The organism is Desulfobacterales bacterium (assembly GCA_029211065.1).
Classification (GTDB): domain Bacteria; phylum Desulfobacterota; class Desulfobacteria; order Desulfobacterales; family JARGFK01; genus JARGFK01.
Window position 1 is genome coordinate 1 of the sequence record JARGFK010000031.1, and the last position, 43,421, is coordinate 43,421.

General features: G+C 50.6%; 46 protein-coding genes. 23 read left to right on the forward strand and 23 right to left on the reverse strand.

Annotation, left to right across the window (positions count from 1 at the left end; genetic code table 11):
- Window positions 1–102: 102 nt before the first annotated feature.
- The 5 genes from P1P89_08815 to P1P89_08835 all read left to right on the forward strand — a co-directional run bounded on the left by P1P89_08815 (window position 103) and on the right by P1P89_08835 (window position 1,836).
- Complete coding sequence (locus P1P89_08815) at window positions 103–315, forward strand: hypothetical protein (GenBank protein ID MDF1591599.1); 213 nt, start codon at window positions 103–105, stop codon at window positions 313–315.
- Window positions 312–926 carry a hypothetical protein gene (locus P1P89_08820; GenBank protein ID MDF1591600.1) on the forward strand — a complete coding sequence of 205 codons (615 nt, stop codon included), beginning with the start codon at window positions 312–314 and terminating at the stop codon, window positions 924–926. Before P1P89_08815 ends, P1P89_08820 begins: the two co-directional genes overlap by 4 nt.
- Before the next feature lie 12 nt (window positions 927–938).
- On the forward strand, window positions 939–1,112 hold the full coding sequence (locus P1P89_08825) for a PilZ domain-containing protein (GenBank protein ID MDF1591601.1): 174 nt from the start codon (window positions 939–941) through the stop codon (window positions 1,110–1,112).
- Window positions 1,113–1,177: 65 nt separating this feature from the next.
- The gene (locus tag P1P89_08830) at window positions 1,178–1,528 is read left to right on the forward strand and encodes a hypothetical protein (GenBank protein MDF1591602.1); all 351 of its coding nucleotides are present in this window, start codon (window positions 1,178–1,180) and stop codon (window positions 1,526–1,528) included.
- Between the two features lie 128 nt (window positions 1,529–1,656).
- Window positions 1,657–1,836 (forward strand): hypothetical protein, encoded by a 180-nt coding sequence (locus P1P89_08835; GenBank protein MDF1591603.1) that lies wholly within the window; start codon window positions 1,657–1,659, stop codon window positions 1,834–1,836.
- A 57-nt stretch (window positions 1,837–1,893) separates the two neighbouring features.
- On the opposite strand, the gene P1P89_08840 is transcribed toward P1P89_08835, so the two are convergent.
- The 3 genes from P1P89_08840 to P1P89_08850 form a co-directional block, all read right to left on the reverse strand.
- The gene (locus P1P89_08840; GenBank protein MDF1591604.1) at window positions 1,894–2,901 is read right to left on the reverse strand and encodes a ketoacyl-ACP synthase III; all 1,008 of its coding nucleotides are present in this window, start codon (window positions 2,899–2,901) and stop codon (window positions 1,894–1,896) included.
- 411 nt (window positions 2,902–3,312) lie between these two features.
- Window positions 3,313–3,465: a hypothetical protein gene (locus P1P89_08845; protein MDF1591605.1), complete on the reverse strand. Its 153-nt coding sequence runs from the start codon at window positions 3,463–3,465 to the stop codon at window positions 3,313–3,315.
- Between the two features lie 150 nt (window positions 3,466–3,615).
- Window positions 3,616–3,816, reverse strand: a complete 201-nt coding sequence (locus P1P89_08850; GenBank protein ID MDF1591606.1) for a cold-shock protein — start codon at window positions 3,814–3,816, stop codon at window positions 3,616–3,618.
- 350 nt (window positions 3,817–4,166) lie between these two features.
- On the opposite strand from P1P89_08850, the gene P1P89_08855 reads away from it, so the two are divergent.
- From P1P89_08855 to P1P89_08865, 3 genes are all read left to right on the forward strand, one after another.
- Window positions 4,167–6,257, forward strand: a complete 2,091-nt coding sequence (locus tag P1P89_08855; protein ID MDF1591607.1) for a thioredoxin domain-containing protein — start codon at window positions 4,167–4,169, stop codon at window positions 6,255–6,257.
- A gap of 36 nt (window positions 6,258–6,293) precedes the next feature.
- Complete coding sequence (locus tag P1P89_08860) at window positions 6,294–6,611, forward strand: hypothetical protein (GenBank protein MDF1591608.1); 318 nt, start codon at window positions 6,294–6,296, stop codon at window positions 6,609–6,611.
- Window positions 6,612–6,710: 99 nt separating this feature from the next.
- A complete protein-coding gene (locus tag P1P89_08865; protein ID MDF1591609.1) occupies window positions 6,711–7,553 on the forward strand; it encodes an EamA family transporter in 843 nt (280 codons plus the stop codon).
- Window positions 7,554–7,603: 50 nt separating this feature from the next.
- Here the strand turns inward: P1P89_08865 and P1P89_08870 are convergent, their stop codons facing one another.
- From P1P89_08870 to P1P89_08900, 7 genes are all read right to left on the reverse strand, one after another.
- Complete coding sequence (locus P1P89_08870; protein ID MDF1591610.1) at window positions 7,604–8,284, reverse strand: CBS and ACT domain-containing protein; 681 nt, start codon at window positions 8,282–8,284, stop codon at window positions 7,604–7,606.
- Between the two features lie 300 nt (window positions 8,285–8,584).
- Window positions 8,585–10,024, reverse strand: a complete 1,440-nt coding sequence (locus P1P89_08875) for a sigma-54 dependent transcriptional regulator (GenBank protein ID MDF1591611.1) — start codon at window positions 10,022–10,024, stop codon at window positions 8,585–8,587.
- Window positions 10,025–10,055: 31 nt separating this feature from the next.
- Window positions 10,056–11,519 carry an ATP-binding protein gene (locus P1P89_08880; protein ID MDF1591612.1) on the reverse strand — a complete coding sequence of 488 codons (1,464 nt, stop codon included), beginning with the start codon at window positions 11,517–11,519 and terminating at the stop codon, window positions 10,056–10,058.
- A 3-nt stretch (window positions 11,520–11,522) separates the two neighbouring features.
- Window positions 11,523–13,001, reverse strand: a complete 1,479-nt coding sequence (locus tag P1P89_08885; GenBank protein ID MDF1591613.1) for an SLC13 family permease — start codon at window positions 12,999–13,001, stop codon at window positions 11,523–11,525.
- 58 nt (window positions 13,002–13,059) lie between these two features.
- Window positions 13,060–13,614, reverse strand: coding sequence for a CBS domain-containing protein (locus tag P1P89_08890; protein MDF1591614.1), 555 nt, complete (start codon window positions 13,612–13,614; stop codon window positions 13,060–13,062).
- Between the two features lie 72 nt (window positions 13,615–13,686).
- On the reverse strand, window positions 13,687–14,574 hold the full coding sequence (locus P1P89_08895; GenBank protein ID MDF1591615.1) for a hypothetical protein: 888 nt from the start codon (window positions 14,572–14,574) through the stop codon (window positions 13,687–13,689).
- Window positions 14,575–14,636: 62 nt separating this feature from the next.
- The gene (locus P1P89_08900; GenBank protein ID MDF1591616.1) at window positions 14,637–15,425 is read right to left on the reverse strand and encodes a hypothetical protein; all 789 of its coding nucleotides are present in this window, start codon (window positions 15,423–15,425) and stop codon (window positions 14,637–14,639) included.
- Between the two features lie 288 nt (window positions 15,426–15,713).
- Between P1P89_08900 and P1P89_08905 the strand changes: the two genes are divergently transcribed.
- Complete coding sequence (locus P1P89_08905) at window positions 15,714–16,994, forward strand: citrate synthase (GenBank protein MDF1591617.1); 1,281 nt, start codon at window positions 15,714–15,716, stop codon at window positions 16,992–16,994.
- A gap of 23 nt (window positions 16,995–17,017) precedes the next feature.
- On the opposite strand, the gene P1P89_08910 is transcribed toward P1P89_08905, so the two are convergent.
- Window positions 17,018–18,271 carry a uracil-xanthine permease family protein gene (locus tag P1P89_08910; GenBank protein MDF1591618.1) on the reverse strand — a complete coding sequence of 418 codons (1,254 nt, stop codon included), beginning with the start codon at window positions 18,269–18,271 and terminating at the stop codon, window positions 17,018–17,020.
- Between the two features lie 10 nt (window positions 18,272–18,281).
- Window positions 18,282–18,908 carry a uracil phosphoribosyltransferase gene (upp, locus tag P1P89_08915; protein ID MDF1591619.1) on the reverse strand — a complete coding sequence of 209 codons (627 nt, stop codon included), beginning with the start codon at window positions 18,906–18,908 and terminating at the stop codon, window positions 18,282–18,284.
- 107 nt (window positions 18,909–19,015) lie between these two features.
- Here upp and P1P89_08920 point away from each other — a divergent pair, with 107 nt between their 5' ends.
- Entirely contained in the window at window positions 19,016–19,279 is a 264-nt protein-coding gene (locus tag P1P89_08920) for a hypothetical protein (GenBank protein MDF1591620.1), read from the forward strand.
- A 44-nt stretch (window positions 19,280–19,323) separates the two neighbouring features.
- On the opposite strand, the gene P1P89_08925 is transcribed toward P1P89_08920, so the two are convergent.
- The gene (locus P1P89_08925; protein ID MDF1591621.1) at window positions 19,324–19,626 is read right to left on the reverse strand and encodes a hypothetical protein; all 303 of its coding nucleotides are present in this window, start codon (window positions 19,624–19,626) and stop codon (window positions 19,324–19,326) included.
- 404 nt (window positions 19,627–20,030) lie between these two features.
- Here P1P89_08925 and priA point away from each other — a divergent pair, with 404 nt between their 5' ends.
- The 4 genes from priA (at window position 20,031) to P1P89_08945 (ending at window position 23,941) form a co-directional block, all read left to right on the forward strand.
- Window positions 20,031–22,472, forward strand: coding sequence for a primosomal protein N' (gene priA / locus P1P89_08930; protein ID MDF1591622.1), 2,442 nt, complete (start codon window positions 20,031–20,033; stop codon window positions 22,470–22,472).
- A 120-nt stretch (window positions 22,473–22,592) separates the two neighbouring features.
- On the forward strand, window positions 22,593–22,814 hold the full coding sequence (locus tag P1P89_08935; protein MDF1591623.1) for a hypothetical protein: 222 nt from the start codon (window positions 22,593–22,595) through the stop codon (window positions 22,812–22,814).
- Window positions 22,815–22,880: 66 nt separating this feature from the next.
- A complete protein-coding gene (locus P1P89_08940; GenBank protein ID MDF1591624.1) occupies window positions 22,881–23,324 on the forward strand; it encodes a hypothetical protein in 444 nt (147 codons plus the stop codon).
- The gene (locus tag P1P89_08945) at window positions 23,321–23,941 is read left to right on the forward strand and encodes an HAD-IA family hydrolase (GenBank protein MDF1591625.1); all 621 of its coding nucleotides are present in this window, start codon (window positions 23,321–23,323) and stop codon (window positions 23,939–23,941) included. The genes P1P89_08940 and P1P89_08945 overlap by 4 nt, the downstream gene beginning before the upstream one ends.
- A gap of 15 nt (window positions 23,942–23,956) precedes the next feature.
- Here P1P89_08945 and P1P89_08950 read toward each other — a convergent pair whose 3' ends face one another.
- Window positions 23,957–25,660, reverse strand: a complete 1,704-nt coding sequence (locus P1P89_08950; GenBank protein MDF1591626.1) for a transglutaminase family protein — start codon at window positions 25,658–25,660, stop codon at window positions 23,957–23,959.
- A gap of 444 nt (window positions 25,661–26,104) precedes the next feature.
- Between P1P89_08950 and P1P89_08955 the strand changes: the two genes are divergently transcribed.
- Window positions 26,105–26,557: a cyclic nucleotide-binding domain-containing protein gene (locus P1P89_08955; protein ID MDF1591627.1), complete on the forward strand. Its 453-nt coding sequence runs from the start codon at window positions 26,105–26,107 to the stop codon at window positions 26,555–26,557.
- A gap of 159 nt (window positions 26,558–26,716) precedes the next feature.
- Here P1P89_08955 and P1P89_08960 read toward each other — a convergent pair whose 3' ends face one another.
- Entirely contained in the window at window positions 26,717–27,337 is a 621-nt protein-coding gene (locus tag P1P89_08960; GenBank protein MDF1591628.1) for a lytic transglycosylase domain-containing protein, read from the reverse strand.
- A gap of 658 nt (window positions 27,338–27,995) precedes the next feature.
- A complete protein-coding gene (locus P1P89_08965; protein ID MDF1591629.1) occupies window positions 27,996–28,433 on the reverse strand; it encodes a CoA-binding protein in 438 nt (145 codons plus the stop codon).
- Window positions 28,434–28,770: 337 nt separating this feature from the next.
- Here P1P89_08965 and polA point away from each other — a divergent pair, with 337 nt between their 5' ends.
- From polA to P1P89_08990, 5 genes are all read left to right on the forward strand, one after another.
- A complete protein-coding gene (gene polA, locus P1P89_08970) occupies window positions 28,771–31,449 on the forward strand; it encodes a DNA polymerase I (GenBank protein ID MDF1591630.1) in 2,679 nt (892 codons plus the stop codon).
- A gap of 51 nt (window positions 31,450–31,500) precedes the next feature.
- Window positions 31,501–32,061, forward strand: coding sequence for a DNA-3-methyladenine glycosylase I (locus P1P89_08975; GenBank protein ID MDF1591631.1), 561 nt, complete (start codon window positions 31,501–31,503; stop codon window positions 32,059–32,061).
- Between the two features lie 110 nt (window positions 32,062–32,171).
- Window positions 32,172–32,603, forward strand: a complete 432-nt coding sequence (locus tag P1P89_08980) for a PaaI family thioesterase (GenBank protein ID MDF1591632.1) — start codon at window positions 32,172–32,174, stop codon at window positions 32,601–32,603.
- A gap of 66 nt (window positions 32,604–32,669) precedes the next feature.
- Complete coding sequence (locus tag P1P89_08985; GenBank protein ID MDF1591633.1) at window positions 32,670–33,968, forward strand: glycosyltransferase family 4 protein; 1,299 nt, start codon at window positions 32,670–32,672, stop codon at window positions 33,966–33,968.
- Window positions 33,969–33,980: 12 nt separating this feature from the next.
- Window positions 33,981–34,793 carry a ZIP family metal transporter gene (locus tag P1P89_08990; GenBank protein ID MDF1591634.1) on the forward strand — a complete coding sequence of 271 codons (813 nt, stop codon included), beginning with the start codon at window positions 33,981–33,983 and terminating at the stop codon, window positions 34,791–34,793.
- A 23-nt stretch (window positions 34,794–34,816) separates the two neighbouring features.
- Here P1P89_08990 and P1P89_08995 read toward each other — a convergent pair whose 3' ends face one another.
- The gene (locus P1P89_08995) at window positions 34,817–35,503 is read right to left on the reverse strand and encodes a TIGR04283 family arsenosugar biosynthesis glycosyltransferase (protein ID MDF1591635.1); all 687 of its coding nucleotides are present in this window, start codon (window positions 35,501–35,503) and stop codon (window positions 34,817–34,819) included.
- On the opposite strand from P1P89_08995, the gene P1P89_09000 reads away from it, so the two are divergent.
- Window positions 35,502–36,446, forward strand: coding sequence for an iron transporter (locus tag P1P89_09000; GenBank protein ID MDF1591636.1), 945 nt, complete (start codon window positions 35,502–35,504; stop codon window positions 36,444–36,446). The genes P1P89_08995 and P1P89_09000 overlap by 2 nt on opposite strands.
- A gap of 60 nt (window positions 36,447–36,506) precedes the next feature.
- Window positions 36,507–36,890 carry a hypothetical protein gene (locus tag P1P89_09005; GenBank protein ID MDF1591637.1) on the forward strand — a complete coding sequence of 128 codons (384 nt, stop codon included), beginning with the start codon at window positions 36,507–36,509 and terminating at the stop codon, window positions 36,888–36,890.
- 69 nt (window positions 36,891–36,959) lie between these two features.
- Here P1P89_09005 and P1P89_09010 read toward each other — a convergent pair whose 3' ends face one another.
- The 6 genes from P1P89_09010 to P1P89_09035 form a co-directional block, all read right to left on the reverse strand.
- Complete coding sequence (locus tag P1P89_09010) at window positions 36,960–37,151, reverse strand: alpha-hydroxy-acid oxidizing protein (protein MDF1591638.1); 192 nt, start codon at window positions 37,149–37,151, stop codon at window positions 36,960–36,962.
- Window positions 37,096–37,953, reverse strand: coding sequence for an alpha-hydroxy acid oxidase (locus P1P89_09015; protein MDF1591639.1), 858 nt, complete (start codon window positions 37,951–37,953; stop codon window positions 37,096–37,098). The genes P1P89_09010 and P1P89_09015 overlap by 56 nt, the downstream gene beginning before the upstream one ends.
- 21 nt (window positions 37,954–37,974) lie before the next feature.
- Entirely contained in the window at window positions 37,975–38,475 is a 501-nt protein-coding gene (locus tag P1P89_09020; GenBank protein MDF1591640.1) for a hypothetical protein, read from the reverse strand.
- Between the two features lie 301 nt (window positions 38,476–38,776).
- A complete protein-coding gene (locus P1P89_09025) occupies window positions 38,777–39,940 on the reverse strand; it encodes a mandelate racemase/muconate lactonizing enzyme family protein (protein ID MDF1591641.1) in 1,164 nt (387 codons plus the stop codon).
- Window positions 39,941–40,001: 61 nt separating this feature from the next.
- Window positions 40,002–40,907 (reverse strand): NAD(P)-binding domain-containing protein, encoded by a 906-nt coding sequence (locus tag P1P89_09030; protein MDF1591642.1) that lies wholly within the window; start codon window positions 40,905–40,907, stop codon window positions 40,002–40,004.
- Between the two features lie 29 nt (window positions 40,908–40,936).
- On the reverse strand, window positions 40,937–41,653 hold the full coding sequence (locus P1P89_09035) for a FadR/GntR family transcriptional regulator (GenBank protein MDF1591643.1): 717 nt from the start codon (window positions 41,651–41,653) through the stop codon (window positions 40,937–40,939).
- Between the two features lie 267 nt (window positions 41,654–41,920).
- Between P1P89_09035 and P1P89_09040 the strand changes: the two genes are divergently transcribed.
- A complete protein-coding gene (locus P1P89_09040) occupies window positions 41,921–43,156 on the forward strand; it encodes a radical SAM protein (protein MDF1591644.1) in 1,236 nt (411 codons plus the stop codon).
- Window positions 43,157–43,421 lie beyond the last annotated feature (265 nt).

Here is a 43,421-nt window from a genome sequence, read left to right on the forward strand (position 1 = left end):
CTTTAGGTGGTCAATAATCAATCCGCTTTGAGCGGTTCACATATTCAAGCCTCCGGCTTTGCCGGAGGTATGTGACTGTTAACCCTCCATGATAAGGGTCATATGGCGTCGCCAGAAGATATCCGAAATGAGATCGCCACAAGCTTTACCGCGGCAGTTCCGGAAACACTTCCGCCCACCGCAACCGTACCCCTGAGCCATTGTACAGACTATCGACTGCAAACCCGGAATGAGCCGCTGCCGAATGAATTCCGGCCGGACCCGGTGATGTTCCGGTTAAAAAAAATGCATGAAAGGGAACCGGCAACTCCATGAACACAATTTCAAAAGCACACCTTTTTATCGCCATATTTTCACTGTGTTTGATTTTCTATTTGTTTTTGCCGGTTGCTTACGACTTTTTCACACCGTCCGACCGGTCGAAGCTGTGGCTTGAAAATTCCGAAAGCATCGGTACGGAGTTTATCCTGTTATTGCTTTTTTCAACCCTGACGGCGTTTGGGCTCACCAGCCTGATTGATTACTTCTATGCCAGAATGCGGAAGTGGCGGTTCCACCGGCCGAGACTCGGTGAAATAATGAAATCCCTCGACTATATTTCCGAGGAAGACCTTCGCAAAGCCCTGGCGCAGCAAAAGATCAGACTCAGTGACATCCTGGTGCAGGCAGGCCGCATAACCCCTGAGCAGAAGGATTTTGCCTTGGTGCTGCAGAAAAAGAAAAATAAAATGATCGGTGAGATCCTGATTGAACTGGGGTTCATTACTAAAAAGGAGCTTTTCTGGGCGCTGAAAGAAAGGCACAAAAAGATCGGCAGTATCTTAAAGGAAATGAACCTGGTGAGCGATTATGACATCGATTGCGCGTTGATGCTGGAAAAGAAAGGCCGCATGGATAAAAGCGGCAAGATAATTGAAATGCTATAAAGGGGTTCGGATATGAGCACCACAGAGCAAAGACGCTATTTGCGGCAAGAAACGGATATCCCTATAACGATTTGCAAAGACGAAGAAAAGATCCCCGCAACGATGATCGATATCAGCGAAGGCGGCATTGCAATAGTTTCAGAAAGAGGTTTATTTCCCGGCGCTGAGGTTGATATCATAGGGTAATAATTTCGTTGTGCCTTTGGCTGGCATTAATCGGATTGTCTGGATGCTGCCTCCAAAGTGTGAATTTGAAACCCAAATTGGATGCTATAGATCTAAAAGCAGCCAAGGTGGGGTCATTTAGCGCCGAAACAGAGTTCAAGTTTAAGGACTGTTGCCCAAGCAAAGAACAAGAAAAAATTGCACTCTCTATACAGTCAAAAATAGTTGGCTTGTACGAAAAACTTCTAAATGATGAAATATCCATAGAAACATACAACCAGAAAGTTCAGGCTGCTGCCGATGCAATAGGCAAAGTGGTGCTATCATGTGCTTTATCAAGCAAAGAATTGCCCCTCACCAAGACAGTCCCTGTAATACCACCCATGAGTTTGGAGAAGGCATGGGAGAATTTAAAGCAGGTTGATCGAAATTTGTAACGAATGAAGCCGATCGCCTACTATCCGGATTATAAGGTGTGTCTGCCTGAGTGAACGAAAAGCGGTACGCCCGCGTCTGTTGAAATGTGTGTTATTTATAATTGAAACCAAATTGAAGGGAGATGGATATGAAGCTTTCATGTAAACAAATCTGCCGGTTGCAGGAAATGATGATGAACTTAAAATGCCCCAAATGCTTCAGCGTCAAGGTTAAACTGTGTGATGAAGAAAAGGACAAAAATGCAGAGTGCGAATCCTGCAAATGTGAATTCGAATTCAAACCTGAACTCCTTGCGGGCCATGAGTGATGGACACCCTGCGGTTTTCTGCGGAAGGTGGGAAATCTGAAACGAGGCAAAAAGCGGCTATGGCAACTTATAGATAACACCACCCCAGGTCAATCCCGCCCCTAAACCGATGAACAGGATAACGTCCTTTGGTTTCAGCATGTTTTTTTCCATGAGTTCGTCAAGTGCAATCGGAATAGTCGCCGCAGTTGTATTTCCATATCGTTGAATATTGTTATACATTTTTTCTGCCGGGATATTCATCCGTTCCCTGAAGGCTTCGTTTATTCTCAGGTTTGCCTGATGGGGAATAATCATATCCAGGTCTTCAATTTTCATGTTTGCTTTTGCCAACAGCTCCTCTGTTACTATTGGCAGGCGGGTCACAGCCAGTTTGAATACGGCCTTACCATCCATGTAAGGAAAATGTTCCTTGTTTCGTATTACAATCTGACTGATGGCAGGCCCGGATTTTCGAGCAGGTAATCCCGCACGCAGGGCTCCTGCATATTTTCCGTCGGCATGGAGAATCGATGTGATGACGCCAACTTCCTCTTCCGTTTCAATTGCTTCAATGCAGACAGCACCGGCGCCATCGGCAAAAATAACCGCCGTATCACGGTTTTCGGTTGTCAGCTCCAGGTATCGGCTTTGGTATTCAGCCCCTACCAAAAGGATTTTCTGCGCTTTTTCACTCCTGATATAGGCATCGCAGATCTCCAGCCCATGCAGAAACCCGGTGCACTGCTGGCGGATATCGAGGGCAGGGACGTTTTCCGCACCCAGCCGGTTCTGCAGAAAGGCCCCCGAACCCGGCACGTTCACGTCGGGTGTCATGGTTGCAAACACAATTAAATCCAAATCCTCCGGTTTCCAGTGCGCCTTTTCCAGTGCAATAATGGAAGCCTCATAAGCAAGATCCGATGTCCCGACATCCTCACCTTCCCTGACCCAGTACCTGGCTTCGATGCCTGTGCGCTGCACAATCCATTCATTTGATGTGTCCATCAGCCCGGCCAGCTCTTCGTTTGTGACATGTCTATCAGGCACATACCTGCCGGTACTTTTTATAAGTGATCGTTTCATGGAATAATAATGATCCGTTGTCTTTTCTGTCTGTTTATGAACCGGTAATTGACGAAATAAAGCTTCTGCATATCGTAAAATGCGCTGGAACCATAAGAGATCGGGTTTAAGAGGTCAAGAAAAAATGTTTTGAGGAAAAAGTTCGGTTTATGGCCTTGTTTCTCTTTACGGGCTGAAAAGCATGATTACCACAGCCCGCCTGATTGCGCTTGGCGCAGACCGTCGAAAGGAAAGCCGCGGTGCGCACTATCGTTCTGATTATCCCCATACAGATGACGAATCCTACAGGGGAAATTTTTACCTTCAGAACCTCAATGACAGATTGGATGCGAAATTTCGACCTGTGGGGGTTCCTTGATCCCGTGAAAACGGGTTGTCCTTAAAAGCGTAAGAACGGATCGGCCCTTATGCCTACCGGTCCTCCAATGAAGGGGACGGATCCTTTTCAGTTTCATTGGTTGCCGCCGCCTTGTTTTCCAGCTTGCGTTGCATTTTTTCCTCTTTCTTTTTTTTCTTGGCCAATTCTTTCTGACGTTTCTTGAACTGGTAATTGGGTTTTGCCATAGTGTTTCCTTTCTGGTTGCCGGATCGATAAGACTCGTGAGAACAGGAAAAGACTCTCTGTCGGCAACATTATGGTTTGATGCGGGCAATCATTAAAAAAGGCATCCCCCCGTTTAAAAGGAGATGCCTTTAATTGCCTTAAAAAGCAGGTTAGACAACGTTTACATTGGCAGCGGCCGGACCTTTCGGCCCTTGCTCGATGTCAAAGGTCACGCGCGCACCATCACTGAGAGATTTAAAACCGGCTGCATTGATTGCGCTATGATGCACAAATACATCCGGTCCGTTTTCCTGCTCGATGAATCCAAAGCCTTTGTGGTCATTAAACCACTTAACAGTTCCATTTGTCATAATATCATCCTCCTTTCGAAAAATTTCAACGTTACAAACTGGAGGATAATAGCGTTTAACAAACGGATAATTCCCACAGAAAGAAACACTCCCGCAAATTTATGGCGGGACTTAATTGATGCTATAGCTTAATCACCTTTATACGTAATAGCAAGCCAAACCTTTATTATTTTAAATATCAACACTTCAGCGCCGCACTCAACTTTTCATCAGACCGTTGCGATGCCGGGCGGATAATCAGAAACAAATTGATTGCGACGTTGCGCTTTCCGACATTTATGCCTATTATTTTAGCATGATCTCCAACTTAGGCGATTGCTTCTCAAAACATTTGGAAAGAGAGTGATATTATGTCCCATAACCAGCTCATTCATGAAAAAAGTCCGTATCTGCTGCAGCACGCCCATAATCCTGTCGCCTGGCAGTCCTGGTCCGAAGAAACTTTTAACCGGGCCAAAGCCGAGAACAAGCCGATTTTTCTTTCCATCGGGTATGCCACCTGCCACTGGTGTCACGTCATGGAAAAGGAATCTTTTGAGGATGAAGAGGCCGCACGTTATCTCAACGATACCTTTGTCTGTATTAAAGTTGACCGTGAAGAACGCCCCGACATCGATGCGGTCTATATGGCCGCCTGTCAGATGATGACCGGCAGCGGCGGCTGGCCCCTGAGCATTTTCATGACGCCCGAAAAAAAACCGTTTTTCGCAGCCACCTATCTTCCCAAAAATAACCGTTTCGGCCGGCCGGGTCTGATCGATATCTGCCGGCAGGTACGGGAGTTGTGGTTGAACCAGAAAGAAAAAATAGACACCTCGGCCGACGGGATTGCATCCCAAATGTCCCGGGCATTTGCCTTTGCCGGAGCGGATGAACCCGATGAATCCCTGCTGGACGGCGCCTTTCAACAAATCAAACGGGGATTTGATCCCCAGCACGGCGGGTTTGAATCCGCGCCGAAGTTCCCCACGCCGCACCGGCTGCTTTTTCTGCTGCGCAGCTTTCATCGCAACGGAGACCCACATGCATTGGACATGGTTACGCGGACCCTGGCGGCCATGCGCATGGGGGGTATCTGGGACCATGTCGGCTTCGGTTTTCATCGGTATGCAACCGATGCGAAATGGCTCCTGCCGCACTTTGAAAAGATGCTGTATGATCAGGCCCTGATCGCAACAGCTTACCTGGAAGCCTACCAGGTCACCAAAGACCCGTTTCTGGCCGCAACCGCCGAAGATATTTTCACCTATGTATTGCGGGACATGACCTCGACCGAGGGCGCCTTTTATTCGGCTGAGGATGCCGACAGCGAAGGAGAGGAAGGCAAATTCTACATCTGGACGGCGGAAGAATTTAACCGCGTGCTGGCGGATGAGGATGCGAAACGCTGGGGTACGATTTTGCGACTGAGTCCCGAAGGCAATTTCCAAGACGAGAGCACGCACAAAAAAACCGGCGCCAACATCCTGCACCTTACCGCCTCCCTTGACAAATGGGCGGATAAGCTGGGGTTGCCCCAAGGCCAATTGGACGAAGAATGGAAGCGGATCCGGGATAAATTGTTCCAGGTACGCCGAGAGCGGGTCCATCCGTTAAAGGACGATAAAGTCCTGACCGACTGGAACGGCCTGATGATCGCAGCCTTGTCCCGGGGCGCCCGGTTTTTGAACAGACCGGACTACGAGCGAGCGGCCCGCAAGGCTGCTCAATTCGTATTGCTGCGCATGCGGGACAGCGAGGGCCGGCTGTTTCACCGCTTCAGAGACGGCGACCTGGCCATCGAGGCCCAGGCCGGGGATTATGCCTATTTGATTTACGGCCTGCTCAATCTGTACGGGGCCACCTTTGATATTGCTTTTGCCGAGGAAGCCCAGGCCTTGCAGCTGAATATGATCAGGGACTTTTGGGATGAGACGGACGGGGGCTTTCTCTCCACCCGCCGGGGAAGTGATGAGCTGCCCGTGCGTCCCAAGGAGTTGTATGACGGGGCGATCCCTTCGGTGAACTCGGTCGCGCTTTACAATCTGATACTTTTGGGCAGATTGACGGGTGACTCAAAATGGGAAAAGAAAGCCGGCGAACTGGTCCGGGCGTTTGCCGGAACGGTGAAATCCCAACCGACGGCTTTTGCCTTTTTTCTGTGCGCCCTCGACTTCGCGCTCCACCCCGGCCGGGAGGTCGTCATTTCCGGCAGTTCGGAAGCAGCCGACACAAAAGAACTATTGGCTGCATTGAATCTTAATTTCGCCCCATCCGAGGTGACCGTCGTTAAGTCGGATCAAAACGCCGAACGCCTGGCTAAATTTGCCGGTTACACCGACGGGTTGCAGGTGATTGCAGACAAAGCGGTTGCGCATGTCTGTCGCAACGGCTCCTGTATTGATTCCACCAGCGATACGCAAACCCTGCTGGATCGGATTCTGGGGCATGCGAAAACCTGACCGGCTGTTCAGTGTGCGGCATCGGTTTTAAGAACTATGAAACTCAAAAATCCGATTAAATCAGGTATTGTATTATGTTGCTGCATCACCGTCCTTACTTTCATGGCAGGCTGCGCCCAACCGCCGAAACAGGAAGTCGAGGCCGCCAATGCCGCTTTGCAGGCAGCCATAACCGCCGAAGCGGAGCAATACGCCGCTGATGAATTGAAAGGGGCGCAGGACTTATCCGCCAAATTGAACGGCGAGATGGAAAAGAAAGAATACAAAGCGGCAAAACAAACCGCGGTTCAATTAAAAGAAGCGGCTGATAAAGCCAAAGCTGCCGCCAAAAAGACTACTAAAAAGAAAAAATAACGGCCTGACTTTTGCCACCCCCGAGAAGGACGTTTCTTCTCGGGGGACTCTAATTCTCTAAAACACACGGGCGACTATTCCTTCCTTTGGTTTTGTCGTATGGATATCCACATTGCGATGCTCGTATTGCTGGCTGCATTTCTGCATGCCGGCTGGAATGCGATAGTCAAAACGGCATCGGACCGGCTGCTGGTGATTTCTTCGGTGGCGCTGGGGCAATGTCTGGCAGGGGTGCTGGCCTTACCGTTTGTGCCGGTGCCGGACCCGGCCAGCTGGGCCGCCATCGGCGTGTCGGCGTTATTTCATTACGCTTATTATGTGTTTCTGATCAATGCCTACCGGTTTGGCGATCTGAGCCAGGTGTATCCCCTGGCCCGGGGGGTTGCGCCGGTGCTGGTGGCAGTGGGCGCAGCCATATTCGGAGGGGAAATGCTGGCACTGCCGGCAGTTGCCGGGGTGGTGATGGCGTCGACGGGTATCGCCAGCATCGCATTTTTCCAGAAATCGTCATTAAAGGGCAATTGGGCGGCCCTTTTTTTTGCGGGGGGCACCGGGGTTATCATCGCAGGCTATACCGTGGCAGATGGGATCGGGGTCCGTTTGTCGGGCAATCCCTTCGGGTACATTGCCTGGTTGTTTTTATTTGAATTTCCGGTGCTTGTGTTTGTTTTTTACCGGCGCAGGGGCCGACTGTTATCGTTGCTCAAGCGCGAATGGTTGCCTTACGTCGGAACCGGGATCAGTTCGGTTCTGGCTTACAGCCTTGTGATCTTTGCGGTGGCTTTTGCCCCCATGGCGGCGGTTTCCGCCCTGCGGGAATCGAGTGTGATCATCGCCGCCATGATCGGCACCCTTATCTTAGGAGAGCGGCCCTGGCGCCTGCGCGTGGCAGCAGCAGTGATGGTCGCCGGCGGTGTGACCCTGATTGCCGGCATATGGTGAGCGCGGGTTTTCTGCCGGCCGTTTTTCGTACTTCCCTTTATATTTAGCGCCTATGAATAGATCTCTCTCCGGTTTTCGCGGTGATCCACCATGTAAAGCAGCCGGGCTTTTTCCAGCAGTTTTTCCTTGAGGTCCTGAACGCTCCCGCGGTCGATGCCGTACATGCGGATATACCCCCAGCGAAAGCCTTCCGGCGCTTTTTCATACGAAGTCAGGATGCTTGCCATGCGTCCGCCAAAATCACGAATGATATCCGCCACCTCTTTAATGGACCCGGGTCGGTCTTCCAGCAGGAAACCAAACTGGATCCCTTTTTTGCCGATTCCGGTCAGTGATATGATGACCCGGAAGAGGTCCGTCTGGGTGATGATGCCCACCAGAGCGCCTTGCTGACCCAGAACCGGGGCACCCGATATCTTATGCTTCAGCAGTACCTCGGCAGTTTCTTCCACGGTGAAGTCAAACGGAACCGTGACGGGGTCCGGGGTCATGATGTTTTCCACCTTCAGGGTGGAGATGAGGTAGAGAAGTTCGTGAACTTCCAGAGTGGTGGCGTCCGAGGCCGACGTTCGTTTCAGGTCTCGATCCGTTACGATTCCCTTGAGCTTGCCGTTCTTCAAGACCGGCAGCACCCGGATAGCATGCGTTTTCAACAACGTCATGGCGGTCTGCATGGAATCATTCACGTCAACGGTAATGACCGGTTGGCTCATCCAATCTTTTACCAGCATAATACACCTCCATGGTTTGTTTTTCATAACGCGATATTTGGATAACGTTCCTTTTTACCCAATTTCAGCAATAAATAGAGCAAATATTATGCCAAAAAGGCAAATAAGATGCTTCTATAGATGTTTATGATGTGTGTTGAACCCAGTCAGCAGGGAAGGGGAATATGACAGCTTTTTTTAAATCTATTTGTACCATACCGCTTTCCATAATAAAGTTCCGTAACAATGAATTGCGGTATAAGCGGTTGTAGAAAAAACGTTGGGATAACGGAACGTTTTTTTGACAACCGCTATTAAGAATCAGGATCGGTCCTCTTTGACGGATGTTTCAATTTTAAGCCGGTACTTTTCGATCTTCGAGTGCAGGGTGGGCCGGGAAAGTCCCAGCAGTTTAGCGGCGCTGGAACGGTTTCCGGCGGTCATATGAAGCGCTTCACTGATAAGGATGCTGGCGAAACGGTCGATACAGTCGTCAAACAGCGTAGCGCCGGATCGGGTGGTCAGCCGCTCCCGGATCCATTCCTGCAGGAACCGGTCCCTGTCGGCGTCGTCCGTGCTTCTGGCGGTGCTTTTTTCGCGGATGGTCTGGGATATTTCTTCGGCGCCCAAGGGGGCCCCGCGGTTAAAAATCAGTGCTTTGTGAATGACGTTGGCCATTTCGCGAACATTGCCGGGCCAGGCGTAATTGCTTAAAATCTCTTTGGCGGCGTCCGTGATTCCCGGGTTGTCGATGCCGACTTCCGCTGCGTAACGGGAAAGAAAATAATCGGCCAGCAGGGGGATATCGCTTTTCCGTTCCTTGAGGGGCGGCAGCCAGATGGTAATGACCTTGAGGCGGTAATACAGGTCTTCGCGAAAACGGTTTTCTGTGAGCGCAGCTTCCAGGTCCCGGTTCGTGGCGGCGATGATGCGGACATCCACCGGGATGGTTTCGCGCCCCCCCAGGCGTTCGATGCTTTTTTCCTGGAGCAGGCGTAATATCTTGGACTGCAGGCCAAAGGGCATATCGCCGATTTCGTCCAGAAATACCGTTCCGCCGTGGGCCTGTTCGATTTTTCCGATCCGGCGATGGGTCGCGCCGGTAAAGGTCCCTTTTTCATAGCCGAACAGTTCGCTCTCCAGCAGGGTTTCGGGAATCGCGACACAGTTGATGACCAGGAACGGTTTTTTTACACGAAGGCTGTGCTGATAGATGGCGCGGGCCACCAGTTCCTTGCCGGTTCCGGATTCGCCCCGGATGAGAACGGTGGCGTCCGTGGCGGAAACCCGGCCGATGGCCTTATACACGTCCTGCATTGGGCCGCTGCGTCCGATGAGGGCCTCCCGGGAGCTGTTGTCGGGGGTTATGTCCATTTCGACGGGAGAGCGCATAAACCGCCCGGCTTCGATCGCTTTTGCGATGACCCGGAGCATGTCAGGGATTTCAAAGGGTTTGAGGATATAATCAAAGGCGCCCATCTTGGTGGCTTCGATGGCAGTCTCGGTGGTCCCGTAAGCCGTCATAATGATGACCGGCAACTTGGGTTCAAGGGTGTGGATGGCCTGAAAGGTTTCAAGGCCGTTCATGCCGGGAAGGCGAATGTCTATGATAACGACGTCCGGGATGGATTGCCGGATCAGTTTCAGGCCGGCCTCGCCGGATGCCGCGCTTTCGACTCCATAGCCTTCTTCGGTTAAAAGCTTGTGAAAGCTTTTGCGAAGCTGGTCGTCGTCGTCAATAATATAAATCGTGTTCGGCATTTAACGCTCCATTTTTTTGCAACTGCAGGTCTTACGCCCGAAGGGGGAGGGCGATCGTAAAGGTGGTTCCTTTTCCCGAGTCCGACATGAATTCGAGGCGACCCTGATGTTCTTCAACAATGCGCACGGCAATGCTGAGTCCGAGGCCGGTCCCCTCTTCCTTTGTGGTAAAAAAGGGCTGCAGGACCTTTTCCCTGATGGCATTGGAAATGCCCGGGCCGTTGTCGCTGACATGAATCACGGCTGCCTGACCCAGGGCGGCATCCAGCCTTTCTTCCTCGCGGATAACAATGGAGCCCCCTTTTTCCACGGCTTCGCAGGCATTGACGATGAGGTTGGCGATGACTTCCTTGAGCTGTTCGGGATCCGCCTGGATGTCCGGCAAGGGGAACTCCCGCACCACCCGGAGGGTCACATCGTATGATTTTAATCGATGTTCCAGCATCTGGATGGCGGAATCGACGACGCTGGACGGGCTGATGGGCTGCATCTTGAGTTTGGGCGGGCGCGAGAATTCGAGGAAATTCTGTACAATGGTGTCGATATGGCGGATTTCCTCGGATACCACCGCCAGGTCTTCTTTCTGGGTGTCGGTTAACTGCAGCGAGCGGGCCAGAGAGAACAATCGCATTTTTACCGAGGTGAAGGGATTACGGATGCTGTGGGCCATGCCGGCAGCCAGCTTCCCCACCAGCGCCAGCTTTTCCGCCTGGAGGAGATGCTCGCGGCTTTTTTCCAGTTCATTGTAAGTTTTGTCGATATCTTCAATCAGCCCATGAATGGTATGGCTCAATGCTTTAATTTCATTGGTGGTTTTTTTGGAAGCGCCTTCGCGGTTGGCAGCGGTGGATAGCCGGCGAATCGGCCCTAAGACATGTATGACCATCACAAAGAAAAGCAATGCCGTTAGGACGGTTACCGATAATATGGCGGCAAACGCGGTGATTCGGAGCTTGCGCGCCTGGCTGCTGCTCATGAGCTGGGCCTTATGGATCTGGTCCAGATGGATCTTTTTATAGGCATCACACAGTGCAAAAACCTCAAAAAACTGATTGCGGTCATCGCGATGGAGATGCGCGCCGGCGCTGCGCTCCCGGGCTTTATACAATTCAATGACCCGGTCCTTGGCAGTGATGTAATCCGTATACTTGCGTTCGATCTGTTCAATGGCGATTTTTTGCTCTTCATTTTCAACCAGCAGGCGGGTACGGGCGAGCCGTTCCGTGAAAATCTGGCGATATTCCCCCAGGCGGCGCAGCCAGGCGGGGTCGCCGTCCATAAAATAATAGGAGACAAATCCTTTTTGATTGACCAGGGCTGCTTCCAGCGACTGGGCGGACTGAAAAGCGACGAGATTTTTATCGATAATGGCGGCGAGCACCCGCTCCATCCGATAAGAATACCACATGGAAACGGCCCCGCCCAGAAATGTAATCAACACCAGGGCGGCCAGAAGGGTATAGATTCGGCTGCGCAGGCTCATTCGGTTCCACATATCTTATCCTGCAAGGGTTACAGGCATCCCCATCAGCGGCCAGATAACCAGCGCTGCAAACGCCACGACCAGCATCAGGATAATGCTGGCCGGTATGCCGTACATGAAGAATTCACCGCTGGTAAACTGTTTGGAGTCATAGGCGATGGCATTGGGGGCTGCGCCCACCAGCAGCAGGAACGGCATGCCGGCGGTTGTCAGCGAGGCATAAAAGATAACCTCGGGCGCCACCCCCAGATAGGGGGCGATCACCAGCGCCACCGGCAGCGAGATGGCGATGGCCGCTACATTCATGATAAAATTGGTCATGACCATGACAAAGAAGGCGATACCCATCACAAAAATAAACCAGTTGGCTTTTTTGAAAATGACCAGCCAGTTTATCGCCAGCCATTGGGCGGCCCCAGTTTCCCAGAGGCAAAAGCCGATGCTCATGGCCCCGCCGAAGAGCAGGATGATATTCCAGGGGATCTCCTCCAGGTCGTCGATACCCAGAATGCCGGTAACAAAAAACAGAATCGAGGAGAGCAGGATAATGGCGGTTTTATCAAGGGGTTCCAGAAAGGCGACAAAAGACCGTAATGACAACGTTAAAATACAGGCAAAAACGATCAGGGCGGCGGTAATTTCCTTACGGGTGACGGATCCCAGTTCGGCATGGAGCTGTTGGGCTCTTGCTCTCAAACCGGGGATGGTTTTCTTTTCGGGTTTGCACATTACCAGAAAGAAACCCCATAAGATAATGACCATCAGCCACCCCACCGGCAGCATATAGTAGCTCAACTCAAAAAAGGAAATATTTCTGCCGACGATGTCGTTAAAAAAACCGATGGCAACGGCGCCCCGGGCCGCCCCCAGCAGGGTGACGATACTGCCGGCGCCGGCCACATAGGCCATACCGATAAAGAGTCCCTTGCCGAAGCGGGTCGGTTTGCTGCCTTCACCGTAAAGACTGTAAACCGACAACAGCAGGGGATAGATCGTGGCGGCAACCGCGGTGTGGGCCATTACCAGGGTCAGGCCGGCGGTGACGGCAAAGCACCCCAGATAGATCATGCTGGTTTTTTCCCCGACGATGACCAGCATCTTGTAGGCCAGGCGCCGGGTCAGGCCGGTTTTGGTAAACACCAGGCCGATCATGATGGAGGCGAAGATAAACATGACCGACGGGTCCATGAAATTCTGGAAAACGGTTTTGGCCGGGCGGATCACAAAAAGGGCCTGGAGAACGCCGATGGTGATGCTGGTGATGCCGATGGGCAGGACTTCAAAAACCCACCACGTGCCGGCCAGCAGAAAAACCGCCAGGGCCCCCTTGCCTTCGCGGGTCAAGACAAAGTTTTTACCGGCGGGGTCAATCGCATCGGCCCAGGGCGGCGCGTAGTAAACGATGATAAATAACAGGATGCCGACAGCAAGAAATAAAAATTTTCTGCGATTCTCTTTCACTTGCGCTTCGGTGGGATTCAAGTCGCGGGTCATATATAGCGTCTCCTAAGTAAATAACAGTAGTCAGCTTTTAACGGTTTTCCGGAGGATATTAAATTTCACAGGTTTTGATAGTAGTGCAAATCTCATGAAAAACGTCCGTCACTCTCAAGATGCCGACGATTTCCTTTTCTCTGGTAACCAGCAGCGACTGGTGGTGTCCGACGATCAGTTGGTGGATGCCCTGGTCCAGGGTGGCGCTTTCTTCAATATATTCGCCTTCCGTCGGGGTATACATGAAGTCCTTGACCTTTGTCGAGCCTGCCTTTTTACAGATATCATCCAGGGGCTTGTTCCACAGGTTGAATTGATCCATCATTTTTTTCAGAAACTGACGGCTGTATCCCAGCCGGGATATGGATTTCGTGTCCTCAATCTGTTCATATTTCGGCTCCAACGCCTTTAAGATATCCAGCTGGCTGACTTTTCCCACAATCTGTTTGTTATTGTCGTATACCAGTATGGCCCGATGGCGATACTGGGACTGGTTGAACTCCTGCTGGGCCTTCTCCAAGGCTATAATTGCTTCAAACATGGTTGCATTTTCGGGTACCGTGGCATATTGCGCCAGGGGTACCATCACCTCTTTAACAGTACGAGATTTCATAAGATCCTCCTGAGCCTTCCCGAATAATTAACCCTAAAAAAAGACGGTTGCATTGCGTTATTTTGTCTGGCACTACCAGCCGCGCTGTTTGATAATATTCTGAATTTCAGCCTGCTGAATGCGTTCATCATGTTCCTGCTTGACCTTTGCCGCGCTGTTGATTTTTTTCACGAGATCTTCCGTTTCCGTCGGTTTCATCAGATAGTCATAGGCCCCCAGTTTCATGCCCTTGATGGCGGTTTCCACGACTTTGCCGTAGAATTTGGAATTGGTCTGGAAAATGCCGTCCCGGTTCACCAGAAAGGCGTCGCTTTCAGGGTCCAGCCCCATAGATGCGATGAGCATGTCGAATTTGTCGGTATCGATGGTTGCCCGCAGAATCCAGCTGGGGCCCTCTTCCGGCATGTGCTGGATGGCAATGGCGATGTGCGGGAGTTCACGGTACCCCATAAACACTTCGCTGATATAAGTGCCGCGGACCCGCGTTTCCTCAAACCAGGCCTGTTTGGAATAATCTTTACCCAAAAACCGGGCATAGGGGCCGGCATAGCTCACCTGGATGCCGTTGCTGTCAAAAAGACCCAGATCGATAAAACCGCCGAATTCAGTTTTCAGCGTTCGAAAGATACGACCGATCGTTCTGGCTTCGGACAACTCTGCAAACGAATAGGTCGAGGCGATAAAGCGGACCGTAGAGAGACGTTCTTCCAGAAACAGTTCAAAGGAATGCTTGGTTTTGCTGACCAGGACCAGGACCGGATTGATAATTTCATTCTTGAGGCCGGCTTGATATTGATAGTGATTGATGGCCGCCATGAATGTAAGGGGAACAATGGTGACCACCATCATCAAGATGACGATATTGCGGCGCAGGACGATATAGCGGTCCGGCGAGGCGCTGGTATCGTCATATTTTAAAAAACTTTTGGCAAACCGCTCCCACCACTTTTCAAGAAACATTTTTTCCTCTTTTCCCCATGAGAAAAACCGCAACCCCTTTTATCGAAAGCCGTTATAATATGTCAAAAATATTTTCCGATAGCAATATCTTTAAGATATTGGAAGACCGCCGGCCCCTCACCGGCCGCCTTTACTTTTCCATCCGTCGCCTGGAGCAAAATATCGGCGCGTTGCCTGTCCAGCGAACTGATGGTTTCTTCCATGTATTTCAAATGGTTGTCAGCAGGACGGTAGATCACGGCCGGGCCAAATAAAATCTCCCCGTTTTCTGTTGTTGTCCGTTTGCCGGCAATCTCAAGGGTGCCGACAGATAAATGCCGGGGAGGGAGGCTGAAATCCAGCAGCTTGTAAAAAAGCGACAGGCACAGGCGGACCCCATCCGGATCGTTGATTTCCAGCGCGATGCGGCCGTCTTCCGCAATCGCTTCCAAATCGGACCTGTTCAGTGTCAGATCCAGCGCGTCAACGCATTCCTGGTGAACGGCCGCAACAGAATCCGTTTTTTTACAAACGACCACGTCGCTGTCGCTGAGTATTTTAACGGCATTGCGGATATTGATCATTTCCTTGATCGTGGGACTTTTACGCAAGACCACATCCGCAATCCCGGTGGCGTAAATGGCCAGTTCGTTGTCCAGAACCAGAATCCGCATGGCGCCGGCGGGGTTTTGTTTGATATAGAGGTCTAAATCCCGTTGCCGCTCATATTGATAGGAAGCGATATCCAGGAGCTGCCGCATGGATGTTTTGTCCACCCGGGTACCATTATCCTGTTTTTTCAAAGACAGCCGTACGTTTTCCGCCAGTTGATCGATTTTTATTTTTTTGATTATATTTTCTTTAAATGACACGGGCGCCCCTTTGCATCGTTTTCGCAAAATCTTATCACAGCCTCAATGACATGTAAATAAAACCCTGGACCCGGAAAGAGACCAACGATCGGCACCTGTTTGACTTTCCCATACGATTCATATATTAGGGTCTTCCAATGGTTTCTGTTTTATAATAACGGCCCTCCCGTATTTTCGTTAAACCCGGACAGCATCCATGCGGACAAGTGTCGGATTGGTTCCTGAACACTCTATTTACAGCTACGGAGATACGCCTGAATAAGGAAATGACTATTTAAAGGAAGCGATATGACGGAAAAAGTAAAATTGGTGATCGGTGACAAAACCTATGAATTAAAGCTGACTGAAGGTTCGGAGGGTGAAAAGGCAATTGATATTACAAACCTGCGACAGATGACCGGTATGATAACGCTGGATCCCGGGTTTGCCAACACCGGCAGTTGTGCCAGCGCCATCACTTACGTGGACGGGGAAAGGGGAATTCTGCGATATCGCGGCATTCCCGTCGAACAACTGGCTGAGTATTCCAGTTTCAGAGAAACGGTTTACCTTTTAATAAACGGGAAGTTGCCGACCCGGTCCCAGCTTAACCGCATGTCCATGCTGCTCAACGATCACTCGCTGGTGCATGAGGACATGCGTAATTTTTTTGAAAGTTTTCCCAGGGGTTCACACCCCATGGGGATACTGTCCTCCATGGTGACCGCCATGCGCAGTTTTTATCCGGAACTGCAGATTAACGAAGAAGAAATCAACAGCACCGTTACGCGTCTACTTTCCAAGGTGCGGACACTGGCGGCCATGTCGTATAAAATATCCCGGGGACACAAGGTCGTCTACCCGCGTCCGGATCTTTCATACTGCGCCAATTTTCTGAATATGATGTTTGACAGTCCGGTCCGGCCGTATCGAATCGACGAAGACATCGTAAAGGCGTTGAATACCTACTGGATTCTGCATGCCGACCATGAACAGAACTGTTCGACCTCCGCCGTCCGCGTTGTCGGCAGCGGCCGGGTGAACCTGTATGCCGCTATTTCAGCAGGGATAGCAGCCCTGTGGGGGACGCTTCACGGCGGCGCCACCCAAGCCGTGATTGAAATGCTGGAGGAACTCCATCGCAACGGCGGGTCGGTGGATCGGATTATTGCAAGGGCCAAAGATAATAATGATTCGTTTCGGCTGATGGGGTTTGGACATCGGGTTTACAAGACCTATGACCCCCGGGCAAAAATCATGAAGGAAATGTGCGATAAAATTCTGGAAAAATTGAAAACCCACGACCCCCTGCTGGACCTGGCAAAGGATCTGGAGGCTGCCGCCCTGAACGATGATTATATTGTGGAGAAAAACCTTTACCCCAACGTCGATTTCTACAGCGGCATTGTTCTAAGGGCGATCGGCATACCCACCAACATGTTCCCGGTCATGTTTGCCATCGGCAGACTGCCCGGCTGGATTGCCCAGTGGAAAGAGAGCGTGGATGACCCCATGTGGAAACTCAACCGACCCCGCCAGGTATATATCGGGCCGAAGGAGTTGCATTACACGCCGATGGATGAACGCTAATATCGCGCCCGACCGGCGGGCTTTTAGGACTTCGGTTGTGATTTTCCAGGCAACACCAGATTCAGCAGAACCCCCAGTATCCCGGCAAGACCGATCCCCTTAATGGAAAACTCACCGGCTGAAAAAGCCATTCCACCGATTCCAAAGACCAGTATCAGTGCCACAATCGACAGGTTGCGGGGTTCCAAAAGATCCTCACCGGCTTTTACCAGACTGTTTAAGCCGACGACCATGATGGCCCCGAAAAGCAGAAGCATGATGCCGCCCATCACAGGCGTCGGGATGGTTTGCAGAACCGCACCGATTTTGCCGATAAAAGCCAATAGAATTGCGAAAATGGCTGCCCAGGTCATGATGGCCGGGTTGAAGACCTTGATGAGGGCAACCGCGCCGGTGACTTCCGAATATGTCGTGTTGGGGGGGCCGCCCAAGAATGAGGCAAAGGAGGTTGCGAGGCCGTCACCCAGCATGGTGCGATGGATGCCGGGGTTCTTTAAGTAGTTTCGATCCGTAATGGAGCCGATTGCGAGAATGTCGCCGAAATGCTCAATGGCCGGGGCAATGGCCACGGGAACGATGAAAAAAATAGCCTGCCAGCTCCATTCCGGAAAAACGAAATGGGGGAGCGCCAGCCAGGGCGCCTTGAAAACAGGAGAAAAATCAACCAGTCCGAGGGGGAGGGAAACAAGATATCCGACGGAGATTCCGCACAGGATGGGTATCAACCGGAAAAATCCGCGGCCCAGAAGCGAAACCAGTATGGTTGTGGCCAGCGTTATCATGGAGACCACCAGGGCCGTCATTTCAGGAACCAGAACGGCGGCGCCGTCGCCGGTCCTGCCCATTGCCATATGAACGGCAACCGGAGACAGGATGAGTCCGATAACCATAATTACCGGTCCGGTAACAACCGGCGGCAGGATTTTCAGGAGAATATCGCTTCCGCGCCAGCGGATCAAAAGGCTCAGGACAATATAGACCCCGCCTGCGGCCGATAGTCCGCAGAGGGTTGCAGGAATCCCCCATGTCTGGACGCCGTAGATAATCGGGGCAATAAATGCAAAGGAAGAGGCCAGGAAAATCGGCACCATTTTTTTGGTGACAGCCTGAAAAATGAGCGTCCCGACGCCGGCCGTAAAAAGGGCTACATTGGGATCCAGACCGGTTAAAAGCGGCACCAGGACCAGGGCGCCAAATGCCACGAACAACATCTGGGCACCCACCAGGCTGTCTTTCAGTCTGAAGTGATATATCGGGGGAGCTGTATTCTGCGCCATAAAAACCTCCTCACTTTGTTCCGAAAATTTTATCGCCGGCATCGCCCAGTCCCGGCAGAATATAACCGATGTCATTCAGCCTTTCGTCGATTGCGGCCGTATAAATTTCAACGTCGGGATGGGCTGCTTCCAGTCGACGGATCCCCTCCGGAGCGGCTACGATAAAAAGCCCCTTGATCTGTTTGCAGCCGGCTGCCTTTAAAAGATTGATGACCGCCAGCAGGGTGCCGCCGGAAGCCAGCATGGGGTCCAGTATCAGGGATATCCGCTCTTCTATATTGCTGGTCATTTTTTCATAATATTTCACGGGCTCCAGGGTTTCTTCGTTTCGGTACATCCCCACCACGCTGACCTTGGCGGAAGGAATGAGGTTGAGAACCCCGTGCATCATTCCCAGACCCGCCCGTAAAATCGGAACCACGGTAATCTTTTTCCCCTTGATTTTTTCAACCGTTACCGGGCCGGCCCATCCCTGAATGGTTTCCTGCTCGGTCTGCAGGTCTTTGGTGGCTTCATAGGTCAGCAGACTGGCCAGTTCGGAAGCCATATCCCTGAAATCCTTGGTGGTCACGTGATGTTCCCGCATAAGCCCCAGCTTATGCTTGATCAATGGATGGTCGACAACATGAACGGTCACGGCAGCCTCCTTGGGACCTTTGAAAACGTCGCTTTTTGCACTATCGCTTAAGCCGGTCCAAACAAAAAACTTAAATTTTTAAGGTATCAATTTGCATGAATTGTTCAATGAGAAAGAAAATTTATTCCGGGTTAACCGCGACTACCGACCGTGTAAATCAAAAAAGCGGCGCTGCAGCGGCAATCGTCAGGCGGCCGTTCTATTCAGACGACGGAAAATTACGGGTCGTTTATAAGAGCGATATCAACGCGTCGAAATGTGTTGAGCCGGCTGTTGGGTTGCAGACGGCGATTGGGCTTTACATAAAAATATGGCTGGTCAAACACCGCAATACCGGTGAATCCCCAGCGGGAAGGCCGGTCCTGCCCTAAATGGGAGAGGACGCCTTTTCCAACAGCAGAGAGGGGTGCTAAAATTAAATGTCGCCGATAGGCCTTTTAAAAGTAAATTTAGCCGGCGCGACAACTAGGTTCTCGTATGTCGTCCCGGTGTTGCCGCCCAGAAGTGAAAAAGGCAACGCGATAATAAATACGGCGCTGCCGAAGACGGTGGCTAAAAGTCCCACCGGCCGGACCAGCAGGACATCAGCCATCATTTTTTCCGCGCTATACTCCGTTTGGGCGGATTTGTCTTGCGCCAGGGATTCCGTAGCAAAGGGAATTAGAATCAGCGCTGCAATGGTAAGAAAGACAATGGACTGTTTAGAGTGTTTAAGCATATAATCCTCCTTTAGAATGCGATCCCTCACATATCACACCGATCCATCTCAAGCCCGGGCGAGCCAGTGGCGCCCGCCGCCTTGGGTTTAAATTCCGGTAACGCCTTAATATTATATTTCTATATAAATTTCAATAGTTAATTGGTTGGCGTTTAAAAAAATAGTCTTTTGGAGTGAAGTTGAAGGAAACAGGTTTTGACGCATCTACATTGGTTTTTTCATCCGGCCGGACTTGAATCGTTTTGAGATTGGCGCTATAAATGATTATTTAGGCAGTCGCTGTTCGATTCCTGCCCGGGGCAACCCTGAATGTTTCGGAAGATCGAGCTTCTTATGAAAACCTTACGGGTCAACATCCGGCGCTTGACCAAAGAAAGTATCCTGAGCCGGATTGTCTTTTGTATATGGTTCATTCCAACAGCTACATAGACGTGGCCGTCGCGTTGCCGGTGTTCGGTACGTTTACCTATCAGGTTCCGGATAAACTGATGGATGATGTTTCAGTCGGAAAACGGGTTCTGGTGCCGTTTGGCCGCCGCCGGGTAACCGGGTATGTCCTGGGGCCGGGCAAAAGCTGCGGCCGCACAGAAATGAAATTTATCCAGGAGGTGCTGGACCGCCGCCCGCTTTTTCCGGCAGTTCTCATTCCGTTTTTCGAATGGATATCTTCGTACTACCTGCATCCCATCGGAGAGGTCATTAAAGGCGCACTGCCCGGCGGTTTGAATCTCTATGAATATTCGGTTTTCAAACTGACGGAGAAAGGTGAACGTGCATTGCAAGGAGAAGTCTCCGGCGACCGCGAGGGTGAAGTTCTATCCCAACTGAAAACAGGTTCCGCCCGGCTGAAGGATCTGAACCGGATGCTTCAGAAAAATATTTCCGAAGCACTCATGGCAGAGATGGAAAAGAAAGGCTGGATTGATCAAAAAACCGAGCTCAGAGGGGCCCGGACAAGGCCCCGCATGGAGCGCTTTGTTTCATTGCAACACCCGGATGTCCCTCTTCGAAATATTTCGGATGGGAGGCAGAAAATCATTGCGGCCCTTTCATCGGTCGAGGAGGTTGCGTTAAAAAATCTTAAAGCCATCGTTCCAAACGCCGCAGCTTTGATCCGGTCCCTGCAAAAAGGAGGATATGTCCGGACCCGATACAAAAGGGTGTTTCGAGATCCTTTTGGTGAATCCATATTGCCTGATACGGCGCCGACTTTGACAGGGGAGCAGCTGGAAGTCGTCACCACGATTTCAGCCTCTCTGGGACGGGAATTTTCAACCTATCTTCTGGCCGGTGTCACCGGCAGCGGGAAAACAGAGGTATACCTGCAGCTGGCCGAAGCAGCGCTGACAAAAGGCTATGCGGCCCTGGTGCTGGTGCCGGAGATCGTACTGATTTCTCAAATGGAAAGGTCTTTTCGTTCGCGTTTTGGCGAACGGATCGCGGTGCTGCACAGCGGCCTTTCTCCAGGTGAACGCTATGATCAATGGAACCGCATTCTGAATGGTGAAACGCCCATCGTGATCGGCGCCAGATCCGCTATTTTCGCGCCTTTAGACAAGATCGGGCTGATTGTCGTGGACGAGGAGCATGACACTTCCTATAAACAGGAGAGCGGTCTGCGATACAATGCCCGGGATCTTGCCGTGGTAAGGGCGAAAGAGCATGGGTGCATTGCCCTGCTGGGCTCTGCCACTCCGTCGATACAGTCCGCTTATAATGCGGATACCAAAAAGTTTATCGAATTGACCCTTAAAGATCGCGTTGAAAAGCAACCCCTTCCGGAAATCCGGATTGTCGACCTTGGAGAGAACCGGGATGAGCGTGGGGTTCGGCGCTTTATTACACCTGAACTCCACGATGCCATGAAAGTGACGCTTGGGCGACATGAACAGGTTCTTCTTTTTTTAAACCGGCGCGGCTTTGCCGGGCTGCCGGTTTGTTCGGTCTGCGGCGAAGCCGTACGCTGCAAAAACTGTGACATTTCCATGACGCTGCACCAGCAGGCCAATGCCTATAAATGCCATTATTGCGGGTTTTCCAGAGCGTTTTCATTAACATGTGATCGCTGCGGTTCGTCTAAAATAAAACTCTTGGGCCTGGGGACGGAAAAGGTGGAGGCAGCGGTTAGGGCGCTTTTTCCGGAGGCACGGGTTGCCAGAATGGACCGGGATACCACTGCCCGGCGCGGATCCATTGTAACGCTTTTGAAAGGACTTAGGAACCGGACAATTGATGTGCTGGTGGGAACCCAGATGATCGCCAAAGGGCATGATTTTCCGAATATTACCCTGGTCGGTGTTATTTGCGCAGACCTTTCCCTCAGTTTTCCGGATTTTCGGGCCGGTGAACGGACTTTTCAACTTCTGGCCCAGGTGGCCGGAAGGGCCGGTCGGGGAAAAGTTCCCGGCCGGGTGGTGTTGCAAACCTATAACCCGAAACACTTCAGCATATTGGCTGCGCGGGACCAGGACAGCAAGCGGTTTTATGCCCAGGAAATTACTTTTCGCAAGGCCCTGAACTATCCACCGTTCTCCAGAATCATTCAGGTCAGAATTGCGGGTAAACACAAAGACCATGCCGGTCAGGTTGCAAGGGAACTGGGAGAGGCCTGCAGCGCGCTGCAACAAGGCAGTAAATCCTTTTGCCGCAACATTGAAGTGCTGGGGCCGATTCGGGCGCCCCTTGCACGGATTGCCCAGGAACACCGCTGGCAGATCCTGATAAAAGGCAAGCGGGCCGGAACGCTTCACCAGTTCGTTCGCCAACTGATAAAGGATCGGGGCGCGCTGTTTAATCAACGCAAAGCCAAGGTCCTGATCGATGTGGATCCATTTTTTATGATGTAGCGGCAACTTTCAGGGTAAAAGCCGCTACCTTGCTTTTAAAGTGAATGCGTATTAAAATATATAGATTGCGGGAGATTTTATGAATTATACGAACCTGAATGTCAGGTAAAGGAGCTTTCAATGAAGTTTAAAACGTTTCTCATGGCGGTCATTTGTGTTTTCTTGATGGTGACGGTTTCCCGGGCAGAACCAACACCCGCCCCGCAACTCCCGGCTGCGTTTTTGCCGATTACCACCTTCAACTTTCCGGAAGTCGTCGAGGGTACCGAGATTGTGCATGACTTTATTATTTTAAACAAGGGCACGGGGCCGTTGAATATCCAGAAGGTTGAAACCAGCTGAGGGTGCACGGCCGTTTCTTTCACACGGCTGATTCCTCCCGGGGGGGAGGGAAAAATTACGCTTAAAGTGGATTCCAACGGATTTGGCGGCTCCCGGCTGAATAAAAGCGCCGTTGTCTATACGGATGATCCGGCCAAACCCCGGCAGACCCTGATCATATCAGGACCGGTGGGAGAGTTTGCCACCATGATCCCCAAAAGGGTTGTCCTGCGCGGAATTGCCGGGCAGCCCGTAAAGGGCATGGTAACCATCATGCCCAAAGAAAAATATCCGTTTAAAATCACAGCGGCCATGGCCAGGTATGGGAGTAAAATCCATTTCAAATATGAGGAGATTCAACATTCTGATCCCAAGGGCTATTTGTTGACGGTTGAAAATTTGCAGACCCACAGGGGGCGTTATGCCGATACGGTCATTCTTAAAACGGACAGCCCGATCCGGCCGGAAATCACCATTCAGGTTTTGGGGGATATCGCTGACGCAGCGCAGACGGGGATACCGCTTAAATGAAAGCTACCAAGGTTGTCGCCTTTGACTGTGACGGGGTCATGTTCGATTCGGTGAAAGCAAATACAGCATATTATGACCATATTTTAGTCCATTTCGGCCTGCCGGTCATGACGCCCGAACAGTTTGTCTTTGCCAATATGCATACGACGGAAAAAGTGCTGGCCCATCTCTTTGATGATCCGGAAATGCTGACGGCCGCCCTGCGCTATCGCAGCCGGATGAGTTACCGGCCGTTTGTCAGGGAGATGGAGATTGAGCCCTACCTCAAGCCGTTGCTGCAGACAATACGCCCCCATTATCATACTGCCATTGCCACCAACCGAACCGACAGCATCGGCTGGGTTATCAGTGACCACGGACTGGAAGGGTTTTTTGATTATGTGGTCAGCGCCCTTGACGTCAGATATCCCAAACCGGACCCTGAACCGCTGCTAAAAATCCTGAAACATTTTAGGGTAGCGCCACACGAGGCGCTTTATGTCGGCGATTCGGAATTGGACGAAATGGCCGCCGGCAAGGCAGGAATCCCCCTGGTGGCCTATAACAATCCCGCCCTCAACGCAGCCTATCACATCCGGAGTTTGAAGGAGCTGGAAGTCATGCTGGTCTCCGGGTAAAAATATGGCAGAAATCTATCTCGGGGTAAGACCCGTTACCCGGTAATTGAATTCAAAGGCCAAACTGCGACTCCAGTCGGCATCGAATATGGTTTTATATCGGGTGCCGTCTTGGGGGCCGATGGGTTTGCCGTAAGAGAAAAACCAGTTTATAACCGGGCTGCCGGTAAAACCCAGCGCCACCCAGTAGCGGCCGGGGGCCAAAAGCGTTGACGTTCGCCTGAAGGAAAAATCCACCCAGCCGTATCCGGAGATATAATCTATCTGGTCAAGATCAAGCATGTCGCTGGTGGCAACAGTCTCTCCCGGTTTGCTCTGATTATCCTTGAACAATTCCAGCCAGATTTGGCCTTGACCGCCAAACTTATGCAGTGCCAGGGCAATGGTTTCGAGCTGTAAGGGCTTGTCTAGAATAAAAATCTGGGCGTACTGCCTGCCCTGGGTGGTCACATATTCAGCAGTTTCAACCATAAAGTTTTTACGCATTTCCATGGCGCCCGAATCGCTTTGCCGTGCGGGCCCCCGGGCGGAGAGAAAATCTATGTTTTGCGGAAAGTCCAGATTGCCGAATACAAAAGGGTCAAGATAATGAAGCTGTTTTAAAGCCGTTTCCGGCAAATGGGGTGCGATGGGGGCCGGGAGTTTAAGAGAAACCTTGGAAAAAACGGAGTCAATACTGGGACTGAGCAGTAATTTGCGCGGGCCATAATTTTCTTTTTTGGCCTGCAGCCGGATGTGATCGGTTGTGAACGCAGCTTCAATATTTTCTTTAAATGTAGGTTTGCTTGATGCGCCGCCGGGCGTGTTTGTCCAGCGGATTAAGCCGTCCTGCTTGGTTTCACTGTTATCCACACCGATTTCCACCCTTATAAAGCGGTTGCTGACGAACATCTCGGTTCCGGAAGGATCAAAGGGCACCCAGCCGAGATCGGGAAAATAAACTTCGATCCAGGCGTGCCGCCCCAGCGCCATCCGGGATGTCAATATCGTATCGCCCACGTCGATATCATAGGGTTCTGAAAGGGTAATGCCGTTGACGATACGGACCGGAATCCCCACGGATCGCATCATGGCGGCCGCCAGGTGGGAGTAATTCTGGCAATTGCCGCTGCCGCTCTGGAACGAATAAACGGCACTGTAACTTGTTGGATTCACCACATAGCGCATGTGGTCCACCATCCATGTTAAAATTTGTTGAACGGCATCAAACAAAGTTTTGGAAGAACGGGTCAACTGATTGGCCTTGAGACGGATGTCTGCATTCCCCGCCTCCACCAGTGGGGTGGCCCCGAGATAGTCAGGATCCAGCCCGCCCTGCCGGGGCATCGGAAAAGGGGTGAGTGTTTTCAGCATTTTAAGGGAAACGCTGTTATCGGCCTGAAATCGCACGGCCGTCCGTATGGGAACGGAAGGGTTTTGCCAGACTACCTCGATAATTTTATTGCCCCGGCGATCACTCTTTTCCGTCCGTTTCCACGGGGAAGGCTCAAACGAAAAATCCACATTTGTAATCTGTTGTGTGTATGTCGGAGAGATAAAAGACATCGGCACGACAAAGCTCAACATGAGCTGGGGGGTATCGGGCATCGGGTCTATTTTTTGTAAAATTTGAAAGTTGATTTGAGATTGCTGTTCACCGTTTAAAATATAATTTTCAGCAACGGACGGGGATGCCATCAGCAATGTGACAAAGAAAAGAATTATCCGTTTCAGCGCCATATCGGATTATCTCCTACTAAAGAAAATGTCGAAAAAGGTTCTATGGCTTAGGGCTCTGTGCGCCGCCGGCCGACCCAGGTCATTCGCAATAAGTTTTTCGGCCTTCGGCACGCCGACAATGATTTACGGCATACATTAACATAACTATCTTAAAAAACAATATAATAAGTTGTAGACCCCTAGACAGCAAGCACGCCGAAATTTCTATTAGTCACATGGTTGGCCCTGCCGGAGGCGTGCTTGATTTATCCCCGCAGACGCATAACCGCAGAATCGTATTATGCATGGGGAATTAATCCAGCCGTGGACACCAACGGGGTTTGTCTTGACTTTATATGGGGCTCTGACTTAAAAGTAATACGCTGAATCCTGTGTGAAATTTATGAGAAGCTTTTTTGTGCGCCATACAAAAGAATTCGAATATTTTTACGAAAGGAAAAGACCATGTCTATTTATGAAATGATAAACGATATGCCGATGTTCAAGAGTTTTTCCGACGGTGAAATAAAGCAGTTCGCTGAAATGGATCACTCGATTATTGAATATAAACAGGGCGAAGTTGTGACAAAAGAGGGTGAAAGCTCTACGGCCTTATATTTAATCATCAAGGGATCTGTTCTGGTTACCAAGACCCGTGACAATGCTAAAATACGCATTGCAAAGCTGGGACCCGGCGAGATATTCGGTGAAATGTCTTTTTTTTCAAAAAAGGCGAGAAACAGCGATATCAACGCAAATGAGGACGTAATCGTTATCCGAATGGACGATGATTTTTTTCAAAAGATCAATCCGGTTATTAAGGATAAAACCAAAAATTATTTCATCGAGTTGTTGATCAATCGACTGGACACAATGAATGATTCAATTATGAAAATATCAAAACTGATGCGGATGTAGAAGCTGCCTTTATATCCGGCTAAATAATCCTTTCTTAAATATCATATTCTATACCCTGCTTTAGCATCAAGGCCCTTGCAAGACACTCCCTTTTGCCTGATTTCGGCTGGAATTGTCGGCAGGCTTCATGGAACGGCTCTAAATCAGACAAGCTGCGTCTTAGGCCTGTTTCAGATCCGAGGCCATCTGTTCCCGGTAATACTCATAATATTTAAAAACTTTTTTTATGTAATACCGGGTGGCCTTGAAAGGAGGGATTCCCTGGTACATTCTGACTTTCCTAAGCCCGGCGTTATAGGCTGCCAGGGCGAGTTTGACATCGCCTTCGAAAATGTCTACCAGGCGCTTAAAATATAAAACGCCGCCGTTGATATTGTGCTCTGGATTAAAAATATCTTCGACGCCGAGCGCTTCAGCCGTTCCCGGCATCAGCTGCATCAGACCCGCGGCGCCTCTTTTGGATATTGCCTTGGGGTTATATCCGGACTCCGCCATGATAATGGCTTTAATAAGCGCCGGATCGATCTCGTGTTCAGTGGCAACCCTGACAATAATGGGATGAAAAAGATGTTCACCCTTGGTTAACCAGAGAGTGGGCACTGTCGGCAGCTTCCGGCTGGTCTTGTCTCCGATCTCTCCATTGAGTAAATCTTCCGGAATCGTAAGAATCGTACTGATCGGTTTTTGTAGGAATATGATTTGTGAATGCTTCTGGCCTTTATCAAGGGGGGGGATGAAGATATGCTGGAGCATGATCAGCATGAAGGACCATGTCGCCATGCTGTGAAAGAAACGCGGGAAACGGCGTTTGTTTGTGCTACAGTTTTTAGATTGGGCAGAATCGCTCATCATGGTTATGCATTAAATATTTGCTGGGAAAACTTTTAAAAAAAACCTTATATCAATATATATAGTATGTCAAGTTTTCATAAACACCATATGTTGTAATACTTGTAAACAATTGAAACCTTACGCTACTGGTAATCGGTCATAAAGATATCCGAATAAAGCAACGTTTCGGATTCAACAAAACTTACTGTTGATACCCCTTTATCCAGAGCCATGGCTGGAAACGCCGGGGCATTTTATCGCGTGAACCCAACCGCGTGTTCGGGAGTTAAAGCAGATTCACGAACAGATTGTCAAATTAAAAAATCGGAATGCTGCTTTAACACGCCGGGTCCGGCTCAATATGTATCTATCGCACAAGAAGCGAGGCGGCATCGGAACAGTATTGAATTCGCAACCCTATTGATTGCCATAGCCATTCCATTTGCCGCAGTCCGGGCATTGCCATGTGATTCCGTTGCAGGACATTCCCCAGAAGTTTTCCAGCATGCATTCCTGGCAGATCTGGAAGCCGCAGCGACAGGTCCAGCTGAATGGGAATACACCCGTGCAGCAGGCGCAATAATAATTTTTGGGGTGTCTTCGTTTTTTATTTTTGGCCGGTTCGGTTGAAAAGTCTTTCATATTCGATTTTAATACACCGGTTCATGACCACGTCAATACCCGCGGTTGTTAATAGTTCAGCCGCTTCAAGGTTTTCAATATTGAGCTGCATCCAAAAAACGCGGGGTTCTAAACGCAACGCTTCGTGTGCGTGGGCCAACACTTTGTCGCTGTTCCTGAAAACATCGACAATATCAATGGGCACGGGAACGTCGTCAAGGGACGGATAAGCCTTTGCACCTAAAATTTCTTTTTGACCCGGACGAATCGGAATAATCGTAATCCCCCGCTGTTGCAGATACCGGGCGACCCTGTAAGAATCTCTTTCAGGCTTTGGGCTAAGTCCCACCACAGCAACTGTATTTAAATGCTGAAGCATTTCCGTAAATTCGCTGTCCGAGGTGATAATTTTTCCAGGTTTCATAATCAATTCTTTGGCTTGTCTTGTAGTTCTTGTTGATCCGTGGTAAAAGGCAACATATCGAATTCATGATCGAAACTTTGATAAGAGCCGATACGCCGAAGCTTGGCGCTGGGCATAAAATAACGATATTTTTTAAAACCTAATGCAGGGAGCGCCTGATGTCAAACAGCTTTCCGGTTTGAACGCATTCCCGTTTTAGCGGAACTCAGTCCTGAAATCTACTGACAATTGCTGGTTTCAGGGCCATTAAACAATTTTTTTTGCAGGGCGCTGTCGTAGTGGGCATCCAAAAGCAGCCCCGGCTGAGCTGACAATACTTTAATAATAAATATTTTCGATGCATACAGAAAAAACCATCTATCTGATAGACGGCAGCGCCTACATCCACAGGGCTTACCATGCAATCCGGTCGTTGACGAATTCAAAAGGCTTTCCGACCAATGCCGTTTTCGGTTTTACGCGCATGCTGCTGAAACTGATGCAGGACCGTGCGCCCGAATATGTGGTCATGTGTTTTGACGCCAAGGGCCCGACATTTCGCCATGAAGCTTTCAAGGACTACAAAGCCAACCGGCCGGCGATGCCGGAAGATATGGCCGTTCAGATCCCGTACATCAAAGCTGTTACCGAGGGATACAATCTGGCCGTATATGAAGTGCCCGGATATGAAGCCGACGATCTCATCGGCACGTTTGCGCGAAAGGCCGTGGAATCCGGATTCCGGGTCGTGATGGTAACCGGCGACAAAGACTTTATGCAGCTGGTCACGGATCGTGCGGTAATTTGGGACCCCATGAAGGATGAAACCATCGATCTGGAAAAGATACAAAATTTAAAAGGCGTTCGGCCCGATCAGATTGTTGATGTGATGGGTCTATCGGGCGATGCTTCGGATAATATCCCCGGTGTTCCCGGCATCGGGCCCAAAACCGCGCTGGATCTGATCAAAACCTACGGAGACATGGAAACCTTATATGGGCAGGTGGAAACCATCCGCAAAAAGAAACAGCGGGAAAACCTGATCCGGTACCGGGAACAGGCCTTTTTGAGCCGTCGGCTTGCCATCATTGACACGCAGGCGCCGGTTCTCTTTGATGTTGCGGCGTTTAAAGTCAAAGAAGCGGACGCAGCAAGGCTTGCAGATCTGTTCCAGGAGCTCGAGTTCCGGCAGTTGCAGCAGGCGGTTTCACTGGCAGGCGATCACAGTCAAAAAAAATACCGGTCTATCCTGGACCCATCGGCCTTGGCCGGGTTGGTCAGCCGTCTGCAGTCCGCCGATCTCTTTGCCCTGGACACCGAAACCACCTCCAAGAACCCGATGGCGGCGCAACTGGTGGGATTGTCCTTTGCGATGAATCCGGACGAAGCCTTTTACATTCCTTGTGCCCATCAATATCCGGGCGCGCCCGCTCAACTCGGGCTTGCCGAAACGCTCCAGAAGCTGCAGCCGGTCCTGGAGAACGCCGGTATCCGGAAAATCGGTCAGAATATAAAATATGACTGGATGGTCTTGAAGCGCCACGGCATCAACATAGCCGGGGTTGAGTTTGACACCATGCTGGCCTCTTATCTGCTGAATCCCTCTAAAAGGGCTCACAATCTGGATCAGATTGCCCTGGATTTTTTGAATTATCGCAAAATAAAATTCAAAGACCTCATGGGCAAGGGAAAAGATATCACCGGCTTTGCCCAAGTCCCCTTAGAGACGGCAACAAGCTATGCCTGCGAGGATGCCGACATCACATTTTCGGCCTATGCGATGATGCGGCCTGAACTGGAAGCGGTCGGCCTTTTGACATTGATGGAGACGGTGGAGATGCCGCTGGTCCCTGTCTTGATGGACATGGAACTTAAAGGGATATGCGTGGACAAAGACCGCCTGAAGATGCTTTCAAAATCGTTCCAGCAGCAGTTGGAGCGGATCGAAGATGCCGTCTATGGGATTGCCGGCGAAACATTCAATATCAACTCTTCCCAGCAGTTGGGGCGCATTCTTTTTGAAAAGCTTAATCTGCCGGTTCAGAAAAAAACCCTAAAAAAGACCGGCTATTCCACGGATGTCGATGTGTTGACGACCCTGGCCGCCTACCACGAACTGCCGGCACAGATACTGAGGCATCGAACCCTGTCCAAACTCAAGTCGACTTACACCGACGCGCTGCTGCAACTCATCGATCCCCAAACCGGCCGGATTCATACCTCCTTTAACCAGACGGTGACGGCTACCGGCCGTCTCAGCAGCTCGGACCCGAATTTGCAAAACATTCCGGTCCGAACCGAGGAGGGCAGGGAGATCCGCAGCGCATTTGTGCCCCGAAAGGGCTGGCATCTGGTTTCGGCCGACTATTCGCAGATTGAACTGCGGATACTGGCGCATTATTCCGAGGATAAGATTCTGGTTAAGGCCTTTGAAGAAGATGAAGATATCCACGCCCGCACGGCAGCGGAGGTGTTCCAGGTTTTTCCGTCTTTTTTGAACGATGATCTGCGGCGGCAGGCCAAAGCCATCAATTTCGGCATTGTCTATGGAATGAGCGCCTACGGCCTTTCCAAACAATTGAACATCAGCCAGGCCATGGCGGATACATACATCAAAAATTATTTCAGCAGGTATAAAGGCGTCAAGGCATTTATGCAAAATACGATTGAGACTGCCCGCCGGACCGGAAAGACCAGCACGCTGCTGAACCGGATACGGCTGCTGCCGGATATCAACAGCAGCAATCGGAATGTGCGCCAGTTTGCCGAACGCACGGCCATTAATACGCCGATTCAGGGAACTGCGGCAGACCTCCTCAAAATGGCCATGATCAAGGTGGACGCCGCCTTTAAAGAAGAAAAGCTTCAAGCTGCAATGCTGCTTTCCGTTCATGATGAACTCGTTTTTGAAGTCCCGCCCAATGAGCTGGAAATCGTGCAAGGGGTGGTCAAAGCGGTTATGGAAAACATTTGGGATTTGAGGGTGCCCCTTAAAGTAAACATCGCTTCCGGTGACAACTGGGCGGTCGTTCACTGAATGCGTTTAAGTTACGCCAATATCTCAAGACGATAAAGGGAAGTGATTGCCATGCCGATCCGATGCAAGTGGGCCGGCGCCGATCCGCTTTATGTCCGTTATCATGACGTGGAGTGGGGCGTGCCCCTCCATGACGATAAAAAACTGTTCGAATTTCTAATTTTGGAGGGGGCTCAAGCCGGGTTGAGCTGGTTGACTATTTTGAAGAAAAGGGAAAATTTTCGCAGCACATTTGACAATTTTGATGTTGCTAAAATATCCGCATACGATTCCGCCAAGGTCGCTGCGCTGCTGGGCGATCCGGGAATCATTCGCAACAGGCTGAAAATAGAGGCGAGTGTCCAAAACGCCCGGGCCTTTCAAAAAGTTCAAACGGAATTCGGCAGCTTTGACAATTACATCTGGCGCTTTGCCGAGGGAGGGCCTATCCGGAACCGCTGGAAAACGGAAGCGAGCATACCGGCCCAAACACCGGCGTCCATCGCAATGAGCAGAGATTTGAAGCAGCGCGGATTTCGATTTGTGGGTCCGACCATCTGTTATGCTTTCATGCAGGCGGTGGGCATGGTAAACGATCATGTGGTGAACTGCTTTCGGTATCGTCAGGTTTAAACCCGTCCGTCTCATTCGAAAGAGGTATTGTTAATGGCGACAAAAAGGCAACCGTCCGCCCTGACGACTGCATTGATAAAGAGGACCGCAGGCCGGGGCGCAGATCTGGAATGAAGCAGAACAGCCCACGGCAAATTGAATTGATCACCCTCTTTAACCAAAAGGCGCCGATAGCGCGGCTTTTTGGCATGAAGCTCTCTTTTACGAATTCAGGCAATGCCATTATTGACCTGCCGTATAACCCGGAGCTTGACCATGCCCTGGGGGGCATCCATGGCGGCGTGTATGCCACCATGCTGGACAACGCCGGCTGGTTTACGGCAGCGGCTGCTCATGATTTTTCGTGTTGGGTGGCCACATCTGAAATGTCGCTGCATTTTTTGAAAGCGATTCAAAAAACGTCTCTGCGCAGTATCGGCAATTTGATTAAAAAAGGCAAACGGCAGGATATCGCCGAGATGCACCTCTATGACGGCGCAGGGGAACTGGTGGGCCATGCCACCGGCACGTTTGTGGTGTTAGCGGGTATTTCGCTGCCCTGACCCGCTGTTGCCTTTTAGGAATGTTGACTGAAAATCCGGTATGTAAGGTCGGAAAAGGAGGCGCTGATGACCATCTGCAAAACTTGCGGTAAAAGACATAATGTCGGATTCGTATCCACGCGGTTTGCCGGCACGGACGGTGTGTCTCTTGAAACTGAAAAATGGGCGGCTGTTTTTAAAAGGGAAGGGTACAATTGCTTTTATTTCGCCGGGGAACTGGAGCGTCCCCGGCAGAGTTCCTATCTGGTCAAGGAAGCCCATTTCAAGCATCCCGACATCAGGGATATTTATAAAAGTGTTTTCGGCGTTCAAACGCGCAAGCGATCGATGACCCGGCAAATTCATGCGTCCAAAGAAAGGTTAAAGAATCATCTCTATAAGTTTATCAGAAAGTTCAGAATTGATTTGCTGGTTCCGGAAAACGCTCTCACCATTCCCCTCAACATTCCCTTGGGCATTGCCCTGACCGAACTCATTTCCGAGACCGGCATCCGCGTGATCGCCCATCATCATGACTTTTTCTGGGAACGGCAGAATTTTATGACAAATGCCGTCTGGGAATATCTTAACATGGCCTTCCCGCCGCATTTGCCCAGCATTCAGCATGTGGTCATCAATTCCTCGGCCGACAACCAGCTGAGCCTGCGGACCGGCATATCCGCCACCATCATTCCCAATGTGATGGACTTTGACAACCCGCCGCCGCCGATGGACGCCTATGCGTCGGATGTCCGGCAAAGCCTTGAACTGGATGACGATGAACTCCTTATCCTGCAACCGACCCGGGTGGTCAAGCGCAAAGGCATCGAGCACGCCATCGAACTGGTCCATCGGTTGGGCATAAAAGCCAAACTGATTATTTCGCACGCGTCCGATGACGAGGGTTATGATTATGAGCGCCGGGTCAGAGAATATTCCAGGCTGATGGGTGTCAACACGAACTTCGTCTGTAAACTTATTAATGAACACAGGGGGCGGACAGCGGACGGCAGAAAGATTTATACACTGGCCGATGTTTACCCCCATGCGGACCTGGTGACCTATCCATCGACCTTCGAGGGGTTCGGCAATGCCTTTTTAGAGACCATCTATTTCCGCAAACCGATCGTGGTCAATACGTATTCCATTTATGAAATGGATATCAAACCCAAAAAATTCAATGTGATCGAAATTGACGGCTATGTTACCGACAAGGCCGTTCGGCAAACCCGAGAAATTCTAAAAGACCCGGTGTATTGCCGGAAAATGGTTGAGGAAAATTATGAAAAGGCCAAACGCTATTATTCCTACAAGGTTCTGCACCAGAAACTGAGGAATCTGATTGTCGAATCGATGGGATGCAGTTTTTCACAAAATGAAAAATAGTAGGTGATAAAGATGGTGGCATTATTTGAAGGGTTAAATCCGGTCCTGCAGGCACTGCTCGGCACCCTGTTTACCTGGCTGCTGACCGCACTGGGGGCGGCGACTGTTTTTACAGTAAAGACCGTGAACCGGAAAATGATGGACGGCATGCTGGGGTTTGCCGCCGGTGTCATGATTGCCGCCAGCTACTGGTCCCTGCTGGCGCCGGCCATCGAAATGTCTGAAGGAAAGTCGCTGCCGGCCTGGTTTCCGGCCGTGATAGGGTTTATGGCCGGCGGCCTGTTCCTGTGGGGGGTTGATAAAGTCCTACCCCATCTGCACCTGGGTTTGCCCATGGAAGCGGCTGAAGGAATCAGTACCCGCTGGCGGCGGAGCATCCTGTTGGTGATGGCCATTACACTTCACAACATTCCGGAGGGGCTGGCGGTTGGTGTCGCCTTCGGCGCCGTGGCGGCGGGGCATTCTTCCGCTACCCCGGCCGCTGCGGTGGTACTGGCTGTCGGGATCGGCATTCAAAATTTTCCGGAGGGGATGGCGGTTTCCATGCCGCTGAGACGCGAAGGCATGTCCCGGCTGAAAAGTTTCTGGTACGGCCAGCTTTCCGGGGTGGTGGAACCGATAGCTGGCGTGATCGGCGCCGCCGCCGTCATCGTCGCCCAGCCCATTTTGCCCTATGCCCTGGCGTTTGCCGCCGGCGCTATGATTTTTGTGGTGGTGGAGGAATTGATTCCGGAATCGCAACGGGGCGGAAATACCGATTTTGCGACCATTTGTACCATGCTGGGATTTACCGTGATGATGTGGCTGGATGTGGCTTTTGGATAAGAGGCCATTGAAAAACGCTCCCTTCAGCGGTAAAATTTTACCAGGCGTTCCGGTGCAACCCCCAAAAGATAAAGTGTAATTAACATCCAGTTTCGCAGGGTGCAATAGAGCACGCCTTCTTTTTCCCAGCGGCGGGGTGAGGTTAGCGCCATGTCCGGTAGAATGATAATTTTGCCGCCGGCCTTTTTGAGACGACGCATCAAATCAACGTCTTCCATTAAAGGGATGTCTCTGAACCCGCCGATTTTGTCATAAATCGTTTTGTTTATGAAAATGGCCTGATCGCCGTAGGGGATTTTCGTAAGGCGCGATCGTATCGACACCGCCCTTTCAATAAGGCGGAAAACGCGTTTGCCCGAATCGATGCCCAAAGAGAAAGCGCCCCCGGCAACATCTTTGCGGCGACAGACAGCCACAATTTGTAACAACGCATCCTTGCCAAGGACGACGTCCGCGTGGAGAAAAATAAGAATTTCGCCTGTTGCCAGCCGGGAGCCCCGGTTCATCTGAAAGCCGCGTCCCTTGGGGGACTTGATTTTTTTTACGGTAGTGGAAGTGACGGCTGCAAGGGTGCTGCCGCCGGGGTCGCCGTCCACAATGATAATCTCCAGGCTGAAATCACCTGCCAGATTTTGTAGATGCATGAGGGTCCTGTTTATGATATAGGCCTCGTTCAACACCGGAATGATGATGGAAAGGTGATGCCTCATGGGGTTATACCCTGCAATTAAGTTAAGCTTTAAAACCGGCATCCAGAAGGGCTGGAGCGGTTATGTCTGGATGCTCAAAATCATTGTGCCCATATCTTTTTTGACGTTCCTGATCGACACCAGCGGCTTTATCCATCGGATTGATTTTGTCCTAACCCCGGCCATGGGACTCCTGGGGCTGCCGCCGACAGCCGTAATCCCCTTGCTGCTGGGATTGCTGACAGGTGTCTATGGAACCCTCGGCGCCATGGCTGCCATGTCGTTCAGCGTTCCCCACATGACCCTGATCGCCGTGTTTATCCTGATTGCCCACAATCTTATACAGGAAGGGATTGTCCAGAGCAAGTCCGGCCTGAATCCATTTGTCACAACAGGGGCACGCCTGCTGACGGCGGTCATTATGGTCATCGTGATGGCAGGGCTGTTGGGTATCGAAGGGGAGGCGCTTACAACCGGCCCCGCCGGTTCTGCTGCCACGCAGCCCTTCGGGTTTTTACTGAAAAAGTGGACCCTGGAGATGATACGGCTTTGTTTTAAAATATTCATTATTATCATGGCACTGATGGTGATCCTAAGGATCTTAAAGGATTTTCATTTGACCGAGCGGATCGTTGCGGTCTTGCGGCCGATGTTAACGCTGCTGGGGCTCAGTCAGCGGGTGGGCATGATTTGGCTGACGGCCTGCCTGTTCGGTCTGTCTTATGGCGCGGCCATTATTGTTGAAGACGCCCGGGAGGGTAATTTTACCCCTGATGAGCTGGCCAGATTGCACCTGTCCATCGGCATCAATCATTCCATGGTGGACGACCCCGTTCTATTTATGGCTTTCGGCATCAATCCCTTTTGGCTGTGGATTCCCCGGTTGATAGCGGCCATCATTGCGGTACGGGTATATATGTTTTTGAAAAAATTCCAGGGGTCAAGGATTCTAGGGGGCAAGTAAAAGTCCTATTATTCCAACCCGTCAATAGTCATCGTCGCTGACGGTTATCCCACAAAGAGCATGAAAAACCCGGATCAGAGTGACTGCTATCCGAACAGCAATTCATTTTCTTTTGATGTGCATTTTATATGGGCAAGCGGCAAACAGCTGATGGTTGAGCTTCCCCGCCAGCCTTTCGGTGACGGCCGGATTTATGGCCGTCGGGATTCAGGCAATCCGCAGGATGACCTGAATATCTGGAAATCCCTTTTTGACGAACTGTATAGAGAGTCTGCGAAAAATCCAACCTTTTGTCCGTTTCAGTTTCACCCCTATGTGTCCAGTCGACCGGGAAGGGCAAAGGTCCTCTCTGATTTAATTCAGTACATGAAAGGACGCAAGGGCGTCTGGTTTGCAACCGGGACTGAAGTCGCCCGATGGTGTCTGGACAGAACAATTAAATAGACATAACGAATTCCCCGGCGGTCACCGCCGGCTTTCTGACGGGCAGAAGAAGTCTATATGAAGACACAGTCAATGCTCTTTATTTTGCCCCAGAAACAATATGTCAGGCGTGATGTCGGCAAGGGAGCTGCAGCCGCTTAACCGCATGGCCAGTTCAAATTCCTTGCGCAGTATTTTCAGAACTTCTCCGGCGCCTTTTTCTCCATTAACGGCAAGGCCCCAGATGATCGGGCGGCCGACGCCGACGGCACTGGCCCCCAATGGTGGCCGGTACCGTATCCAGCTGGCGCCCCCCATGGTTGGAGACGATCACTCCGGCTGCCCCGTGTTCGCCGGCCATTCTGGCGTCTTCGGGATGCAGCACCCCTTTTAGCAGCACCGGCAACCTGGTTTTTGAGCAAAGCCAGTCCACGTCCTTCCAGTTGAGGGTAGGGTCAAACTGCCAGGTTACGTAACTGGCCAGCCCTGAGCCGTCACTATCGGGAAAGCTGTCTTTTCCCAGGGCGGCCATGTTTTCCATTGAAAGCCCTTTCGGCAGACGGAAACGATTGCGAACATCCCGCTCGCGGCGCCCCCAAACCTGGGCATCGACCGTCAGCGCCAGGGCCTGACACCCGGCCGATTCGGCCCGCTGAATCAGCGACAGGGTCGCAGCGCGGTCTTTATAAAAATAGAGCTGAAACCAGAGCGGCCCTTGCGTTACCGCGGCAACCGACTCTATCGAGCAGGTCGACAGTGTGCTGAGGATCATGATGACGCCGGCAGCTGCTGCGGCTCTGGCCGTGGCCATTTCCCCTTCAGGGTCAGCCATCCGATGAAACGCAGTGGGAGCTACCATGATCGGCATAGTAGTCGTTTGTCCGAACAGGGTTTTGCCGAGGTCGGTCTTGCTGATGTCTTTCAGCACCCGCGGGTTCAGTTTTATCCGTTCATAGGCAGAGTGATTTTCGCGCAGGGTGATTTCATCTCCGCCGCCGCTGGCATAATAGTCATAAGCGGTGGGGGATAACTTCTCGGCGGCGGCGGTTTCATAGTCAAACAGGTTGATCAATAATTTTTCCATATATTTAAGTTTGCCGCTGTTTTATTCCAGCATGCTTTCAGGGGCTTTGGGGGCGGGCTGTCCCACCTCCTTGTCTTCCATTAGAATGCGGGCACATGAATTCCAGCGGAGGATCGAGTCCGGGTTTCCTTCCGGGCGGATTGCAATTGCCTGTTCGTAGGCAGCCATGGCCTTCTGGAACCATTCATAAGCCACCCGTCCGGCACTGAACCCCCTTTTTCTTAAGTGCGATTTGGCGCGTCTTTCATAAATAATTCCCAGATAAAACACTTTTTGATAAGGGCTTTCCAATTCGGATTGCACTTCCAGCGCACGGTTATAAGCAGGGAAAAGCTGGTCCTTAAATTGCGCTGTCAGCGACAGCAGCAGGTCAACCCGTGCGGGCTGGTTTTGAGGATCAACGGCCAATATGTCGAGACAAACACTTTCAGCAGCCCAGGGCTCATCCATCAGGCGATAACGTTCGGCACGCTCCAGCGCAGCAGGTATGTCTCGGAGTTCAATTTTTTTTAGATCGAACATGTGATGACGCCCTCCTTAAAATGCATACGTATACAAGTGACCGGGGGATGTATCGGATTTTTGTCTTTAATTTATTAAATTACAGAAGTGTTTGTCAACAGAGGGATCTTAAATGGTCTCAAAAACCTGAAAAGATAACGATAAAAATATTATTGAAAAAATTGATTTGTTTCAATAGCCGCCGGGATTGGCTGTTATTACCTGGATTTTGCACAAGTGCAGGTTTCATTATAAAAACAGAGAGCGCAACTGTTATGCCGCACGGTTACGCTCTCTATGTTTGGACATGAACCGATGGTCGTTAAAATCCGCCGATGCGGCCGTCATCCTCGGGAAGCGGCAGTTTTCTTAATGGAAATTGTTTGTAGGCGTATTTTGCAAGGGCCTCTTCATCCATTTCCAGACCCAGGCCGGGTTCCTGGGGCAGGTGGATGTATCCGTCAACCGGCTTGAGCTGATTTTTACAGATAATGTCACCCAGTTCGACAAAGGGGAGGAAGTACTCGGTAATAATAAAGTTCGGCATGCAGGCCGAGGCATGCACGGTGGCCGATAATCCCAGCAGGGTTGAATTGTAATTGTGGGGAGAAACGGCAACAAAATAGGGCTCGGCCATGGCGGCTATTTCCAGCAGCTCCAGAATGCCGCCGCAGTTAGTCACATCCGGATTGATAATATCTGCAGCACGGTAATCGAAAACCGGCCTGAAACCCGCCTTGGTGAAGATATTTTCGCCGGTGACGATGGGTATGCGCGTATTGCGGCGCACCTCTGCAATCGCCTCGATGTTTTCAGCCTGGCAGGGCTCTTCAAACCAGTACGGCTCAAATTCCTCCAGCCGCTTGGCCAATTCAATGGCATGCATCGGCGCCAGACGTCGGTGGATGTCCAGCAGCAGGTCGACATCCGGTCCGACGGCCTTGCGTACCTCCTTGACGACGTTGACGGCATGCCGGATGTGTTCTTTAGGAACAAAGGTCCTCCAGGGGCGCGGTAGTGGGTCGAATTTCATGGTGTCAAAACCCTCTTCGACCACCTTGCGGGCGGCACTGACATAGTCCTCCACTTTATGCATTTTATAACTCCAGCCGTTGGGATATACGCGGACCTTGTCCCGAACAGGGCCCCCCAGAAGGTTGTAAACGGGCTGTCCGCAGGCTTTCCCCACGATGTCCCACAGGGCCATCTCGATGCTCGAAAAAGAGCTGTAGAATTCAAGGGACCCCCGGCGCTGGGCATAATCGTCAAAAGCGATCCTTCTTAAATGTCTTATCTCGAAAGGATCACGGCCTATTAGATAACGACTGAGTTCTTCAATGTGGGCGGTGACGGCGCGGTCCCGGTCGTACTGGGTGTAGGCTTCGCCCCAGCCATGGATGCCCTCGTCCGTTTCAATTTTGACATAGATCAGATTCTTACGCCAACCTGGATGAACCGTGTAATTTTTAACATTGGTAATTTTCATTCTTAACCCTCCCTTTTATGGTTTAAAATTTATCTGAGAAAGCCTGATACGCATTTGAATATCAATCAGATGCGTCTTGTGGCATTCGGACGGCCTTGTCTTCCAGGGCACGCAGGGCCGTATCAAGCGATTCCGGGACATTGCCGCCGAATTCTTCACGAAGGCCAAGGCGGCTGCACCAATCCAGCTTTTCACGGACGGCCCGGGTCATATCTGATGGAAGATTCAGAAATTGAAGTGTTTCGATGACTTCTTCCATTTCATGGGTCATGCGTTCGGCGCTGGTGATTCCTTTTGGAAAAATGGTTTGTACGGTCTCCATAAAATTGGTTTTGTCTATCGTTTCCGCTATTGACCGGAGGACAATAGCCTCTGCCTCGTATTTGCGGGCGGCCATCAGCATTTCAATTAAAAGGGCAACAAGCCCTTTCATGAAGATGCTGCGGAACATCTTGATCCCTGACGCTTTTCCGGGTTTATCCCCCAGAGAATGGATCTGCATGCCGTAAGGTTCCATAACCGCCTTAAAGCGGGCGGCACCGCTGCCGGAGGCAAGAATGGGCACGCGGTGCAGAAAAGTCGGAACCGGACCCATCATGGCGGCATCAACAAAGGCAGCACCGGACTTTTCGATCACGGCTGCAATTTGTTCCTTAACCATCGGCGAAGTTGCATTCACATCGATGTAAAGGTTGTTTTTGTCCAGATAGGGGGCGGTCTGCTCGACGATGGATAAAGCGACCGATCCGGTAACACAGGAGATCATGATGTCGGTTTTTTCGGCCAGCTTTTGAATGCGGTCAAGGTAAATCGCATCTATCTCTGTCGCGCGTTTTCTAATGGTTTCGCTGAAGGGAGGGGTGTCCCGCTGGGTGTCGATAAAGTAAATTTCTTTAATGCCGGCGCCTTTCAACCCTTTGGCCAGACCGTATCCGGCAACCCCAAAGCCTATAAATGAGAGATTCATCTCAGTTTTCCGAATTATCCTTTCTATATTTAATCGGTTTCATCTTCCGGCAAAAAACGGGCTTTGGAATTTTCAAGGTGCGTCCGGAGGGCAGTGAGGATTGCCGGTTCATCCCGGTCGGCAATTGCCTGAAATATGGCTTCATGTTCCTTGATTCTATCATCCCGCAATCTGGTGTCCGATAGGGCCTTTTTCATGGTCTGCCAGAGGGGCTGGCTCGTAGCATTGAGCAGGGAAGAGATGGTATTTACAACCAGCGGATTGCGGGTAATTTGAGCGATTCGCAAATGAAACGCATGATCTTCAAGACGATAGGTTTCAATATCATTCGCCAAAATGGCTTTCTGAATGCGTTTAAAACAGGTCGATAAATTCAGTATATCCTTTTTTGTAGCAGTGCGGCTTGCAAGAACCGCAGCCCCGGGTTCAAATGCAATTCTGGCGTCAATTAATGCAAAGGGGTCTTCTTCATTTTTAAATATCAAGGAAATGAGCGTGTCATAATTGTTATTGTCGACGGAATTAACGATATAGTTTCCCTGGCTGTGTCTTGTTTCTAGAATACCCATTATCTGGAGTGCGGATATCGCCTCCCGGATGGTATTGCGGCTGAGGCCCATCTCCTTGGAAATGGCTCTTTCCGGCGGCAGTTTGTCGCCCGGTGATAATTTTTGCTTTTTGATGGTCTCAATCAGCATCTCAGCGGCAATGTGGCTCTTTTTTTTTGTTTCAATTTTAGTGAACATAAAATGGTTCCGGTAAATCGCTAAAGGTTTAAAATATGAACCACTTTAGCATCAACGATTAGAAAAATCCATAAAATGTTTAAATAATATAAACAATAGAAAATATAGCATATTTTTATATTTGTATTCACTTGACTTTTATTTATTGAATTGGTAGAACCAAAATACCAATCATTATTTTGTTCTGTTTGTAACCGCTGGGGCATGGAGAATCTGCCACATAACCGGTTTTAAAAATATCAAACGAATTCACCAATGGAGGAAAAAGTGAGCAGCCAAAAAAAGAAAAATTACAATCCCGCCCTCTTGCGATTGGAATTGTTAAGCCGTGGTATTAAAGTGGATACTCAATTTTCAAAGCAAATGGGAAGTTCTTTAAAAGAGCCGCTCTGGACCAGAACCGGACCCACCAGCACCGGCATTGATTTAAAACTTGAAAAAGGCGTCTATGTCAGTCCCGCCATCGAAGGGGAACGGTTTCCCTATCACTATAAAGATTCGCCGTTTGTTCTGACCATTGATGAACAACAACAACCGATTATAACGAAAAATGGGGTCATTGTGCAGAAAGTGACCCCGTTTCCCCGGCCCAGCTTCTATGGCAAAACAACCAGCAGTGGAAACCCCATGGAAAAGATCGGGGTTGTGACCGGAGATTTTCTGGCGATGGCCATCGATAACCGCTGCTGGTTCTGGGGATACTACCGGGACGATGAACTGGTCAACTATAAAGAAAAACAGTGTAAATTTTGCGGCATCGGTTTGAGCATGAAGCGGGATGAACTTTACCGCAAAAGCAACGAGGATGTTTTAGAAGTCATTCAGGCCGCCGTTGAAGGCGGCGATGTAAAGCACCTGGGCATTAATGCCGGTACATTTCCTCCCCCGGGGCGTGGGCACGAAGAATATGCCAAACTGATATCCGAGATCAAATCCAGGTTTGATATCTGGATTCGATTGTCCATCTGCCCGCCGGAGGAAGAAAAATACATCGATATCCTGTTTGATGCCGGCGCCGACCAGATCGGCTACGATATCGAGGTATTTGACCCTGAATTGTATGCTAAAATCTGTCCGGGAAAAAATGAGGAAGTGGACCGGAAAGTGCCGCATGCGCATTTCACCCGGATGCTCAAGTACGCGGCTCAGCGGGGCGGTCCCAACAAGACCTATTCCATTATCGTTACCGGACTGGAGTCCAAAGAAAGCACCGTTGCCGGAGTGGAACATCTGTGTCAGATGGGTGTGGTCCCGCGCCTGGGCATATTCCGGCCGATCCCCGGCACGCATCTAGAAAAGCATCCGGTGCCCAGCCCGGAATATCTGATCTACTGCTACCGCAACCTGCGCGAACTGACAATGAAATACGGCGTCGATTCAGGCTGTCCCGGCTGCGGGCGAACATTTGTGGGAACCAAAGAATACGACGGGGTTAATCCGATCATGCCGGAGATCACGGATGAAGATCTTGAGATCGCAGAGATCGATCCGTTACAGATATAAGTCTTCATCTGAGTTTTCAGCAAAAAAAATTGAAGACAACAAACCAGGAAAAACCGATGCGGCACCATTCCTTTAAGGTTGCTACATTACGCTATTAAATTTGTAACAAGGAATAAATATTCTCATCGTTTTCAGGATTTAATACACATTCAGCCGTCCGGTTTTGTCTGTCTGTTCCAATAATACCCAGTGTTAAGGATTTAAATTTTTCCAAAAGTTCCGCCTGGCTCAGGGGGTTTTCCGGCATGCCCCGGGGGATGTCCAC

What these genes read in the sequence shown, in the direction of transcription:
- P1P89_08910 (MDF1591618.1), bottom strand. Translation starts at nt 18,271, where the DNA reads ATGGCGCAGAATACAGCTCCCCCGATATATCACTTCAGACTGAAAGAC.
- P1P89_08870 (MDF1591610.1), bottom strand. Translation starts at nt 8,284, where the DNA reads ATGCTGGTAAAAGATTGGATGAGCCAACCGGTCATTACCGTTGACGTG.
- P1P89_08980 (MDF1591632.1), top strand. Translation starts at nt 32,172, where the DNA reads ATGAAGCAGAACAGCCCACGGCAAATTGAATTGATCACCCTCTTTAAC.
- P1P89_08935 (MDF1591623.1), top strand. Translation starts at nt 22,593, where the DNA reads ATGAAGTTTAAAACGTTTCTCATGGCGGTCATTTGTGTTTTCTTGATG.
- P1P89_08825 (MDF1591601.1), top strand. Translation starts at nt 939, where the DNA reads ATGAGCACCACAGAGCAAAGACGCTATTTGCGGCAAGAAACGGATATC.
- polA (MDF1591630.1), top strand. Translation starts at nt 28,771, where the DNA reads ATGCATACAGAAAAAACCATCTATCTGATAGACGGCAGCGCCTACATC.
- P1P89_08885 (MDF1591613.1), bottom strand. Translation starts at nt 13,001, where the DNA reads ATGACCCGCGACTTGAATCCCACCGAAGCGCAAGTGAAAGAGAATCGC.
- P1P89_08945 (MDF1591625.1), top strand. Translation starts at nt 23,321, where the DNA reads ATGAAAGCTACCAAGGTTGTCGCCTTTGACTGTGACGGGGTCATGTTC.
- P1P89_09020 (MDF1591640.1), bottom strand. Translation starts at nt 38,475, where the DNA reads ATGTTCGATCTAAAAAAAATTGAACTCCGAGACATACCTGCTGCGCTG.
- P1P89_08905 (MDF1591617.1), top strand. Translation starts at nt 15,714, where the DNA reads ATGACGGAAAAAGTAAAATTGGTGATCGGTGACAAAACCTATGAATTA.
- P1P89_08920 (MDF1591620.1), top strand. Translation starts at nt 19,016, where the DNA reads ATGAGAAAGAAAATTTATTCCGGGTTAACCGCGACTACCGACCGTGTA.
- P1P89_08950 (MDF1591626.1), bottom strand. Translation starts at nt 25,660, where the DNA reads ATGGCGCTGAAACGGATAATTCTTTTCTTTGTCACATTGCTGATGGCA.
- P1P89_08955 (MDF1591627.1), top strand. Translation starts at nt 26,105, where the DNA reads ATGTCTATTTATGAAATGATAAACGATATGCCGATGTTCAAGAGTTTT.
- P1P89_08865 (MDF1591609.1), top strand. Translation starts at nt 6,711, where the DNA reads ATGGATATCCACATTGCGATGCTCGTATTGCTGGCTGCATTTCTGCAT.
- P1P89_08995 (MDF1591635.1), bottom strand. Translation starts at nt 35,503, where the DNA reads ATGAGGCATCACCTTTCCATCATCATTCCGGTGTTGAACGAGGCCTAT.
- P1P89_08890 (MDF1591614.1), bottom strand. Translation starts at nt 13,614, where the DNA reads ATGAAATCTCGTACTGTTAAAGAGGTGATGGTACCCCTGGCGCAATAT.
- P1P89_09000 (MDF1591636.1), top strand. Translation starts at nt 35,502, where the DNA reads ATGGGGTTATACCCTGCAATTAAGTTAAGCTTTAAAACCGGCATCCAG.
- P1P89_09005 (MDF1591637.1), top strand. Translation starts at nt 36,507, where the DNA reads ATGAAAAACCCGGATCAGAGTGACTGCTATCCGAACAGCAATTCATTT.
- P1P89_08820 (MDF1591600.1), top strand. Translation starts at nt 312, where the DNA reads ATGAACACAATTTCAAAAGCACACCTTTTTATCGCCATATTTTCACTG.
- P1P89_08985 (MDF1591633.1), top strand. Translation starts at nt 32,670, where the DNA reads ATGACCATCTGCAAAACTTGCGGTAAAAGACATAATGTCGGATTCGTA.
- P1P89_08855 (MDF1591607.1), top strand. Translation starts at nt 4,167, where the DNA reads ATGTCCCATAACCAGCTCATTCATGAAAAAAGTCCGTATCTGCTGCAG.
- P1P89_08845 (MDF1591605.1), bottom strand. Translation starts at nt 3,465, where the DNA reads ATGGCAAAACCCAATTACCAGTTCAAGAAACGTCAGAAAGAATTGGCC.
- P1P89_09025 (MDF1591641.1), bottom strand. Translation starts at nt 39,940, where the DNA reads ATGAAAATTACCAATGTTAAAAATTACACGGTTCATCCAGGTTGGCGT.
- P1P89_08860 (MDF1591608.1), top strand. Translation starts at nt 6,294, where the DNA reads ATGAAACTCAAAAATCCGATTAAATCAGGTATTGTATTATGTTGCTGC.
- P1P89_08975 (MDF1591631.1), top strand. Translation starts at nt 31,501, where the DNA reads ATGCCGATCCGATGCAAGTGGGCCGGCGCCGATCCGCTTTATGTCCGT.
- P1P89_08815 (MDF1591599.1), top strand. Translation starts at nt 103, where the DNA reads ATGGCGTCGCCAGAAGATATCCGAAATGAGATCGCCACAAGCTTTACC.
- P1P89_08960 (MDF1591628.1), bottom strand. Translation starts at nt 27,337, where the DNA reads ATGGCGACATGGTCCTTCATGCTGATCATGCTCCAGCATATCTTCATC.
- P1P89_09015 (MDF1591639.1), bottom strand. Translation starts at nt 37,953, where the DNA reads ATGGAAAAATTATTGATCAACCTGTTTGACTATGAAACCGCCGCCGCC.
- P1P89_08880 (MDF1591612.1), bottom strand. Translation starts at nt 11,519, where the DNA reads ATGTGGAACCGAATGAGCCTGCGCAGCCGAATCTATACCCTTCTGGCC.
- P1P89_08895 (MDF1591615.1), bottom strand. Translation starts at nt 14,574, where the DNA reads ATGTTTCTTGAAAAGTGGTGGGAGCGGTTTGCCAAAAGTTTTTTAAAA.
- P1P89_08840 (MDF1591604.1), bottom strand. Translation starts at nt 2,901, where the DNA reads ATGAAACGATCACTTATAAAAAGTACCGGCAGGTATGTGCCTGATAGA.
- P1P89_08875 (MDF1591611.1), bottom strand. Translation starts at nt 10,024, where the DNA reads ATGCCGAACACGATTTATATTATTGACGACGACGACCAGCTTCGCAAA.
- P1P89_08835 (MDF1591603.1), top strand. Translation starts at nt 1,657, where the DNA reads ATGAAGCTTTCATGTAAACAAATCTGCCGGTTGCAGGAAATGATGATG.
- P1P89_09030 (MDF1591642.1), bottom strand. Translation starts at nt 40,907, where the DNA reads ATGAATCTCTCATTTATAGGCTTTGGGGTTGCCGGATACGGTCTGGCC.
- priA (MDF1591622.1), top strand. Translation starts at nt 20,031, where the DNA reads ATGGTTCATTCCAACAGCTACATAGACGTGGCCGTCGCGTTGCCGGTG.
- P1P89_09035 (MDF1591643.1), bottom strand. Translation starts at nt 41,653, where the DNA reads ATGTTCACTAAAATTGAAACAAAAAAAAAGAGCCACATTGCCGCTGAG.
- P1P89_08990 (MDF1591634.1), top strand. Translation starts at nt 33,981, where the DNA reads ATGGTGGCATTATTTGAAGGGTTAAATCCGGTCCTGCAGGCACTGCTC.
- P1P89_08850 (MDF1591606.1), bottom strand. Translation starts at nt 3,816, where the DNA reads ATGACAAATGGAACTGTTAAGTGGTTTAATGACCACAAAGGCTTTGGA.
- P1P89_08965 (MDF1591629.1), bottom strand. Translation starts at nt 28,433, where the DNA reads ATGAAACCTGGAAAAATTATCACCTCGGACAGCGAATTTACGGAAATG.
- P1P89_08925 (MDF1591621.1), bottom strand. Translation starts at nt 19,626, where the DNA reads ATGCTTAAACACTCTAAACAGTCCATTGTCTTTCTTACCATTGCAGCG.